47 protein-coding genes, 1 tRNA gene and 1 pseudogene are annotated in these 53,097 nt (G+C 52.0%); 30 read left to right on the forward strand and 19 right to left on the reverse strand.

The genetic code is table 11. The annotated features are described in order from the left end of the window. From BLW33_RS09845 to BLW33_RS09855, 3 genes are all read left to right on the forward strand, one after another. A partial coding sequence (locus BLW33_RS09845; protein WP_143032619.1) for an integrase core domain-containing protein occupies window positions 1-303 on the forward strand: 303 nt, incomplete at its 5' end. Between the two features lie 132 nt (window positions 304-435). Next, window positions 436-927 carry a YcjF family protein gene (locus tag BLW33_RS09850; protein WP_242911650.1) on the forward strand — a complete coding sequence of 164 codons (492 nt, stop codon included), beginning with the start codon at window positions 436-438 and terminating at the stop codon, window positions 925-927. Between the two features lie 401 nt (window positions 928-1,328). Then, window positions 1,329-1,706, forward strand: coding sequence for a tyrosine-type recombinase/integrase (locus BLW33_RS09855; RefSeq protein WP_278286198.1), 378 nt, complete (start codon window positions 1,329-1,331; stop codon window positions 1,704-1,706). A 34-nt stretch (window positions 1,707-1,740) separates the two neighbouring features. On the opposite strand, the gene BLW33_RS09860 is transcribed toward BLW33_RS09855, so the two are convergent. Both BLW33_RS09860 and BLW33_RS09865 read right to left on the reverse strand, forming a co-directional pair. Continuing rightward, window positions 1,741-1,817 (reverse strand) — tRNA-Arg (locus tag BLW33_RS09860). Between the two features lie 95 nt (window positions 1,818-1,912). Next, window positions 1,913-2,629, reverse strand: coding sequence for a hypothetical protein (locus tag BLW33_RS09865; RefSeq protein ID WP_090308261.1), 717 nt, complete (start codon window positions 2,627-2,629; stop codon window positions 1,913-1,915). 182 nt (window positions 2,630-2,811) lie between these two features. Here BLW33_RS09865 and BLW33_RS09870 point away from each other — a divergent pair, with 182 nt between their 5' ends. From BLW33_RS09870 to BLW33_RS09890, 5 genes are all read left to right on the forward strand, one after another. Next, on the forward strand, window positions 2,812-3,585 hold the full coding sequence (locus BLW33_RS09870; RefSeq protein ID WP_341456156.1) for a TatD family hydrolase: 774 nt from the start codon (window positions 2,812-2,814) through the stop codon (window positions 3,583-3,585). Window positions 3,586-3,599: 14 nt separating this feature from the next. After that, window positions 3,600-4,355, forward strand: a complete 756-nt coding sequence (locus tag BLW33_RS09875; protein ID WP_242911651.1) for an AzlC family ABC transporter permease — start codon at window positions 3,600-3,602, stop codon at window positions 4,353-4,355. After that, entirely contained in the window at window positions 4,355-4,675 is a 321-nt protein-coding gene (locus tag BLW33_RS09880; protein ID WP_090308264.1) for an AzlD domain-containing protein, read from the forward strand. The genes BLW33_RS09875 and BLW33_RS09880 overlap by 1 nt, the downstream gene beginning before the upstream one ends. A 14-nt stretch (window positions 4,676-4,689) precedes the next feature. After that, window positions 4,690-5,694, forward strand: coding sequence for a bifunctional glutamate--cysteine ligase GshA/glutathione synthetase GshB (gene gshAB / locus BLW33_RS09885; RefSeq protein ID WP_090308267.1), 1,005 nt, complete (start codon window positions 4,690-4,692; stop codon window positions 5,692-5,694). Window positions 5,695-5,870: 176 nt separating this feature from the next. Continuing rightward, the gene (locus BLW33_RS09890) at window positions 5,871-7,217 is read left to right on the forward strand and encodes a hypothetical protein (protein ID WP_090308270.1); all 1,347 of its coding nucleotides are present in this window, start codon (window positions 5,871-5,873) and stop codon (window positions 7,215-7,217) included. Window positions 7,218-7,226: 9 nt separating this feature from the next. Here BLW33_RS09890 and BLW33_RS09895 read toward each other — a convergent pair whose 3' ends face one another. Next, a complete protein-coding gene (locus BLW33_RS09895) occupies window positions 7,227-8,549 on the reverse strand; it encodes an MATE family efflux transporter (protein ID WP_090308273.1) in 1,323 nt (440 codons plus the stop codon). A gap of 315 nt (window positions 8,550-8,864) precedes the next feature. On the opposite strand from BLW33_RS09895, the gene BLW33_RS09900 reads away from it, so the two are divergent. Beyond that, on the forward strand, window positions 8,865-10,868 hold the full coding sequence (locus BLW33_RS09900) for an oxidoreductase (protein WP_090308276.1): 2,004 nt from the start codon (window positions 8,865-8,867) through the stop codon (window positions 10,866-10,868). On the opposite strand, the gene BLW33_RS09905 is transcribed toward BLW33_RS09900, so the two are convergent. Then, window positions 10,865-11,758 (reverse strand): LysR family transcriptional regulator, encoded by an 894-nt coding sequence (locus BLW33_RS09905; protein WP_090308279.1) that lies wholly within the window; start codon window positions 11,756-11,758, stop codon window positions 10,865-10,867. The genes BLW33_RS09900 and BLW33_RS09905 overlap by 4 nt on opposite strands. 170 nt (window positions 11,759-11,928) lie before the next feature. Between BLW33_RS09905 and aroE the strand changes: the two genes are divergently transcribed. Together aroE and BLW33_RS09915 are read left to right on the forward strand one after the other, a co-directional pair. Continuing rightward, window positions 11,929-12,801: a shikimate dehydrogenase gene (aroE, locus tag BLW33_RS09910; protein WP_090308282.1), complete on the forward strand. Its 873-nt coding sequence runs from the start codon at window positions 11,929-11,931 to the stop codon at window positions 12,799-12,801. 87 nt (window positions 12,802-12,888) lie between these two features. Then, window positions 12,889-13,665 (forward strand): shikimate kinase, encoded by a 777-nt coding sequence (locus tag BLW33_RS09915; protein ID WP_090308285.1) that lies wholly within the window; start codon window positions 12,889-12,891, stop codon window positions 13,663-13,665. Window positions 13,666-13,735: 70 nt separating this feature from the next. On the opposite strand, the gene BLW33_RS09920 is transcribed toward BLW33_RS09915, so the two are convergent. The 13 genes from BLW33_RS09920 to BLW33_RS09975 form a co-directional block, all read right to left on the reverse strand. After that, window positions 13,736-15,016 carry an MFS transporter gene (locus BLW33_RS09920; RefSeq protein WP_090308288.1) on the reverse strand — a complete coding sequence of 427 codons (1,281 nt, stop codon included), beginning with the start codon at window positions 15,014-15,016 and terminating at the stop codon, window positions 13,736-13,738. Between the two features lie 9 nt (window positions 15,017-15,025). Continuing rightward, window positions 15,026-15,898, reverse strand: coding sequence for a shikimate dehydrogenase (locus BLW33_RS09925; RefSeq protein WP_090308291.1), 873 nt, complete (start codon window positions 15,896-15,898; stop codon window positions 15,026-15,028). 28 nt (window positions 15,899-15,926) lie between these two features. Continuing rightward, complete coding sequence (locus tag BLW33_RS09930) at window positions 15,927-17,852, reverse strand: oxidoreductase (protein ID WP_090308377.1); 1,926 nt, start codon at window positions 17,850-17,852, stop codon at window positions 15,927-15,929. Window positions 17,853-17,875: 23 nt separating this feature from the next. Next, the gene (locus BLW33_RS09935) at window positions 17,876-18,715 is read right to left on the reverse strand and encodes a sugar phosphate isomerase/epimerase family protein (protein ID WP_090308294.1); all 840 of its coding nucleotides are present in this window, start codon (window positions 18,713-18,715) and stop codon (window positions 17,876-17,878) included. Between the two features lie 565 nt (window positions 18,716-19,280). After that, window positions 19,281-20,810 carry a diguanylate cyclase domain-containing protein gene (locus BLW33_RS09940; RefSeq protein ID WP_090308297.1) on the reverse strand — a complete coding sequence of 510 codons (1,530 nt, stop codon included), beginning with the start codon at window positions 20,808-20,810 and terminating at the stop codon, window positions 19,281-19,283. Window positions 20,811-20,898: 88 nt separating this feature from the next. Next, window positions 20,899-23,808 (reverse strand): EAL domain-containing protein, encoded by a 2,910-nt coding sequence (locus BLW33_RS09945; protein WP_090308299.1) that lies wholly within the window; start codon window positions 23,806-23,808, stop codon window positions 20,899-20,901. 110 nt (window positions 23,809-23,918) lie between these two features. Continuing rightward, a complete protein-coding gene (locus tag BLW33_RS09950; protein ID WP_242911652.1) occupies window positions 23,919-24,200 on the reverse strand; it encodes a helix-hairpin-helix domain-containing protein in 282 nt (93 codons plus the stop codon). Window positions 24,201-24,314: 114 nt separating this feature from the next. Next, window positions 24,315-24,773 carry a zinc ribbon domain-containing protein gene (locus BLW33_RS09955; RefSeq protein ID WP_207647824.1) on the reverse strand — a complete coding sequence of 153 codons (459 nt, stop codon included), beginning with the start codon at window positions 24,771-24,773 and terminating at the stop codon, window positions 24,315-24,317. Window positions 24,774-24,834: 61 nt separating this feature from the next. Further along, window positions 24,835-25,002 (reverse strand): hypothetical protein, encoded by a 168-nt coding sequence (locus tag BLW33_RS14155; protein WP_176966697.1) that lies wholly within the window; start codon window positions 25,000-25,002, stop codon window positions 24,835-24,837. After that, window positions 24,984-25,856, reverse strand: a complete 873-nt coding sequence (locus BLW33_RS09960; RefSeq protein ID WP_090308307.1) for a S26 family signal peptidase — start codon at window positions 25,854-25,856, stop codon at window positions 24,984-24,986. Before BLW33_RS09960 ends, BLW33_RS14155 begins: the two co-directional genes overlap by 19 nt. 618 nt (window positions 25,857-26,474) lie before the next feature. Further along, a complete protein-coding gene (locus BLW33_RS09965) occupies window positions 26,475-27,014 on the reverse strand; it encodes a hypothetical protein (protein WP_090308310.1) in 540 nt (179 codons plus the stop codon). A gap of 108 nt (window positions 27,015-27,122) precedes the next feature. Then, entirely contained in the window at window positions 27,123-27,656 is a 534-nt protein-coding gene (locus BLW33_RS09970) for a type 2 periplasmic-binding domain-containing protein (RefSeq protein ID WP_090308312.1), read from the reverse strand. Next, complete coding sequence (locus BLW33_RS09975) at window positions 27,653-27,817, reverse strand: helix-turn-helix domain-containing protein (RefSeq protein ID WP_090308315.1); 165 nt, start codon at window positions 27,815-27,817, stop codon at window positions 27,653-27,655. The genes BLW33_RS09970 and BLW33_RS09975 overlap by 4 nt, the downstream gene beginning before the upstream one ends. 168 nt (window positions 27,818-27,985) lie before the next feature. Here BLW33_RS09975 and BLW33_RS14160 point away from each other — a divergent pair, with 168 nt between their 5' ends. Genes BLW33_RS14160 through BLW33_RS09985 form a run of 3 tightly spaced genes read left to right on the forward strand, consistent with a single transcriptional unit; the run spans window position 27,986 to window position 31,556 of the window. Further along, window positions 27,986-28,129 (forward strand): hypothetical protein, encoded by a 144-nt coding sequence (locus BLW33_RS14160; RefSeq protein ID WP_176966698.1) that lies wholly within the window; start codon window positions 27,986-27,988, stop codon window positions 28,127-28,129. 48 nt (window positions 28,130-28,177) lie between these two features. Next, window positions 28,178-29,221, forward strand: a complete 1,044-nt coding sequence (locus BLW33_RS09980; protein WP_090308316.1) for a hypothetical protein — start codon at window positions 28,178-28,180, stop codon at window positions 29,219-29,221. After that, window positions 29,154-31,556: a hypothetical protein gene (locus tag BLW33_RS09985; protein ID WP_090308317.1), complete on the forward strand. Its 2,403-nt coding sequence runs from the start codon at window positions 29,154-29,156 to the stop codon at window positions 31,554-31,556. The genes BLW33_RS09980 and BLW33_RS09985 overlap by 68 nt, the downstream gene beginning before the upstream one ends. A 179-nt stretch (window positions 31,557-31,735) precedes the next feature. Here BLW33_RS09985 and BLW33_RS09990 read toward each other — a convergent pair whose 3' ends face one another. After that, a complete protein-coding gene (locus BLW33_RS09990; protein ID WP_090308320.1) occupies window positions 31,736-32,629 on the reverse strand; it encodes a fumarylacetoacetate hydrolase family protein in 894 nt (297 codons plus the stop codon). A gap of 188 nt (window positions 32,630-32,817) precedes the next feature. Between BLW33_RS09990 and pyrB the strand changes: the two genes are divergently transcribed. From pyrB to BLW33_RS10030, 8 genes are all read left to right on the forward strand, one after another. Further along, on the forward strand, window positions 32,818-33,735 hold the full coding sequence (gene pyrB / locus BLW33_RS09995; protein ID WP_090308323.1) for an aspartate carbamoyltransferase: 918 nt from the start codon (window positions 32,818-32,820) through the stop codon (window positions 33,733-33,735). Continuing rightward, on the forward strand, window positions 33,736-34,170 hold the full coding sequence (locus BLW33_RS10000) for an aspartate carbamoyltransferase regulatory subunit (protein ID WP_090308325.1): 435 nt from the start codon (window positions 33,736-33,738) through the stop codon (window positions 34,168-34,170). 3 nt (window positions 34,171-34,173) lie between these two features. Beyond that, window positions 34,174-35,346: a dihydroorotase gene (locus tag BLW33_RS10005; protein WP_090308328.1), complete on the forward strand. Its 1,173-nt coding sequence runs from the start codon at window positions 34,174-34,176 to the stop codon at window positions 35,344-35,346. Continuing rightward, window positions 35,324-36,178, forward strand: a complete 855-nt coding sequence (gene pyrF / locus BLW33_RS10010; protein WP_090308330.1) for an orotidine-5'-phosphate decarboxylase — start codon at window positions 35,324-35,326, stop codon at window positions 36,176-36,178. The genes BLW33_RS10005 and pyrF overlap by 23 nt, the downstream gene beginning before the upstream one ends. Next, window positions 36,169-36,867 carry a dihydroorotate dehydrogenase electron transfer subunit gene (locus BLW33_RS10015; RefSeq protein WP_090308333.1) on the forward strand — a complete coding sequence of 233 codons (699 nt, stop codon included), beginning with the start codon at window positions 36,169-36,171 and terminating at the stop codon, window positions 36,865-36,867. The genes pyrF and BLW33_RS10015 overlap by 10 nt, the downstream gene beginning before the upstream one ends. Continuing rightward, on the forward strand, window positions 36,864-37,772 hold the full coding sequence (locus tag BLW33_RS10020; RefSeq protein ID WP_090308336.1) for a dihydroorotate dehydrogenase: 909 nt from the start codon (window positions 36,864-36,866) through the stop codon (window positions 37,770-37,772). Before BLW33_RS10015 ends, BLW33_RS10020 begins: the two co-directional genes overlap by 4 nt. A 164-nt stretch (window positions 37,773-37,936) precedes the next feature. Then, the gene (locus tag BLW33_RS10025) at window positions 37,937-39,985 is read left to right on the forward strand and encodes a C1 family peptidase (protein WP_090308338.1); all 2,049 of its coding nucleotides are present in this window, start codon (window positions 37,937-37,939) and stop codon (window positions 39,983-39,985) included. A 76-nt stretch (window positions 39,986-40,061) separates the two neighbouring features. Beyond that, a complete protein-coding gene (locus BLW33_RS10030) occupies window positions 40,062-40,877 on the forward strand; it encodes a LytTR family transcriptional regulator (protein ID WP_090308341.1) in 816 nt (271 codons plus the stop codon). A 317-nt stretch (window positions 40,878-41,194) separates the two neighbouring features. Here BLW33_RS10030 and BLW33_RS10040 read toward each other — a convergent pair whose 3' ends face one another. Further along, on the reverse strand, window positions 41,195-41,992 hold the full coding sequence (locus tag BLW33_RS10040; protein WP_176966699.1) for a MerR family transcriptional regulator: 798 nt from the start codon (window positions 41,990-41,992) through the stop codon (window positions 41,195-41,197). Between the two features lie 217 nt (window positions 41,993-42,209). Here BLW33_RS10040 and BLW33_RS10045 point away from each other — a divergent pair, with 217 nt between their 5' ends. The 8 genes and pseudogenes from BLW33_RS10045 to BLW33_RS10080 all read left to right on the forward strand — a co-directional run. After that, a complete protein-coding gene (locus BLW33_RS10045; RefSeq protein ID WP_090308348.1) occupies window positions 42,210-43,856 on the forward strand; it encodes a hypothetical protein in 1,647 nt (548 codons plus the stop codon). Continuing rightward, window positions 43,857-44,813 carry a hypothetical protein gene (locus tag BLW33_RS10050; RefSeq protein ID WP_090308351.1) on the forward strand — a complete coding sequence of 319 codons (957 nt, stop codon included), beginning with the start codon at window positions 43,857-43,859 and terminating at the stop codon, window positions 44,811-44,813. Window positions 44,814-44,864: 51 nt separating this feature from the next. Continuing rightward, a complete protein-coding gene (locus tag BLW33_RS10055; protein WP_090308353.1) occupies window positions 44,865-46,772 on the forward strand; it encodes a PLAT/LH2 domain-containing protein in 1,908 nt (635 codons plus the stop codon). Window positions 46,773-46,863: 91 nt separating this feature from the next. Beyond that, complete coding sequence (locus BLW33_RS10060; RefSeq protein ID WP_090308357.1) at window positions 46,864-47,376, forward strand: type 1 glutamine amidotransferase domain-containing protein; 513 nt, start codon at window positions 46,864-46,866, stop codon at window positions 47,374-47,376. Window positions 47,377-47,505: 129 nt separating this feature from the next. Beyond that, complete coding sequence (locus BLW33_RS10065; protein ID WP_143032621.1) at window positions 47,506-47,880, forward strand: hypothetical protein; 375 nt, start codon at window positions 47,506-47,508, stop codon at window positions 47,878-47,880. 48 nt (window positions 47,881-47,928) lie between these two features. Next, window positions 47,929-50,850 carry a S8 family serine peptidase gene (locus BLW33_RS10070; protein ID WP_143032622.1) on the forward strand — a complete coding sequence of 974 codons (2,922 nt, stop codon included), beginning with the start codon at window positions 47,929-47,931 and terminating at the stop codon, window positions 50,848-50,850. A gap of 138 nt (window positions 50,851-50,988) precedes the next feature. Beyond that, window positions 50,989-51,891, forward strand: a pseudogene (locus BLW33_RS10075) (NAD(P)-binding domain-containing protein); the annotation flags it as partial. Window positions 51,892-51,900: 9 nt separating this feature from the next. After that, window positions 51,901-53,097 (forward strand): four-carbon acid sugar kinase family protein (locus BLW33_RS10080; protein WP_090308368.1); only part of this gene is annotated, 1,197 nt, incomplete at its 3' end.

Consider the following 53,097-nt stretch of genomic DNA (forward strand, 5'->3'; position numbering starts at 1 on the left):
CAATACACCAGTAACTGCTATCGCAAAGCACTCAAAAAATTTCACGTCAGGCAGAGCATGAACAGGGCTGGTGGTCGTTGCCACGATAACGCCAGATGTGAAAGTATGTGGGCACGGATGAAATCCGAACTGTTGTATGACCGCTATGATACCGAAAAAATGACCATCGAAGAATTGAAGGTCTTAATCTGGAGATATTTCATGAGCTACTGGAATAACAGAAGAATCTGCTCATCGATTGGTGGAGTGCCACCTATAATAAAGAGGCAGCAATATTACCAGTCCTTACAGGATGTTGCATAAGGTCGCTGAATCCTTGAGGGAAATCTGTCAACTATTATTGACAATATCAAAATAGAAGACTTGGGAACGGCAAAGGCTTATGGGTTGGATGTGTTAATCAAAGTTATGGGAGAGGCTTTGCCGGAGGAACTAATGAATACGCTCCAAAATGTTCAGATTGCGAGTTTAGAAGAAAAAAAGCGTCATGCACAGGCGGCGGTAGCAACAGCATCGCTTGCAGCGGCAGGTGAAGGAGCTGCACCTATTCCGTTCTCCGACTGTGCATTATTAATACCTACGCAGCTTGGAATGATTGCGACCATAACAGTGATATTTGGATTTGATGTTAACAAAAGTATCATCACGACTTTGTTATCATCAACTATTGGCGCAGGTGGAGCAACCCTTCTGGGGAAAACAGTAGTGACAAATTTATTGAAGTTTATACCGGGAGTTGGTACCGTTGCAGGTGGTGCAATTTCCGCAGGGACAGCAGGCGTAATTACTGCGGCACTTGGCGAAGCATACATAGGCATAATGGAACTTGTATTTAAAGGTGATATGAGTATTAATGATATTGGTACTAAAAAGGGGAAAGAAAAGATGACTACACTTTTCAAGCAGGAACTAAAAAGAAATAGATAGCTAGTTGTGCCCATAAGAGTGTCCGTGTTCAAATGCACCCAATCGTTACAGCCGTGTTCATTTGAACACGGCATCGTTAAATTATGCACCCACTAAAGCATTGGCGGGTGCATCGTTAAAAGGTTATTCGTTACATTGTATCATTTTTGGAACGGCAACAGATGGTGGTTATCGATCAGGGGAGCTTCTAGCACTAACCTGGAATGATGTGGATTTTATCGGTTAGAGGATCGTATTCAATAAGAGTTTTTCATATACGAAAGATGAATACACTGGGCTATATGATGGTCATACTGTAGCCACTAAGAATTATCAAATTAGGCAAAATAAAATGTCTCAATCACTAAAAGAATATTATTGTAGCATCGACATGAGCAGAAGATGATATTTTCAGATTATGGGTGTGTATAAAATGGAGGTACATTAGTCTTTGTACGTCAATTGCAACACATTTAGATGCAAATAATATTAACAAAGTGGTTAAAAAAATTTATGAAAAAATGGGCATAAATTGGCAGGGAAATTCGATGAATAAGTGCTTCCACGATCTCCAGTATACATATGCAACAAGACAGTTTGAACAAGGGGGAGATGTATTGACCGTCAGCAAACTGTTGGGGCATCGAAATGTGAATACCACGATAGATACGTATGTTCATATTTTAGATGATTTAAAAGATGCTGTGGCAGATGCGACTGATGATTTTTATCGAAGTATTGATGCAGATGATAGAAACACCATTGGCAAAAATATGGCAGGATTACGATTAGTTAAATAAAAAAACAGACCGGAGTCTGTTAAAGTCTTTAATATGGCGTGCCAAGAGGGATTCGAACCCCCGACCTTTCGGTTCGTAGCCGAACGCTCTATCCAGCTGAGCTATTGGCACGCATTTTGTGAGGCGTGATTGCCTTACCTGATATATTATAACAGGGAAAAATATTATTGCAAGCTTTTTTTGGGAAAAGGTCAAAAAATTTGCAATTAATTTTCAGGCCGTTGTTTTTTAGAAGGCGGGATTACCTCTGGTCCACGGGGGATGGGCCTGCGGGTTTGGGTGGGCCGGGAGGAACGGTTAGCTTGGCGCATGGCTTCAGAGGCTGTGCGCGGGGACTGGGTGGCATCCATCTTTGGGGTTGCTGCTGCCTTAGCGGTACGGGATTTTTGGGGTGAGGCAGTGGGTTTGGGGCCGGACTTAGGGGTAGACGGCACAGGGCTTGGCGTCTTTTGCCGGGGGTGCAGCGGTTTCGGCTGGCGCTTTTGGACCGACGCAGGCCTCTTGGATGGAGGGACCTTCTTTTTGGTGTGTTTATCCGTGGTCAATAGCCGTTTAATGGGGGCCCGCCAAAGCATATCGATATGAATCAGGACCATAAAGGCAATGAGCAGGCCACTGGCCAGTCCGAAAAGAAGGGCCGTACCGGTATTGGGGGTCTGATAAATTAAATACACCCGGGAAAAGCCGAACCATATCCCCAAAAGCATGAGAAGCACGCCCTCAAAAAGAGAACAGCGAATGAGTTCATATTGCTTAAAGGCCAGGACCCCCACCAGAATGAGGGCAAAGCCCCCCAAAAGGAAAAAAGCCCAGCAATGGCGCAGGAAGGTTGCCACAAAAGATGGCATTCCCAAATAATTGACGAATCCAAGGCAGACGAAGGCGATGAGCACATCGCCAAGTAAGAAACAAAGCCCTGTCATCAATCCGTTTCTTGACAAAGTATTCCGTGATTCCAAAATTTTCACCTCTTCTAATCTCTGTTGACCAACTTTTCCAATGCCATTAGTATAATATAAAAAAGGTCAAAGGACAATGAAAACCGACATGGTCCAGGAGAAGGGTTTATGATAAAATAAAATAAATGATCATTGAGGAGAAAAAAATGATGTTATCAGATAGCCACGCCCATCTGGATGATGCGCGTTTTGAACATGAGGTGGAATCCATTATCGGGAATGCCCGGGAAGCGGGGGTGGGTTTTATCCTGAATCCAGGATGTAATGTTCCCACCAGCCAGCTGGCGGTGGCCCTGAGCCAGGAATACCCCGAGGTTTATGCCGGAGTGGGCTTTCATCCATCAGATTGTTCTGACTTTGTAGAGAGTATCCACATCCCCATGTTAAGGGACTGGTGTGCCCTGGAAAAGACCCTGGCCATCGGTGAGATTGGATTGGATTATTATTATGACGATGGGGCTCCCCGGGAGGTGCAGAAGAAGGTGTTTGAAGCCCAGATCGATTTGGCCAACACCCTGGCCATGCCCATTATCGTCCATGACCGGGATGCCCACGGGGATACCCTGGATATGGTGAGAAGCTGCCTTCAGCCAGAGGCCGGCGGGGTATTCCACAGCTACAGCGGCAGCGTGGAGATGGCCAGACAGCTTTTAGACATGGGCCTGTACCTTTCCATCGGGGGCCCCCTAACCTTTAAAAACAGCCGGAAGACGCCGGATGTGGTGGCTTACGCCCCCCTGGACCGTCTTCTCATTGAGACGGACAGCCCCTACCTGACCCCGGAGCCCTTGAGAGGAAAGCGCAACGAGCCGGCCTATGTGGCCTATGTGGCTAAGAAGGTGGCGGAGATCAAGGGGATTTCCGTAGACGCAGTGGCAGAGCAGACCAGTCAGAATTGCAGGGCATTATTTAAGTTTTAAGAGACATAATAGAATTGAGGGAAAAAGAAATCGTGGAAGAACAAATCTGTCATAATCGATTCACCGAGGGGCTGAAGGACGGCATCCCCATCGGGTTAGGATATCTCTCCGTCTCCATTACCTTTGGGTTAATGGCCGTCACGGACGGTCTGCCGGTTTGGTCGGCGGTGCTCATCTCCATGACGAACCTGACCTCTGCGGGGCAGTTTGCGGGTCTGGCCCTCATGGTGGGCCAGGGGAGCCTTTTTGAAATGGCCCTGACCCAGCTGATTATCAACCTACGCTACGCCCTGATGTCCCTATCCTGGTCCCAGAAGCTGGATAAGAAGGTGACTCTCCTCCAGCGATGCCTAATCGCCTTTGGCAACACCGATGAGATTTTTGCGGTGAGCAGTGGCCAGCCGGGGACCCTGGGGGCCCGGTATATGTTTGGGTTAATGGTGATGCCCTATATCGGCTGGGCCCTGGGGACCCTCATCGGTGCGGTGGCCAGTACCCTGCTGCCGGCGTTTATCCGCAGCGCTATGGGGATTGCCATTTATGGGATGTTTTTAGCCATCATCATTCCTCCGGCTACAGAAGACAGTGCCATTCGGACGGTGCTCCTGGTGGCCATTGCCCTAAGCTGTGCCTTTGCCTTTGTCCCGATGCTTAACCAGGTGGGCAGCGGCTTCGTCATCATTATCTGTGCGGTGGCGGCATCGGCAGTGGGGGCACTCCTCCACCCTGTGGATGAGGGGTGTCCGGCAGAAGAAGGGGAGGCCGTGTGATGGATACAGGGTTGATTTTAGCCTATATCGCCGTGATGGCCGGGGTGACCTACGCCATCCGGGTACTGCCCCTGGTGCTTTTTCGTAAAGAGATCAAAAGTACCTTTGTGCGTTCATTTTTATATTATATTCCCTATGCTGTGCTGGGTGCCATGACCTTCCCGGCCGTTTTTTACTCCACAGGCAGTGTGGCTTCGGCCACCGTGGGCCTTGTTGTGGCGGTATTTTTAGCCATAAAGGGCAAGGGGCTGGTGACGGTGGCCGTACTGGCCTGTGTGGCAGTGCTGGCCGCCGAGGCACTCATGGGATTCATTGCATAAGAAAGGAGTTCATCATGACAACAGAAAAGAAAAGCTTCGGACTTCCGGGCTATGAGGATATGGAGCTGTCCACTCAGATTATCATGCGGGAGGCCATAGAGGCTGGGATCGCCGTGACGGTTTTAGATCGGGGGGAGAACCTCATCGAGCTTCGAAAGGATGGCCGCCGGGAATTTGTCCAGCAGGCCACTAAAACCAGTAAGGATAACTACATCACCCCCCTTTTGATGGAGAATAAGGCGGTGAGCAAGGATCTCATGGCCCAGGCGGGGATTCCGGTGCCCGCGGGTATCGAAATCCAAAGGGATGAGCCCCTGGGGGGATGCCTGCCCCAATGGGTGGGAAAAACCCTGGTGGTCAAGCCGAAATCCACTAATTTTGGCTTAGGGATTACCGTTATCGATCATCCGGCGGAGATGGGCGAACTGGAGGCAGCGGTCCGCCTGGCCTTTACCTTCGATAGCGTCATTCTCTTAGAGGATTTTGTCCCGGGAAAGGAATTCCGCTTCCTGGTGCTGGAGGGGGAAACCCTGGCGGTCCTCCATCGCCGGGCAGCCAACGTGGTAGGCAATGGCATCTCCACCATCCGTGAGCTGGTGGACAGTAAGAACAAGGACCCCCGGCGGGGGGACGATCACGAAAAACCCCTGAATAAGATTATTCTCGATGAGGCGGCCCTGGGGTTCTTAAAGGCCCAGGGAATGACCCCAGACTCTGTGCCCACGGAAAACGAGCGGGTGACCCTTCGGGGGAATTCCAATATCTCCACCGGTGGGGATTCCATCGATTATACGGATGTCATGCCCCAGGTCTTTAAGGACTTGGCGGTACGGGCCGCTGCGGTCTTCGATGCCTTTATCTGTGGGGTGGATTTAATCATTGCCGATTACCAGGACCCGGAATCCCCCCATGCCATCATTGAGGTGAATTACAACCCCCACATCGCCATGCAGTGCTATCCCTACCGGGGACCAGAGCGCCGATTGGGCAAAGCCGTGTTAGACAAGCTGTTTAATTGATAGAAAACACGCATGGTTTCCATAGAAAGCATTGATTAGACATCAGTAAAAAAATCCTGTAGAATGACCTCAGAGCATACGCCTGGGGTTATTTTTACGCGTTATACTATTGGGGACGTTGACCCTGGAATGTTAAAAAAATAACAAATCGGGCAAATAGAGAGGATAGAAGAAGCATGATGAAGACAGAGATTGGTGTGGAGTTACCCTATATTCCCTGTGGGCCCTTTAAAATCAGGATTCCGGGAATCCATTATCGTTTGGAGTTTGTGGAGCTTTTTCAGGGGCTGATCATCGGGACGACGGCCCTTAGCGCTGTGCCCTATATGACGGAATACCTGGGGCTGCCCTACGAATTGGCCTGGAGCTGTGTCATTATTGAAACCGCCCTATATTTGCTCCACGCCCTGTTGGGGGACCCGGTGATTCCCGGGTGGATTACCCCGACCCTGCCCTTAACCCTGGCTTTTTTAACCCAGTACGAAATGGGGCCCCAGCGCATCCAGGCCCTCATTGCCCTACAGATTACCCTGGGGGTAATCTTCATCTTTATGGGGGTTACCCGGCTGGCGGACGCCTTTGTGCGGCGGGTCCCAACCTCCATCAAAGGGGGAATTCTTTTGGCCACCCCCTTTACGGTGATGACTAGCCAGCTGGGGGATGGGGGTCAGCTGATGCTGTACCCCATTGCGGTGCTGGCAGGCTTTACCCTTCTGGCGGTCATCAGCTTTTCCGATACCTACCGGGAGAAGCGGAAGGACAGCAAGGTGTTGGACGTTATTGCCCGCTACGGGAATCTCTTTCCCTATTTGGTGGCCATGGGCGTTGGGGTAGCCGTGGGTGAGCTGGCCATGCCAACCCTGGAAATCGGGACGGTGATTAAGATTCCGGATATCCAGGGGATACTGAACACCGTCAGCATCTTTCATGTGGGGATCCCACCCCTATCCATGTGGCTTTCGGCCCTGCCCCTGGCACTGGTGGCCTACGTTATTTCCTTTGGGGATTTTGTCACCACCGAATCCCTGGTGGATGAAGCCAAATCCCTCCGTGGGGATGAGATCGTGGATTTTAATTCCAGCCGGTCCAACCTGATCCTGGGCCTTCGCAATATCATTCTGGGGATTATCGCCCCCTTCCCGCCGTTGTCCGGGCCATTATGGGCGGGAATGACGGTTTCCGTGGCCATTCGCTACGGCGAGGGTAAGGCGGCCATGAAATCCCTCATCGGTGGCATGAGCTCTTTCCGTATCGGAACCTTTATCAGCGTGATCCTCATACCGGTGGTAGCCTTTATGCGGCCAGTATTCCCGGTGGGGGCATCCCTCACCTTGCTGTTCCAGGCCTTTGTCTGTGCCCGGATCGGAATGGATTATTGTCACTCCAACCTGGACAAGAGCATCGCGGGGATCATGGCGGCGGTTCTGGCCCTAAAGGGCTCCACCTGGGGTCTGGTGGTAGGGATTCTCCTCAACCTGATCCTGTCCAATTGGCAGCCCTTTAAACGGGGAGAGAAGGAATAGAATAGCCCCTTACAAGGACGGTTTAGAGCTGCCATACCGAAGAACATAAAAGACAATCCCAACCATGGCAACCATCCACTCCGTTGCTGGAAAGGCACACCATACCCCGGTCATTCCAGCAACCCGTGATAGAATGAAGGCCATGGGGATAATCAGGATGAACCCCCGCAAAAGTGAGATGATATGGGCTGGGCGGGGGTATTCCGTGGAGGTGAAGTACACGGAAAGGATGATATTGAAGCCCACAAAGGGACAGGCGATAAAGTACAGCCTTAATCCATGGATGGCAATGGCCTGCAATAAGGGGTTGTGCTCATTGTTAAAGACCGCTGCGATGGCGGGCGCACCGAAAAACACCGCCGTATAAATAATTCCAGATAAAATCACCATGGTAGTCAGGGCATATTTTAAAATGCTCCTGACATTTTTTGTATTTTTTGCCCCGAAATGACTGCTGAGGATGGGTTGGATGCCCTGGGCAATCCCTGTGTAGATGGCAATGACCACCAGGGAGAGATTGGCAATAACCCCGTAGGCAGCCACCCCGGTGTTTCCCTGGAGGGAAAGGATGATGGTGTTCAGCACGATGATGACGATACCCGAGGACAGCTCCGTAATCAGGGAAGGGGCCCCACTTGAAAGGATACCACCCAGGGTGATGCCATTCCATTGGCATTTTGCAAAGTGGAAATGATTTCTTTTTTTGATGAAATGGGGCGATAAAATAACCATGCTGATGATCGGGGCAAGGCCCGTTGCAAACACCGCGCCGAAAATACCCATGTGAAATGGAAAAATAAACACATAATCTAAAAGGATATTGGACAGGCTGCCGCCAATCATGGCGGCCATGGCAAGCTGGGGGGCCCCATCGTTACGGACAAAGCATAAAAGCACGTTGTTCATTAAAAAGGCCGGGGAAAAGAGTAAAATCACCTGGGTATAGGTTTTGGTCATGGCAAAGACACCCTCATTGGCCCCGAAGAGGGTCACAATCTGGGCGGAAAAGAATAGACCGATGAACACAAAGAAAACAGAAAACAGGATGGCAAGATATATCCCATGGGTAAAGATCCGATTGGTGGTATCTTGATCTCCCTGATTTTTTTTGATGGCGTATTTCGTTCCGCCGCCGATGCCGATCATCAGCCCACACCCGTGGATAAAGCTGTAAATGGGAATGGCCAGATTCAGGGCGGCCAGCCCGTTGGTTCCCAGTCCCTTTGATACAAAGAAGGTATCGGCCAGGATATAGCAGGATAGTCCGATCATTCCCAAAACATTTAAAGATGAATATTTTACAAAATCCCGAAAGCAATGTGATTTCACCATGGTAACCTCCAAAAAAAGAATAGGCCTGTGTTGTACAACACAGGCCTACTGTACAATAAAAACCCCGGCGGGTATTTTTTATACTATCATATGAAATTTAAGAAGTCAAATCGTCCCGTAAAAATAGAATAGCACTCAAAGGGATACACCAGCTTCCATTGGCTGCGGATGGCGGTGAGGATTGCGATGTGATTCAAGTTCAAGGTATTTATCTGAAATTTATAAAAAATATCTATGAATCCATGGGTTTTTAATCATTGGATTTCACCGGGAACCCCACCGTATAATAAACCTAACAATGAGGAGGTGTGAAGTATGAAATCAGATTATCCCAATCTATTTAAGCCGATAGCCATCGGGAACATGGTCATGCGCAACCGCACGGCGATGATGCCCATGGGGACGAACTACGGAGAACAAAATGGGGAGATGAGCTTTCTCCATATCAACTATTATAAACAGCGGGCCGCCGGGGGAACCGGACTGATCATCGTGGAGAACGCCAATGTGGACTACCCTCTGGGCTCCAATGGCACTACCCAGATCCGCATTGACCACGACAATTATATTCCCAGATATTTTAAACTTTGTGAAGAGCTCCATAGCCAGGGGGCCTGTGTGGCCATCCAGCTCAACCATGCCGGGGCCTCGGCCCAATCCGCCCGGACCCAGATGCAGCCCGTTTCGGCTTCGGCGGTGCCATCAAAAGCCGGGGGAGAGATCCCCACACCCTTGACGGCAGAGGGAATTAAGGGGATTGTGAAAAAGTATGCCGAGGCCGCTGGCCGGGCCAAGGCCGCGGGCTTCGATGCCGTGGAAATCCACGCCGGGCATTCCTATTTGCTCAGCCAGTTTTTATCGCCGACCACTAATGCCCGTACCGATATTTACGGTGGAAGCCCCGAAAACCGGGCCCGTTTCACCACTGAGGTCTGTCAAGCCGTCCGGGAAGCGGTGGGACCAGGATTCCCTGTTTTTGTCCGTCTCAGCGCCGATGAATTGGTGGAAGGAGGCAATACCTTAGAGGATACCCTGGATTATATTCAGTACTTCGATCCCTGGGTGGATGCCTACGACGTGTCCTGTGGTTTAAATGGCTCCATTCAATTCCAAATCGATGCCAATTATTTAGAGGATGGCTGGCGCGCCTACATGGCCAAGGCCGTGAAGGATCGGTATCAAAAACCCTGTATCACCATGGGGAATATCCGAAATCCTAAGGTAGCCGAGGAAATTCTGGCCCGGGGAGATGCGGATATCATCGGTATGGGCCGGGGTCTGATTGCCGATCCCCAGTGGGTTAATAAGGTGGCCCGGGGACAGGAGAATCTTATCCGAAAATGTATCTCCTGTAATGTGGGCTGTGCCGGCAACCGCATCGGCATTAATCGCCCCATTCGCTGTACGGTGAATCCCTGTGTCAACGAAACCGAGGACTATAAGCAGCACCCCGTGGAAAAGCAGTGTAATGTGGTGGTCATCGGCGGGGGAACGGCAGGGTTAGAGGCGGCTTGTACCGCTGCGGAGGTGGGCTGTACCACCTTCCTTATGGAGAAAGAAGAAAACCTGGGGGGACTGTCCACCATCATTTCTCAAATTCCAGCGAAAAAGCGCTTGGCGGATTTTCCCCATTACCTTATCAATCGGGCGGCTCAGCTGAGTAATCTGTACATCATGACAGGCCAGGCCGTCACCACCGAGAGCATCCGCCAATTCAAGCCGGATATCATTGTCAATGCCACGGGCTCCAACCCGCTGCTGCCCCCCATCGAGGGATTGTACACCCATGTGGATACTCCGGGGAGCCGGGTACAGTCCATTACGGGAATGATCAATCGCCTGGAGGAGTATCCCGGGGATTTGTCGGATAAAAAGGTGGTGGTTATCGGCGGCGGGGCCGTGGGTTTGGATGTGGTGGAATTCATGGCACCCCGGGGCGCCCGGGTAGCCATTGTAGAAATGCTGTCGGAAATCGGAAAAGATCTGGACCCCGTTTCCCGGAGCGATACCAATGCGTTGATGGAAAAATACACCGTTGAAAAGTTGACCGGCACCAAGCTGGTTGAAGTCAAAGCCGATGCCTTCGTCCTGGAAAAGGACGGAGAGCGCTGGGAGCAGCCCTTTGATTATGGCTTTATCTGCCTGGGCATGCGGGCCAATACCCCCCTGCTGAAGGCCCTCAACGAGGACTTCGATGGCGATGATGTGGAGGTGGTGAATATTGGGGACAGCCTCCGGGCCCGCCGGATTATCGACGGGGTCCAGGAGGGGCGCAATATTTTAAGCATTTTGGAATCCCAGGGATTTATGAAGGCCTAGACCAGATCGGGAAGGCCGCCTGCGGTGATATACTCCTTTAAATCCGCCACCACTGGGGGCATATAGCGGTATTTCATAAAGGCCAGATAGAAGTTACGCTCCCAACTGGGGGCGGTAATCTGAAGGGCCTTCACATCCATAAATTTTAAAATGGGCATATTGGGGACCACAGCAATGCCAAAATTCTGGGCTACCAATCCGGCGATGACCTGGTCCTCCTCAACTTCAAAGACGACCTTGGGCTCACCCTTTATTTTCTCAAAGAGTCCATCCACCACCTGACGCAGGCCGCTGGTTCGGGTAAAAAAGATATGGGGGTAGATCAGGGTGTCTACCAGGTTGACGGATTCCTGCTCCGCCAGGGGGTGGTCCTTGTGGACGATGAGGACCAGCTCCTGAGTGGCCACGGGGGTGAAAGTCACCTTATCCTGGAAGCGCTCGTCGTAGGAGCACAGGACAATATCCAGCCGACGCTTGACCAGGTCCGTTAAAAGATCAAAGGTGATACCCGTGTGGAGACTGAACTGGATATCTTTTTCAATATTCTGGTTCAGGAATCCTCGGATGATCTGGGGGACCATCTCGGTTCCCAGGGTTCGCAGGAAGCCTAGCTCAATGGTGCCGGAGCCGGAGCCCGCCATCTGCATGGTGGTAATGGCGCCATCCAGGACGGCCAGAGCCCGTTCCACATCTTGAAGGAAGATATGGCCGAAGCGAGTGAGGACCACGTTGCGGCCCTCCTTTTCAAAAAGCTTCACCCCCAGCTCATCTTCCATGGCGGCAATGGCGTGGCTTAAGCTGGGCTGGGTGATCATCAGCTCCTCCGCCGCCCGGGTATAGTGCTCATACCGGGCCAGGGTGGTAAAATAGCGCAGATGGTATAGGTTCATTGTGGACTCCCATTCATTCTTTATTAGAACTAATGATAGCATAATTGATGAATAAAATCTATGAATTATACTGCTTTAATGTGTTCAAGTGTTGACAAGCAGAGGGACAATGGATAAAATGAAAATCAGACGGAAAAGCAGTTGCTGCAGTGCAGAAAGGACGATGTATAATGGAACGACGAATTGATGGACACACCCGGCTTTTAGGCCTCATTGGCTCCCCTGTGGGCCATTCCGGTTCACCGGCGATGTACAATTATAGCTTTGAAAAATGTGGGATTAATTACGCCTATCTGGCCTTCGATATCCCCAAGGAAAGGGTGAAAGCGGCCATCGATGCCATGCACACCTTAAATATGCGGGGGGCTAATGTCACCATGCCGGATAAAACCGAGGTAGTGCAGTATATGGATGCCCTGTCTCCGGCGGCCCGGATCGTCGGTGCCGTCAATACCATCGTTAATGAGGATGGAAAGCTGACCGGCCATATTACCGATGGAGAAGGCTTTGTCCGGAACCTTAAAGAACACGGGGTGGACATTGCCGGTAAAAAAATCGTGGTGATTGGAGCGGGTGGAGCGGCCACAGCCATCCAGGTTCAATGTGCCCTGGACGGTGCCCGGGAAATCGCCATCTTCAATATTAAGGATGATTTCTTTACCCGTGCCCAGGAAACCGCCAAGAAGATTGAGCATGAAAAGCCGGCATGTGTGGTGACCGTCAATGATTTAGAGGATGGCGCCAAGCTGGCAGCGGAAATTGCATCAGCGGACATTCTGGCCAATGCCACCCTGTCCGGGATGGCACCCCATACCGATACCACGGCCATTACCGACACCTCGGTGTTTAGGAAGGACCTGGTGGTGGCGGATGCGGTGTACAATCCCAAGGAAACCCGAATGATGCGGGAAGCCAAGGATGCCGGAGTGGAAACCATCATCGGCGGTACCGGGATGCTCCTCTGGCAGGGGGCCGCAGCCTTTACCTTGTACACCGGAGAAGAAATGCCGGCGGATGAGGTGGATGCGCTGTTCTTTAAGTAGAAGGAGTGAGGGATTTTCAGGAATTTGAGCGGCCATTCGGCCGCTCTTTGCGTATGATAAATTATCTGAGAAAGGTGGAAATGGAAAATGAACCAACTGGAAGAAATCAGAGCGCAGATGGGGGCCTGTGATGACCGGATCATTGCGGCCCTGGAGGAACGAATGGGGTGTATTGAAGAAATCATCGCCTTTAAACGGGAAAATGGGGTGCCCATCTTCCAGCCGGAGCAGGAGGCCCGTCAGCGGGGGGATTGGGATGCCAAGCTGGCGGACAATGCCTACCGTGGGGAAATTGAACATATTTTTGAAGCCATGGTGAAGAGCAGTAAGCGCATTCAGAGTAAAACCCTGGTCCAGGGAAATATCATGCTCATCGGATTCATGGGTGTGGGTAAAAGCACCGTATCCACCTATCTGTGCGAAATGTTGGCCATGGATCGGGTGGAAATGGATGCGGAAATCGCCGCCAAGGAAGGGATGTCCATCCCTGAAATTTTCGCAACCCATGGAGAAGCCTACTTTAGGAATTGTGAAAGTAATCTCCTCATCGAGCTTCAGAAAAAAAGCCAGCAGGTGGTCTCCTGTGGGGGCGGCGTGGTTCTGCGGCCGGAGAATGTAGCGGTCATGCGCCAAAGCGGCACTGTCGTCCTCCTTACCGCAAGCCCCGAGTCCATCTACGAGCGAGTGAAGGACAGCACGGATCGGCCGCTCTTAAACGGCAATATGAACATACCCTATATTGAAAAGCTCATGGAGGAGCGTCGACCCCGGTACGAGGCGGCAGCTGATGTGGTGGTCAATACCGATGACACCGACATCCAGAGCATCTGTGAGAAGATTATCGCCGCACCCTGGAAAAAATAATTCGGCACCATTTAAAAAAGCCATTTCCCGTCAGAAAATCTGACCTCGGAATGGCTTTTTTAATGATAAATTATTTTTCTTTAAGAACACTGTCCCCAAAGATTTTTTTGTACTGGATGACCAGATACCCCATCATCCCGATGGCGACGACAGCAGCCACCAGAAGGAGGGCCATCATGGTGTAGATGGCGGCCTGCTCGCCGATGCTGCCCGTCATGTAGGAGACGATGAAGGGGAGAAAGCAGCTGGCTAAGCCCATCCAGGTGTAGTAAATCCCGGTGTTCCGGCCTTTGGGGCCAGGGCAGAGCTCCTGACGGACACCCAGGCCTGTTTGGAGGGCACCCCCGGCGGCGAAGAAGCCCAGAAGGGCAATGGCGACGTACACCACCGCCACCTGATTCACCAGGAGAACGATGGCTAGGGCCACAGCGGTGAAGATGGAATCCACCAGGACCACCTTTAAGGGGTTCCAGCGCAGCTTACCCATCATCACTGCCCAAAAGACTACGGCAATAATAGAGCCGGCGGTGTAGATGGAGGTCAGCCCGGCAGCCTGCATCTCATTCAGGCCACAATTGCTAATGCCGAAGGCCTTGGTGTACTGCTGGGCCCCGTACATGATAAACATACAGACGAAGCCGTAGAACATAGTAAAAAAGTTCACCAGCTTGTTGGGTGGGGTGAGCATCCGATCTTTGGCTGCCTGGATTTCAGCAGTGGCGGCATTGGTGGTCTCACCCGTGGCGGTGGTGGTGGTCTGCTTCATCATATCGTCGTATTCGAAGGTTGAAAGCAGGGAAACCACCACACAGATCACCGAGAAAATCAGGGGAATCCACACGTTAATCTGCCAATTGCCGGCGTTAGTGTTAGCCACGCAGAGCAGGGGATAGATAATCCCGGAGACGGACACAAAGGCCTTGATGCCGATGAGGGCCGAACCCGAGTACTGGGGCTTAACCGCCTCCTGGGCAGCCGGGTAAAGGGCTGCATCCCAGAAGCCTGAGGTGGCCACTCCGGCGATGAAGCAGCAGACACAGGCCAGGGTGAAACTGGTGGTAAAGAGCAGCCCGGCAAAGCAGGCGATGTAGAGGATGGAGCCGATGACGGCCATCTTCTTACGTCCCACCTTATCGGAAATCTCCCCGCCAATCCATACGCTGAGCATCTTGCCGAAGCCCGTGGCGGTAATGGCCAGGGAGACGGCGGCCGCACCGGCCACCGCATCCGTGTAGCCCCATTGGGTGAAGAACTGGGTTTTATTCTGGCTGAGGATGATGGCCTGCATCCCATGGGTGAAGTAGCACAGGTACACCGTCACCAGGGACAGCAAATATTTTTTTGCTTTCATGGCGCCGCCCTATGCCTGCTCGACCTGGAATGCCTGGAACTCGGCCAGGGGCAATTCTTTTCCAACAAAGAGCTCGTAATTGACCACCCCTTGCTGTTCCAGCATCCCCACACCGCCGACTACCTGACAGCCCGCTTCCTTCGCTTCTAAAATCATCCGGGTTTCTTTGGGATTGTACACCGTATCGGTGACCACCAGGTCCTTGCGGAAAAGGCTTTTGTCCACCAGGGTAACATCTTCGTAGGGCTTCATCCCCATGATGGTGGCGTTGATGAGAATATCGGCTTCGGCGATGGCCGCCGCCAGCTTGGCTGCGTTATCCAGATCATCTACGGTGACCGTACAGTCCGGGCAATGCTTGGCCAGCTTGGCCACTGTTTCTTCGGCCCGGGGATAAAATTCATCCATCTTATTGAAAATGGCGATTTCTTTAGCACCATCCAAGGCACATTGGACCTGGATGGCCGTGGCGGCACCGCCGGCACCCAGGATAACAATTTTCTTATCCGTAACGGTTACCCCGTTTAACTCCAGGTTTTTCACAAATCCCACCCCATCGGTGATATGCCCGGTGAGGATGCCATTCTCGTTAACAAAGACATTACAGGCCCCGATGATTTGGGCAGCGGGGGACAGCTTGTCCACCAGCTGGGCCGCGATGTTTTTGCAGGGCATGGTGAAATTCCCGCCCCGCATGTTCAGAAGCCGAATGGCCTTAAAGGCTTCCTCCATGCCATCCACATCCACATCAAAGGCCAGGTAAGCGTAATCCAGATCGTCATGCTGAAAGCTGAAATTATACATGGCCGGAGAACCGGAGTGTCCCACCGGGGTACCGAATAATGCCATTAAACCAGTATGTCCAGAAATTCTTTTTTCCATTATCGTTTCTCCACTTTTCTTTGTTTTCCTAAATTTCCAGGGCCGTATCGTAGGCTTCACGGGTCGCATCCAGAGCTCGTCTGGCCCGGGTGGCATCTCCGATGGTGTAATGGGGAATTCCGGCAGCTTCCAAATCTGCGCTTAAGGGATCATAGTTCCGATAACCCATGGACAGCACCACCGAATCGTAGCCCCTTAAGGTGTGGCGGCTGCCATCCGGAGAGTCATAATCCACTCCGTCGGTGTAGAAGGCTACTACCTTGGCGCTAGTTACCTGACCGATGCGGTAGTTTCTAAAATCCTCCATTAAATACACCCGGTGTTCGTTGATGACGTCCGCACCACAGGTATCCCGGAATTCCACAACGGTGACATCGTGACCCCGTTCCCCCAGGAAGGCGGCGGTTTCACAGCCCACCATGCCTCCGCCGACGACCAGGACTTTTTTGCCAGCGGCCACGGTACCGGCCAGAACATCCCCACCGTGGAGGATTTCCGGGGCATCGATACCGGGGATGGGCAGCATCAGGGTGGTGGCCCCGGTGGCGACAATTACCGCATCCGGGTTTTCCGCCTTTATCTCATCCATGGTTAAGGGGGTGTTTAATAGGATTTGGACCCCGGTCTTTTGGCATTTGACGATGGCACTGCGGACCATGTTGGTCAGATCCCCCTTTCCCGGAGGGAAGGCGGCAAGGCGCATATTGCCCCCCAGGGTATCGCTGGCTTCGTACAGGGTCACGCTGTGGCCTCGCTGGGCACAGAGAAAAGCGGCGTACAGTCCGCCCACACCGCCCCCGGCCACCAGGACCCGTTTGGCGGTGGATGCCGGGGAGATATTTTGGGATTCGTAGCCCAGGGCCGGGTTGGTCAGGCAGCAGATGGGTTCACCCTTAAACATATTGGCCACACAGCCCTGGAGACAGGCGATACAGGGGGTCAGATCGCTAAGCTTTCCAGCCAAGGCCTTGTTTGGCAGCTCGGGGTCGGCCAGGCTCTGACGCCCGAAGGCCACCAGGTCTGCCCGGCCCTCCCGGACCATGAGCTCGGCGTACTGGGGCTCGGTGTAGCGCCCCACGGTGATAATGGGAATGGACACGGCCCGCTTAATTTCGGCAGCCTGCTCGGCATTAAAGCCGGCGTGGGTTTGGGTGGGAGCCCACATGAATTCATCCTTTAAATGGACCGCCCGGGAAACGTGGAGGCCCTGGACCCCCATGGCTTCCAGTTCGGCGGCAATGGTGGCGGCATCGTGGACATCAATACCCCCAGGCATATCATCCGCCCCGTTGATCCGGGCGATGATGGCCACCTTATCCCCCACCGCTTTTTTTACGGCGTCGACAATGAGTCGGGGGAAGCGCATGCGGTTTTCAAAGCTGCCCCCGAATTCATCCACCCGTTTATTGGTCCGGGGAGAGATGAAGGAGCTGACCAGATAGCCGTGGGCCATATGGATTTCCACGGCATCGGCACCGGCAGCCATGGCCCGCTTAGCGGCTTCGCCATAGCCCTGGGCCAGCTCGTACACCCGGGCGGTGGGCACGGCCACGGGAATATCCTTACCGCATTTGTTGGCAATGGCCGAGGCCGCTTCAATGGGAGCCCCGGCATTTTTGGCATTGCCATCAGGACCGGCGTTTTGCAGCTGGATGGAGACTTTAGCACCATGGGCATGGCAGGCATCGATGACGGCCTTAAAGCTGGGGACAAAGGCATCGTCGTAGAGGCAGGGCTTTCTGGGGCCGCCCTTGGCTCCGGGGTGGACCACGGTGGCCTCCAGGGTAATAAGGCCGAAGCCGCCTGCAGCCCGGGCACTGTAGTAGGCCACGGACTGTTCACTCATAGTGCCATCGGTGTTGGCAAAGTTATTCCCCATGGGGGGAACAACGAAGCGGTTCTTCACCACCATATTCCCAATGGTAATGGGGGTGGACATCTTTTCGAATTTCATCATAAAACTCCCCTCAAAATTTCTTAATCTGCCAGCATTTCAGGCCAGGCTTCCTTTAAAACGGCCACAGCATTGTCATAGGTATGCTTGGCGGCGGCTTCCACACCGGTGGCTAAGATGGCATCGGAGATGACTTCGACCCCAACGGCCTTGGGATTAACGCCGGCTTCCCGAAGCATCCGGCAGAATCCGGCGGTGTCCTTGGCGCCGGTACCCGGTGCCAGGCGGTCGTGCATGGATTCATCCCGGAGGATGGAGGCGGCGTAGGGGCGTTCGTAGGCGTCGTTGATCTGGACGGAGACGACTTTCTTGGCCATTTCCTCGGTGAGGATGTCGTAGGGCTGATCTGCCCGGACCCAGTGCCAGGTATCCAGAATGAGCATGGCGTTGTCGCAGTCGGCGCCTTTGACCACTTCCCAGCCCTTTTTCAGGTCTGGAATACCGCTGTAGGGCATGGGCTCGACTCCGATGATATACTGGCCAGCCCGGGCGCACAGTTCTTTGAGTTTCTGAGCGGTGTGTTCCACGGGATAGTCTTCCATGAGCCCACAGTTGATTTGGGCCACCCCAAAGAGCTCACACATATGGAAGCAGAGCTGTTCCTTGTATTTCTGTTCGTAGGAGCGGTGATCCTCTGCCCACTGGACAATGTATTCCACCTCGGTGACGGCAATATCATATTTTTCTAAAATAGCGAGGATATCGGCATCGAAAAGCCCTTCGTTCAGGGCATCGATATAAGTTTCTGCCCGAAGGCCGATGCCTTCGTAGCCAGCTTTTTTAGCAGCAGCCACCCGTTCTTCAAAGGTACATTGGTCCCCCAGGGTCCAAGAGCTAACAGTAATAGGATGTAATTTTGACATGGTTTCTCTCCTTGGTGTTTTGATAGCTTCATTATAGACCCTGGAGTGTTGTGATACAAATTGATAATAATGACGAAAACCATAGATAAAATGAATGGATTAGAAATAAAAAAACTGCCCGGGAAAGGGCAGTGGGGGGCAGTAGGGATAGTTCTCTATAAGGGCGGCGTGCTGGACATATGCTTTCACTTTGTCTGCTTGCGGATTCGGACGGGGTGTGTTACCGAAACCGCTGCGCGCTTTCGAATATATGCCCGTTCGTCCCGATGCAGACTTACGTGAAAGATATGTCCAGCACGCCTTTGGTTGTGGATACCGCCGCGGAAAGCATCCGTTCTATCACTTGTTCCAGAAAATTTAGATTGTTCAGGATTGCATTGGCAGTTACTATTTTATCGCGTTCGGCCAAGCAAATTCAGGCTGTCCGTGGATGGTATACCAGTCATTGCGACCTTGAGACGAACAGGCGCAGCCTGTACGTCGAGCGGGAGCAGGACTGTTATACCATCTGCGAACCGCTGCCCCATTGCCACAAACCTCAGCGGACGAACTTCACCCCACCACTCTACTGCGCCTCTAAAAACCTCAAACAGTCCTCTGGCTTCAGGGGTTTGCTGAAAAAGTATCCCTGGATTAAATCGCAGCCGCATTGGCTGATGTAGTCTAATTGTTCCTGGGTTTCCACCCCTTCGGCCACCACATGGCGGTCCAGGGCCAGGAAGCCATGGACCAGATGTCGGATGAAATGCTCCTTCACCGGGTTGCCCATCACCGTCCAGACCAATCCCTTATCCAGCTTAATGGCATCAAAGGGAAGGCTGAGCAGGGCCTCGGCCTGGGTAAAACGCTGGGCCCCCACGGACCAGATGGGCTGGTAGAGAATCTGGAACCCATCCTTGGCCAGGGCATCCTCCAGGGCGTTTTTAACAGCGGCCCGTCGGTTTTCAGCCGCCCGGAGATGGGGCTCGTAGCGGCAATAGACCATCTCTGGATTCTTCTTACATTCGGCAAGGGCATACTCCGTGCTTCGGATAGCCGTTTCCAGAGAACCCTCGGCATAGGCAATATCGGCGATGGCGATGGAAGCGGACAAACGACATTCCACATTATGGGTATGCCAGGTGTGCTCCAACCGTTCGTGGATGGTGTGAATCAGAGCCTCTGTCCGGGGAAGATCCTTTTCGGCGAGGATAAAGGTGAACCGGTCACCGCTGGTTCGATAAATCGAGATATCATCGAGGACGGATTTTAGAAAAAGGGAAACCTGGCGCAGTAATGCATCCCCGACAGCCTGTCCGAAATGGGCATTGATATTCTTGAAATCATTGAGGGAAACCACCACCGCACAGGCCGGCTTATCGGCCTGGATCACCATCGTCGCCGCCTTTAAAAAAACATTGCGGTTTAATAACCCGGTCAAGGGGTCCACCGAAAGGCGGGTGCTCTGGAGGTAGAGGTATAAAATCAAGGCAGAGATAACCGAGGCACTTCCCGTTAAAATAATCGTGGGGAAGAACTTTTGCAGAAAGATAAAGATGAAAGCGATGAGTGGAAAGACAAGGAGTATTGCAGTTACCCGCCGCTCCACACGGTGATGCATCAGAAGGGTAAGGAACAGGCAACCCAAACAGTAAACATAAAAAATCAAATAGGTGATTAAGATGGCCGATCCTTGGGTATAACCGGTAGCGGGTTGGATCGTATAAATAAGGTTGTGCCAGGGGTTGGTCAGGACCATGGCAAGATAAAGCAGATAGGGAAAACAGCAAAAAAGCCAGATTGGATGGATGCCTCTGGCATTTTGGCTATATCGGAGTACAGCAGCCGTATAATAAAAATAAACAACAGAAATAAGTGGGGTCATGGCAAAATACAAAGTGGTGGTTCCGGTAACCAGCCATAGTGGCAGAGTATCGTAGGAATAAAGCATATAGGTGGAGGCCAAGGTGCAGAGGATAGAAAAAAGAATAACACAAAGGCTAATATTAAAGATTCGGTCCCGAATCGAAAAAGCATAGCTGCTTCGGATTGAGTATAGACTGATGACAATAATGATAGCTAGGGATAACCATTCCCCCACAAGATTCCACACCATAGACTAATCACTCCTTTTCTTAATAAAACATTAATTTATATTAAGTATATCATGATTTTCATCAAAAAAGAATAAAAAATCAAAGAGATCAGCACAATAGAGCTTCAAATTCCTTCACGGGTAAGGGCCTTGAAAAATAAAAACCCTGGATCTCATCGGCATCAATGGCAATAAGAAAATCCAGCTGGGCCTTAGTCTCTACCCCTTCCACGATGACTAAAAGCCCCAGGTTTTTAGTCATTTGGACAATGGATTTGAGAATCGGCTCACTCCGGGGGTTATCCTCTAAATCCCGGATAAAGCGCATATCGATTTTCAGGACATCCACCGGGAGATCTTTGAGGATGTTGAGGGAGGAATACCCGCTGCCAAAATCATCCATTAAAATAGTAAACCCTGAATTTTTAAGCTGACGCATAGTCCGAATCAGGGATTGGGGATTTTCCATATAGGCCGTCTCCGTCACCTCAATTTGGAGGAGCTCCGGGGAGATATTAAAGGAGGTGGTTAAATCCTTGAAAACCTGGCAGATATCGTCATTGTACAGGTTCATCCGGGACATATTAACGGAGACAGGGTAGAGGGCTTTTCCGGTCTGCTGCCATTCCTGTAGCTTTCGACAGGTCTCCGTCCAGACAAATCGATCCAACTTAACAATAAAGCCGCTTTTTTCAAAGGAAGGAACAAAGGCCCCAGGGGAGATAATTCCCTTTTCAGGATGGATCCATCGGACCAGGGCCTCTGATCCTGTAATTTGGCCGCTCTTTGCCTGATATTTTGGTTGAAAATACACACAAAATTGCCCAGAGGCCAAGGCGTGCTCCATCTCATTTAAAATCCATTGCTCCTGGAGAAGGCTATCCCGTTGGGCGTCGTCATAAAAGGCTAAATGGGACAGCTCACTGCCGCGCACCTTTTCAGCAGCCATGTTCGCCCGGTCACACATCAGATGTACTGGAGTATCCCGGTCCTGGATAAAGTACAGGCCACAGCGGCTGGTAATATTGAAATTCAAAGGATAGTGCTTTAAAAAATCCCGAAGATGCTGGCGGAAATCGGGGAGTTTTTTCTCTTCCCAAAGGCAGCAGATGGCAAAGTTATCCGAATCCAGACGGGAGGTGATAAAGGGCTGTCCCGGGGCGTTGCCCTCGATGAACCGTCCAAGCTTTTGGAGGAGAACATCCCCCGCTGCAATACCGTAAAGATCGTTGATGATTTTAAACCGTTCGATATCAAGGGTAATAATACAGAAAAGTTGGTCAGGATGCTGGTGGATGAGTTCAGCCGTTTTTGCATAGAAGGTCTCTTTATTGTAAAGACCGGTTAAGGCATCACACTCAGCCCGATGGCGTAAATTTTCAGATTCTTCCTGGAGAAGGCGTGTTTGTTGGGTCCGCTGTTTAAAGAGGTAAAAAAAGAAGGCCGCCAAAGCAATGGAAAACAAAATAAAAAACCAGGCACTCCGATATTTATAAAGGGTATCGGTGAAGGAATAATCATAAGAATGGGCAATGGTATTGGCAATGATAATCTCCTCAGATTCTGCGGTACTAAAGCTATTGATGGACTTGTTGAGCACTGAAATCAGAGTAGCATCCGCATCGTTTCGGCTGATTATGGCAGGCTCTTCATTGTAGGATAAAGCCGTATTAACCGACAAGCCATCATAGTGTGGATTCTGAAGGATATAATCCGCCATGTAATTGTTCATCAAAGTAATATCGGCTTTACCACTTTTAACCGCATCCATGGCATCCCCGGGATTATCACAATACAGAATCTTATAATTGGGACGATGGGTGGCGAGGTAAATTTCCAGGGATTGATAGGATCTTAGAATGGCAGCTGTCAAATCATCGTTACAATCCACCGTCTCTCCAGTACGCCCCACAGAAACCGAGTTAATATTCAGATAACTATCCGTTAAGATATACGCGGGATTTTGTAAATACTTTTCGGTGCGGTTAGCGCCGACAATCAAATCGCATTTTTTAGAATCCAAAGCTTCAATTGGCCGCTCGCCAATGGCTAAAGGAAGGTATTCAAAGAGAAGGCCACTTTTTTTCTGGATGGCATTGGCAAAATCAATATTAATTCCACTAAAGAGCCCATTGGCATATTGGGACATAGGAGCATAGTTGGGAATAACTCCGATTTTTAAAACCGGAGCCGTTTGGATATACTCGGCTTCCTCCCGGGTAAAGGAGGGTGTGGTCGAGTTTGATAAGGCTTTGTAGTATTTTTTGTAGAGATTCGATTCAAAATAGGGCTTTTCACTTTGGATGGTGGCCATAGCGGCATTAAGGGGATCTAAGATGGCCTGGTTATTCTTTTGGGTCATAAAGTAGAAAGGATCAGAGCCAAACTGTCCCACCAGCTTTAGCTCCTGATGAAAGGAAAGACTACCGGTTACCAGTAAATCAACGGCGCCGTCATTCAGGGCCTCCATCATTTCAGCATCACTGGGATAATAAACCGGAATGAAGCCAAAGCCATGGGCTGCGGCGTAATCGAAGAAAGTACTATTCTGGTAGCTGTCGCTCAGCAGGCCAACCCGTTTGCCCGCCATGGCAGGGTAGTCATCGTAATAAATATCGGAACGATTTGCAGCGGTGTAAAGGAGGGTTGATTCTTTCCCAATAGGGGTATTGGAAAAATCAAAGGTGGCTGCCCGGTCCTCGGAATATTGGGCCGAAGCAATTAAATCGATGTCTCCGGATTGGAGTCGGGCCAGCAAATTGGGCCAGGTATCAAAGACATAGTCGTATTTCCATCCGGTTTTCTTTGAAATTTCGTTGAGGTAATCCACACCATAGCCGGAGTAGCTCCCGTCGATTTCTGTTTCGATAAAGTTGGCATAATCGATATATCCAACACGGAGGGTTTGTGGCGCTGCCTTTACAGTCCTTTGATTGGTTATGCAGATAAAGTCAGAAAATAAAAGCATCAAAATCAGAAGCAAAAAAATAATGACTTTATGGAAAAATTGGGTAGACATTCCCCTCACCCCTCATCCTTTTTTCAAATTATATCATTTTTTGGAAAAAAAAGAAATACTTGGCATTTATTCTTTAAAAAAATAACGCACCCTTACGGTGCGTTTAGAATCTACTCATCCTTCCAATAAAGCCAATGCAGCTTTTCAGGATCGGGTTTTTCCGTGTTAGCAAAATATACCGCACAGCGGTACTTATAAAGTCGATTGCGATCTAAGCAGCGGCCTCGGGTGAGGCATTCCTTTTCATAAATCGACTCTGGATTGACACCGTGCAGGGATTTCAACGTTTTAAATCCCAGACGGATCAAAGATCCTTCAACTTCCTCACCGATTTCAGGAATCTTGTGCAAATCACTCTTCATCCGACTCATGCGCTGTCGGAGTGTCGTCATTGTGCCCATTTTAAATCTTTCATTCCTCCGTACTTCATATATTGATATCCACAAATACTAACACCTTTATCAACAAAAAGCTACTACTATTTACATTAAAGTTAAAAAACTTTTTTATTGTAGATTGGCACCACAATTTCCGCAGAAATTTGTTCCTGGAGGATTGGTGTGACCGCACTTGTGACAGTCCTGTGGACCCAGGGGAGTCCCGCATTCACTGCAAAATTTATTTTCCCCGGGATTCTTGTGTCCACAGGCGCTGCAGGTAGTGGTTTCGCACAGATCCTTAAAGCTTTGGCCGTTTTCACCCTTGGCGGCATCGATGATGGCCTGGGCTTCTGCCATCTGGGATAAAAGCTCCCGGAGCTGCACGGCGGTTTCCCCATAGGCGGTATCGCCGTCCCGGGCCAGGGCCATTTTCCCGATTTCGGCGTAGAGGGCTTCGGTTTTTTTCTTCAGCTCCACCACCGTCCCCCGGGCGGTTAAAAACTTCATGGTCGGGTCATCCTTGGGGAGTAGGTTTGACAGGCCTTTCATTAAATTATCTAATCCATCACTAAATAAATCACTCATGGTCGTAACCTCCTGTTTCTTTTTTCTATTATACACCCTTAGGATGATCATCGCATTAAATTTATGGAGCAGTTGTATCCGTGGTAGCTGGAAAATACACTGTCCCGGTGGCGGTGGCCGTGAGCTGGTCCCAGGCGTAGTAGGTGGTGGTAATGGAAAAGCCGCAAATGAGCAGGCATAGGCCAAGAATGGCTAATAAAATGAGTGTGTTTAAACGGAATCGACGCATGGGAGTGCCTCTCTTTCTTGTATTTTTTGAACAGCCGGGGTGATGATAACCCGGTAATTGACAATTTGGCCGGCCTTTTCAAAGGGCCAGTGCCATTTGAGTTTGCCCTTGGCGGGGATGGGGGGCATGGGCTGGCGGAGGTGGTGGTAATCCGCCTGGGATTGTTTTTTATACCATACCCGCACTTCCATCATGGCACCGGTGAGGGCCTGGGCATTGGGGTTGATGAGGACGCCCTGGAGTTCGCCCCCCTGGAGGTGGATATCGTCCAGACGCAGGGGCTTGGGCAGGGACAGATCCCCTTGCTCGAAGTGCTCAGCGGCGTCCAGACGTCGCCACACCAGGGTGTTGACCACCCAGATAATACCGAGGATGCCCAGCTCCATGATGCCAAAGGGGCTTTTCCAGAAGAGGATGAAGCGGCCGACCCAGGGGATGATGAGGACGACGGTGCCGATGACGTCGGTGGGGATGGTGCTGTAGTCGTCGTAGCGGTCGGAGATTTCGGACTGGGTCCGGACCCAGAGGCCGTCCGGGGTGGACTGGAGTTCTCGATAGTAATGGGTGAAGATTTCACCCTCCCGGAGGTCATCGACCTTAAAGGTGATGATGTCCCCGGGTGCCAGGGTGTGGAAGGTGTCCAGGGTGATGGTGCGGTCGATGACCAGGGTGCCGGGGGGGAGGGTGTCCTTCATGCTGTCGGTGAGGATGATATAGGGGCGGTAGCCAATCCAGGTGGCCAGGCGGTCGGGGATGGTGACGGCCAGGAGGGTGTAGAGGGCCACCAGGAGGATGAGGACCGAGGTGATGCCAGTTTTTAGTTTTTGGAAGCGTTGGGTTTGGGTAATGGTCATAGGTATACCTCCAAAAGGAAAATCAAAGAATGATTGTATTGCAACTCAAATAAAAAGATTAAGTAGCTCCAATCGAGTGAGTGGTTAACCGAGTAAGTACAGTGGCGGGACCATCGCGGTTGACTTTGCGAAATGCGATAGCATGAAGCAAAGGCATAGGGGGCTATTTTATGAGCGTAAGCGAATAGCCCCCGGTACCCGATGGTTCGCAATTTAAGCGGTTTTTTTTCCGCAGGAAAAATAAGAAAAACCGCTTTAATTGTGTTCCGATTAAAAGGCCCGAAAGTTCACGGCAAAGCCGTGACGAAGGGCATACTTGCGGGCAATTGATGAGAACTTACAGTTAAAAGAGTCTCAAGTGCCGCTAGCTTTCAGTAAAGGGCGTGTAGCGTGACCTTGCTGGGCGGCAACGTAACTACGGTGGCAAGCGTCGGCGGTTCGCCATTGGTATCGCAGTCCTGCTCCCGCTCGACGGACAGGCTGTGCCTGTTCGTCTCGAGGTCGCAATGACTGGGATACCATTGGCGGACAGCCTTGGGTTGTGGTGATGCCGCCGCAGTTGTAGTTTGAAAAAAGCCATCCGGAGATGGCTTTTTTCAAACAGATTAATTTTTACATTTATTTGAGTGCGGATAGGGTACCCAAGACAGATACCTGAATATTATTGCCTAACACGTGAGCTTTTGCTTCATTAGTAAAACTAATGGTTACAGTATAATTGCCAGAACCAGCATATGTTGTATCTCCAGATGAAGATAAATCACTACCAATATTATCCTTTTTTATTGTAATTGTGTAATCAGTAGTTGATATAAAGGATGTCCAATCACCGGTGTCTCCAGTGCGATATTGAACAGTTGGTGTAAAACTAAGAGTAGCTGTTTTATTAGTGGGCCAGTTTGTGACATTAAATTGTACGGTACCAACGACATCGGTAGTTGTTGTGGTGTCTAAGGTTGTGTTATGTGTGGAAGATAAAGTTGCTGCATCGGTAGCAACTAGTTCTACAGCCTGTCTCATTGCAAGTGGGGTTGTCGTATCTGCATTATCACTCAATTTATCCCAAGCCGCAAAACTCCCCGCCACGGTCACCACCACAGCCACTGCAGTCACAATCCCTAATATGGCTTTACTCGATAAAAATTTTGTACCCTTCATGATTTTTCCTCCTAATTTAGAATCGTTTTTAAGTTGATTCTAGTATAGCAAGGTCTGGGGGAAAAGGCGAATACCGGGGGTGGGGGGCGACGTGATGCTTTTTGGGTATCAGGGGAGCTGCTGGTAGTAGTTCAGGACGGCGGCTCGGAGGACTTTGGCCTCGGGGGGGATGGTGTGTTGGTTGTGGTTGTGGTGGACGCTGGATAGGGTGAGCTGACCTTGGCTGCCGCGGATGGGGCGGGTTTGGATGCCGGCTTTTTCAAATTCCTGGGCTTGGAGGGTGTGGCCAATAAGGATGTTGCCGGGGGTGCGGAGGAAGCGGACGATGGTGTGGTATTGGCTGATGGTGAGGGTTTGGTTGAATCGGGGGAAGCTGTATTGTTCAATGAGGTGCCCCCAGGAGAGGTAGCCGAAGTAATCGGGGGGCGTGCGGACAAGGCGGTAGCCGCTGAGGCGTTGGGGGTCAATGGTGGTTTCGTGGAAGAGGGGGTCTTCTGGGGAGAAATGGACGGCGATGGCAAAACGCAGATTTTTCTGAATGGGGGTGCTGGCATCGGTGTGGAGCTTTGATAAGGTATCGGCCTGGTCCACGATGGATCGGGCGTAGTAGTAGACATCCTGACCGGCAGGGGTGAGAATCATGCTCTGGGGGTGCGCTCGAAGAGCTCGGTACCCAGCTCGGCTTCCAGACTGTGGATGGCCCGGGACAGATTAGGCTGGGAGTTGAAGAGGAGGGCGGCGGCTTTCCAGATGTTTTGGGTATCGGCAACGGTGACGAAGTAGCGGAGGGTGGAGAGTTTCATGGGCGAATTCTTTCGTTTTTTTTTGATTATATCAGAAATGAGGGGGATGTATCTATAAAATCCCGTTGATTTCCAGAAAGATTGGGTGTTTTGAAATTGTATAAAAGATAAAAACGTGATAGTATTAATAAAGATATCCTATACATCAAATGAGAAAGGATGGGTGTGATGAAATCGAGAGTGGAGAAAGTGATGGTTTCTGTCCTGGCTGCTGTACTATGCTTTGTGTTTTGTATATCAGCGGTGGGCGCAGAGGAGGTGCAGCCTGGGAAAGGGGATGATCTCCAGGGCGGTAATGTGAGTGTGGTCTAGCTGACGGAGGTCGCCGGACTGGTCCTGAAGAACACCAGCTACGCCGATGTGTTTAAAAAGATATCGGACCCCATTAACGTGTATGCGGGGATCATGGGGGATTTCCAGAAGGAAAAATTCAATGAGGAGCTGATGCTTAAGATTGATGCCATCCAGGGGTCTCTGGTGGACATTGAAAACCAGATTGCCTCAGAGGATCGGGAGTTACAAAGTGCCATCAAAGCCCTTGAAGGGAAGGTGGATATGCAGAGCTATTCCCAGATGATGTCGGAGGTCAAGACCATCGATAACCAAGTCAACCTTCTGTATACAGATTACAAAGAAATTCTTGATAGCGCAGATGAGTCCACACCGGAACAGAACAAGGAGCATGCCCAAAAGTGGGCGAATCGGGAAGAGGGGGCTGATCTGGATGGCAAGATCAGCCGAATCAATGCCCTCATGAGCGATGATCAGGGGACGGATACCTTGCTGGCAGCCGGGGAGCGGGTACTCCGAAACGGCTATCCCTTTGAGCATCAGATCCACGACCCTGTGTACGCCATGTACCAGTACACGGTGGGGGTACGCCAGCGGCTGTTGTTTTTAGACAGTGAGTATTACCATTATCAATCGGCCCTAAAGAATGATCCACTCTATAACAAACAGTACCTCACCCGGTACAATGCGGTGGCCACGGCCATTAATGCCGAGGTGGAGCACAGCCAGATTACGGAACTGGCGGACCCGGAGGGGGTTAAGCAGAGCCTGGCACTGCATAATCCGGACCGGGGGAGCGGGAAGACGGTTGAGGGCTATGGGGTTATTTTAAATGCCAATAAAAAGGAATACTTCATTGCCCAGGGGGCGGATACCTTAAGCACCCTGTTTACCTGTACCCACCGGAAAACGGATGGGCGATATCCCTATGAGGATACCTTTATTCATAGTGCGGATTATCCGGCGGAGGATACCACCGGACAGTTTAAGCTCATCGATTCCCAGGGGGATTTGCGCCCTTTGGCAGAGGCCGCCTGGAACCAGGATGGGGGGGGTACGGTTTTTAGATTGGCTGGTGACGAGTGGAGGCCTAACGGAGCTGGGGAATTGTAAAGCCCTGCTGACCTCGGATTATGTGGAAAATCTGCCGGGGCCGCTGCTCTATACCAATACCACCACCCGGGATGGCCACCAGAACCTTTTCAATGCCAATGCCATAACCTATAACGACCTGGATAAGAGTGTCATCACCCAGGGGTATATTGCCAATTCTCTCAGAGTTTCGGCAGGCTATCACTTTGGTGGGGAAGCCGCAGAGACCCCCTGGTACTCTGCACCACTTTTAATCATCCTGGAAAATGGCGGGGATGGCCCGGTGAAGGATAATACCTTTGTGCCAAGGGGGATTGAGGATTTTCCGGGGACGGACCCGGTACTGGGCTTGTCCTTTGGGCATACCCTCACCGTGGATCTGTCCCAAATGACCCAGACGGATTTCCAGGGGAAAACCCTGCATCTCGAGGGGAAGGTTGTTTTAGATGGCGGGGAGGTACCCCGGTCCTTTACGGGGCTGTCCCTGGAAATGGGGACGGGGGCAGAGGTGACCCTGAAGAATGTGGATATTACCGGCCGGGATAATACCCCGGTGTTAAAGGCGACAGGGGGAACATCCACCCTGTCCATCACAGGGCGTGTGACCCTCACTGGCGGCGGGGGAACCCAAGATCGTCCGGGGATTCTAGTGAATGGCAATGATACGCTGACTATTCAAAGCGGTACTGCCGACGGCAGTCCGGGGCAGCTGACGGTAAAAGCCGCAGGGGGTGCCCCGGGAATTGATAACGGTTATAGCAATTTAAAGATTACCGGAGTGACCTTATCTGCTGCGGGCAGTGGGGACTACGCCGGTATTCAGCCGGGGCACCACCTGGAAATGGAGGACTCGGCGGTTACTGCCCAGGCAGGGAGTGCCAAAGCGGCGGATATTGGTGATAATTATTTTACAAAAGAACGCAGCAGACAGGCCAATCATCAGATTTCAAACTGTACCCTGACCCTGGGATACAACCAAATTAGTGGGAATATTCAGATGATGCCGGACTGCCAGTATACCAAGGGGGTGCCCTATTACATTACCTTTACCCATGGCAATGTCAGTGAGGATTGGGATGATGGTTCAGAATATGTGAGTCCACTAACCCTTACCATTACCGGAAGCGGCGGGGAACGCAGCCTGGAGGCCGATTGTAGCATTGCCTCAGTAACGGATCCAGAGGTCATGGTTCTGGAGGATGGAGACCTGTCCGCAGTGAACCTGGGGAGTCTTGAAACCCTGGAAATCGAGACCTTTACGGATGGCTATGGTCCCTATCCCCAGACCCTGCGGGTAGCCATGGGATCACCCTATGGTGCGGGGGAGGAACTCTGCCGGTTCGATTGTTATCGGGAGCTGTCGGCCAGTGAAGTGGAGGACAATACCTTCCATATCGATGATCGGGTGTCCCGTTTATCCCTCCGAGGCTTCACACCCCAGGTTTTGAGTCAGATGCGGGTTGCTTTGACGGGCGGTGGAACTGGTGCCCGTTTAGGGGGCGACATCCCTTGGATGGGTCTGTCCGAGTGTTATCAGAATGAACGGGGGGATTATTACCTGAATCTTGGCAATGATTTGGAGGCTGCAGAAATCCTTTGGCTCAGACGCCAGGATGGGGATAAAAGTAATGCGGCTAAATTGACATTTTATTATGTGATACCCTTAAAAAAATCCATCGGCGATGTTCCCCAAACCGAGGGCAGTCGGCAGATGGTCCAGTGGCTTCCCCTGAAGGGGGTGAACTATCCCATCTTCCTAAAAGCGGAACCGGTGAACAGCTTCGGGGTAACCCTGGCCCTGCAGAATCAGCGGGTTTTGGCTGATGATCTGCTGTTGGAGGTGGAGGGAACAGAGGGAACCCAGCGCATTGCCTTGAAGAAGTTTTTGCCCGAGGGGACCTGGCTGAGTGCCACCCCTACCCAGTTTAATGTGCTCTTTGACCAGGGCATGGGGAATTTAAAACGGGCTCGGCTGATCCAAGGGGATGGCACGGCAAAGAATGTGTCCTTGTCCATAGCCCAGTGGGATTTTTATGTCAACCAAACCGGACATTCGTCCGATTATCCTACCACCTTTTCCCTGGGGCCCTGTGTGATGCATCCCGATGAGTGGTATACCTTTAAAGCATTTAATCTGGGGGGAGTGGAGGAAAAACCGAAGCCTGAGGTACCGGCCACCCCAGGGGGGAGTAACCCCCTGGATACTGGCTCAAAGTTAGAGGCCCAAAACCCGGGAACAGGCTGGATGCCGGCCCCAAAAGGGACAGCGGAAATCTATGGTGCGGTTCTGGCAGTCCTTGGTACGGTGGTGCTCTTTGGCTGGTGGTTCTCTAAAAAGAAAAGCTGCCGGCGTTAAGAAAGAATCACGTCGAAACATACAAAAAGCGCCTGGGGGAGACCAGGCGCTTTTTGCAAAAAATTAGGAATGAAAAGAAAAAGGGGAGATATACATCTCTTGGATTATGATAAGGGATAAACCTTTAGTCTGCCTTTACCAGACAGGGGCTTCAGCATTCCTACAGATTTTGAAGAGGGCTATCGGATGATGTTGCTAAGGGTCCCAATCCCGTCGATTTCGGCTTTGACCACATCCCCGTGTTTCAGGAATACCGGTGGGTCCTGGGCGACGCCTACCCCGGCGGGGGTACCCGTTAAAATGATATCCCCGGGGTAGAGGGTTACCCCTTGGGAAAGGTTACTGACAATATAGGGAATATCGAAGATCATCTTGCTGGTGTTGGATTCCTGGCGCAGTTCGCCATTGACAAAGCACCGGATCCCTAAATCCAGGGGCAGGGGCATGGCGTTTTTATGGATGATGGCCGGACCCATGGGGCAGAAGGTGTCCAAGGATTTCCCTTTGTACCATTGGGAGTGCTTCCGCTGAAGGTCCCGGGCGGTGATATCGTTGGCGATGGTGTAACCAAAGATGTAGTCTTCCGCATCTGCCCTGGAGATGTCGGCCCCTTTTTTCCCGATGATGACGGCCAGCTCGGCCTCGTAGTCCACCTGTTTGGTCATATTGGCGTGGGACAGGATGGGCATATCCGGTCCGATAACCGAGGAGGAAAGTTTGGAGAAATAGATGGGGGCGGAGGGGGCGCCGGAAAGCCCGGGGACATTTTTAATCTCCGCGGCATGCTCGGCGTAATTCTTCCCCAGGCAGAAGATATTGCGAGGTGGTTTGGGGATGGGGGCCAGGAGGCGTATTTTATCCCGGCGGATACCCATGTCTGGATTCTGGAGCATGGCCGCTTCAATTTCTGCAATGAGGTCATCATCGGCCAGGGTGATGAAGTCAATCATTTTTTCGGGAAGCTTCAGCCCCATGACCTTGCCGATGGTGGTGACGGGGACCACGCGTTTTTTGTCCGAAGTCAGGATGCCGGCTTCTGAAAAAGATGCGTATTGGTAAGTAACGTAATACATGGCATATCCTCCGATTCTGCTTTTTATATTATTATACCGTGAATGTGCAGGGATTACCAGTGAAAACAATGTCAGGCTTTAATGCTTTTTATTTGACATTTTCATGGATTTGGCGTATCATTTTCACAAGAAAAACACAATGGGGTTAGTGGGGCCCACGGGTCCCTTTTGAAATGAAGGAGGATAGAATGCTCAAAGGTAGACATTTGATCGAACCAGGAGATTTTACAATTGAAGAACTAGAGTCTATTTTTGGACTGGCTGATAAGATCATTGCAAATCAGGAGGAATATATTGATTGCTGCAAGGGAAAATTATTAGCCAGTCTTTTTTACGAACCGTCCACCCGGACCCGGTTCAGTTTTGAATCCGCCATGCTGCGTTTAGGCGGGAAGATCATCGGATTTGATAACCCGGCCAATTCATCGGTTTCCAAGGGAGAAACCATTGCGGATACCATCCGTACGGTATCCTGTTATGCCGATATCGGGGTCATTCGCCATCCCCGGGAGGGCACGGCTAAGCTGGTGTCCAAGGCGGTGCCGGAGATGCCCATCATCAATGCTGGGGACGGGGGGCACGAACACCCCACCCAGACCCTGACGGATCTTCTGACCATCCGTCACGAAAAGGGAACCTGTGATGGCCATGTGGTCGGGGTTTGTGGGGACCTGCTCTTCGGGCGGACCATCCATTCCCTGGTCAAGACACTGGCCCGGTATAAAGATGTGAAATTCGTCTTTATCTCCCCCAAGGAGTTAAAGATGCCCGAGTATTTCCTCTCCATGCTGGAACCCGGCAGCTATGTGGAAACGGACAATCTGGATGCCGTCATTGGGGATCTGGATATTCTGTATATGTCCCGGGTCCAGCGGGAGCGCTTTGTCAATGAGGAAGAATACCTGCGGTTAAAGGATGTGTACATCCTGGATAAAAAGAAGATGCGCCACGCCAGGTCAGACATGATTGTCATGCACCCCCTGCCCCGGGTCAATGAAATTGCGGTGGACGTGGATGCGGATCCCCGGGCCGTGTATTTCAAACAGGCAAAATACGGAATGTACGTGCGCATGGCACTGATTTCAAAACTACTGGGGGTGGCATAAATGATTAATGTATCGGAGCTGAAGGAAGGTATCGTCATCGACCATATCGAGGCGGGCCATGGGTTTAAAATCTATCAGGAGCTGCATCTGGACCAACTGGAATACCCGGTGGTGCTGCTGAACAACATCCCCAGTCATAAGATGGGGAAGAAGGATATGTTAAAAATCGAGACGGACCTGGATTTGGATATGGATGTCCTGGGTCTCATCGATCCCAATGTCACCGTGAATATCGTGCGTAATGGGGAGCTGGTGGAAAAAATCAGCCTGACCCTTCCCAAAGAGGTGGATGGGATTATGACCTGTAAAAATCCCCGGTGCATCACCCAATATGAAAATGTCGGAAAAATCCGCTTTTATTTGGAAAATGAGGAAGAACGGATCTACCGTTGCGAATACTGCGACGCCTATACCACGTTCATCGAAAAGGAGTAAGCCATGAGAACGCTCATTAGCAATGTAACCATCGTCGATGCTGAAGGCATCCGGGTGGGCAAGGTTATGATTGAGGATGACAAGATCAAGAAGGTCTACAAGGAAAACGGCCGGGTTCAGGCGACCCATGATGTGGAAATCGACGGCAGGGGGAAGGTCCTCATGCCAGGCTTTATCGATATGCACAGCCATCTCCGGGACCCGGGGCTTACCCAGAAGGAAGATTTTAACACGGGGCTGGCTGCTGCCGTAAAAGGCGGCTTTACCACGGTAGTGGCCATGGCCAATACCCGCCCGGTGATAGATAATGCCGCCCTGATGGCCGAGACTCTGGAACGGGCAGCGGCGGTGGGCCTGGCGGATGTCATCCAGGTGGCAGCCGTCACTGAAGGCTTTGGCACGGAAAAGACCGTGAATTTCAAGGCCCTCCGGGAGCTGACGCTCATCTTCTCCAACGATGGCTACAATGTGGACGACGGGGCCATTATGAAAAAGGCGTTAAACGCCTCTAAAAAGTACGACTTTATCCTGGCCACCCACTGTGAACCGGAAACGGAAACCGTACAGCGGGATATCGAGCTTCTCCGGGCCACCAGGGGCGCCCATCTCCACGTGTGCCACATCAGCAAGAAGGCCACTCTGGATGCCATTATGGCCGCCAAGGCCGATGGGCTGGACATCACCTGTGAGGTTACCCCTCACCATCTCTATGCCTCGGCTTTGGAATACCGGGTTCACCCGCCCTTTAGAAGCTGGGGGGATCGCCGGGCCCTCATTGAAGGGGCTATGAATGGGGAGATTGATTGTTGCGGCACGGACCATGCCCCCCACACCGATGCTGATAAGATTGCCGGAGCACCGGGAATCAATAATTTTGAAACAGCCTTTGCCATGTACCACACCGTCTTTAAGGGGGCGGGCATTCCCATCACCCGCCTGAGCGAGATGATGAGTGCGGCACCGGCGGCCCGGTTGGGTTTGAAGGCTGGCTTGGTCAAGGATAAATACCCGGCGGATTTGGTGCTGGTGGACTTAGAGGACAGCTGGAAGGTGGATCCCAAGGCCTTCGTCTCCAAGAGCCACAACACGCCCTTTGTGGGGGAACGGCTGACGGGTCGGGTACTACTTACATTCAAAGGAGGAAAAATCGTCTATGATCATGGACCGATTATATAAGGCGGCGCTAGACAGCCCCGTCTGTGTGGGGCTGGACACCACCCCCGCTTTTTTACCGGGATATCTGGTGGAAAAGGACTGGAGCACCGGGGAAAAGATTGCAGAGTTCAATAAGCGCATTGTGGATGCCACCGCTGATTTAGCGGGGTGCTACAAGATGCAGGTGGCCTGCTACGAAGCCCTGGGACTGGACGGCATGAAGGCCTACGCCGAAACCGTGAAATACGTCCGGGGTAATGGAAAAATTGCCATCGGGGACTGCAAGCGGGGGGATATCAGCTCCACCGCCACCCAGTACGCCAAGGGGCATTTTGAAGGGGATTTCGAGGTGGATATCCTCACGGTGAACGCCTATATGGGCGAAGATGCCATTTCCCCCTACTATCCCTACCTCAAGGATAAGGAAAAGGGACTTTTCGTGTTGCTCCACACCTCCAACCCCAGCTCCCGGGATTTCCAGGAGCGGGTGCTGGATGACGACAAAAAGCTGTACGAAGCCGTGGGGGACCGCATTACCGCCTGGGGAAAGGACTTCATCGCAGAATCCGGCTACTCGGCCATTGGCGCAGTGGTAGGCCTGACCTTCCCCGAGGAATTTGAAGCCCTCCAGGATCAGTGTCCCTCCACCTTTTTCCTGGTGCCCGGCTACGGTGCCCAGGGTGGGACGGGTAAGGACATTGCCAATATCTTCAAGAAATCCCGGTGCGCCGTCATTAATTCCTCCCGGGGAATCATTGGGGGCCACCAAGGAAAAACCGAGGGACCAGATTTCGTGGATTACATTCGGGAAAAGACGGCCCTGATGAAGGAGGATATCCTACAATGGCTGTAATCATAACCAACCGCAGCTTAGCGGACGGGATTTATATGATGGAGGTGGCCTGGGAAGGTGTGGTTTCACCGGGTCAATTCTTCATGGTGCGGGCCTGGGAAACCGACCCGCTCCTGAGCCGCCCCATTTCCGTCCACGATTATCAGGACGGAGTGGTGACCTTTCTGTACCAGGTGGTGGGCAAGGGCACGGCCATCCTCTCGGGGATGGAGCCTAAAAATACCATTCAGCTGGAAGGCCCCTACGGCAACGGCTTTCCTGCGGTGGATACGCCTCTGGTGGCTGTGGGGGGCGGCATCGGCATTGCCCCCCTATACTACGCCTGCCGAAAGTTCAAGGAAGACAACCCCAAGAAGAAGCTCCGGGTTTACCTGGGCTTTTCCAATGAAGCTTATCGGGTAGAGGCCTTTGACGCCATCGCCGATGAAGTGGTGGTGGATGTGGGGGGCATCATCGTGGGCCAGGTGGATGTCAAACGGGGTGAGACCTTTATCACGTGTGGTCCCCGGGTGATGATGGATGCCCTGTGTCAGGTGGTCCCGGAAAAGAACCCGGTGTACGTTTCCTTGGAAGCCCGGATGGCCTGCGGCATGGGGGCTTGTTTGGGATGCAGCATTAAAACCGCCGAAGGAAACAAGAAGGTGTGTAAAGATGGTCCAGTCTTCCCCAGGGAGGTGCTTGAAGGATGAGCGAACGATTAAAAACCACCTTTGCGGGCGTAACCTTTAAAAACCCGGTGCTCACCGCATCGGGAACCTTTAACTTCGGCCGGGAGTTTGAAGCCTATTACGATTTGGCCCAGCTGGGGGGACTGTGCTCCAAGGGCCTGACCCTGGAGCCCCGGGAGGGCAATACCGGCATCCGAATTTGGGAGACCCCCTCGGGGATCATCAACAGCATCGGTCTGGAAAATCCCGGGGTGGATACTTTTATTGAAAAGGAATGGCCCCATCTCTCAGGGATTGGCACCGTCACTGTGGTAAATGTAGGAGGCAAGGATGAGGACTCCTATCTGGAAGCCATCCGCCGACTCAATGCCATTCCCGTCCAGCTCATCGAGCTGAACATCTCCTGCCCCAATGTGAAGGCCGGGGGCATGGCCTACGGCATCCGTCCGGAGATGGCGGCGGACATCACCGAGAAGGTGGTCAAAGCCTCAGACCATCCCATCATGGTCAAGCTCTCCCCCAACGTGGCGGACATCGCCGAGATCGCCGTGGCCTGTGAAGGGGCCGGCGCCTGCGGCATCTCCCTGATCAATACCATCCAGGCCATGGCCGTGGACATCAAGCGCAAGGAGATTGTCTTTGACAATACCTACGCCGGCCTTTCCGGACCGGCAGTGAAACCCGTGGCCCTGCGCATGACCCACCAGGTGGTCCGTGCCGTAGATATTCCCGTTATGGCCATGGGGGGCATCAGCTCCTGGGAGGACGCCTTAGAATTTATCATGGTGGGCGCCGCCTGTGTCCAGGTGGGCACCATGAACTTCGTGGACCCCAGAGCCGCCGTGGAGATTATCGATGGGCTGGAAGCTTATTGTGAAGCGGAAGGATTAGATAATATCGATGCGGTTCGGGGGATTTTGAAATAGCGTTAAAAATAGAATCAGCGTCAATGAAGGGGCAGTATCCCATAAATGGGGGACTGCCTTTTTACTATTGATGCCGTTTCAACCATCATTGGTGCAGGATGTATTGATTTTGCAAAGGGTTGTAATATAATGGCAAAAACAATAGAAAGCGAAGGTGGTTGAGGATGAAGAAGCAAAGATGTTTGCGGGGAATCGTTGCGGGGATATTGTCCCTGTCGCTGCTTCTGGGGAATACGGCGGTATTCGCTGAGGAGTGGGCGTTTTCGGACCGGATTGCGGCGCTTCGGGAGATGGACAGCGTCTGGGTGGACTATGCCCGGACCCAAATCGACCGAGATCTCAATGCGCCAGAGGCTTATACGGAGGCCAATTCGGCGCTGCCAGAGAAGTATGATTTGCGTTCAGAGGGGCTGTCCACCGCTGTGAAGGATCAATCCCCCCTGAGCGATTGCTATGCCTTTGGGGCTATTGGATCGGTGGAGTCCAATTATTTGAAGCAGACGGGCAACACGTCCTCCTTCTCGGAAAAGCACTTGGCCTATTTCGCACAGCATAGCCGCCCGGATAACCTGGATCAGGCAGGGGAGGGAATAGTGAGCTTAAAGGACGATGGTACGGTAGATGAGACGGGTGCCGGACTGGAGTGGGGCATGCCGACCCTATCCATCGGGCAGTTGTCCAATGGCGAAGGGGTGGTGAGCACTAGGCTGGTGCCCCATACGGCCGATGATGGCACCATGGAGAGCACTAAGCTGTGGACGGTGTCCGAGGATTACCGCAATCTCAGCGAGGCCCGGGTAACTCAGGCAGAAATCCTTTCGACTCCGGCGAATTACAGCTCTGGAAGCTATCAATATGATGCCCAGGCAACCCAGAATATTAAGAAGCATTTAGTGGATAACGGTGCCCTCTGTATCAGTATGGGGGTGTACGATGCAAAAAGCGCTGAGGATGCCAAAAGTGTTTGGAATGAGGCAACAGGTGCCTATTATAGTAAGCCGGAGACGCGGTCTAATCATGCGGTGACCCTCATCGGTTGGGACGATACCTTTTCCAAAACTAATTTTAGCGTGGGCAACCAACCGGCAGGTGACGGGGCATGGCTCATTAAAAATAGCTGGGGGGATACACCGAGTAGCAGTGGCATGAATTTTCTCAATGCTGTTCCCAATTCAGAGGGCGGCAAGGACTGCGGCTATTTTTGGATGTCCTATTATGAAGGATCGATCATGACACCCGTCAGCTATCAGGTTGATGTCGGGGCCGATGATTACGACAATCTGGTACAGTACGATTATTTGAATATCCGAAGTGTTTATTCCACGATAGGGGAAATCATCAAAACCATTCTGACGACAAAGGGGATAACTGCGGATAAATCTGTGGCCAATGTCTTTACCGCCCAGGGCTATGAGATATTATCAGCGGTATCCTTCATCGCGCCAGCCCCTGGGTGTGATGTGGACATTCAGATTTATCGCAATGGCAGCCCGGGGGAAATAGCAGAACGAACACCCGATGTCACCCTCAATGCCGAAGCCGTTGAGAGCGTTGGCTTCCACACCTTAGATTTAGGGGAGAAGGCCATCAATCTGCGCCCCAATGAAGCGTATACCATTGTTCAAACCATAACGTCTAAAAATGAAAGCTATCTGCCCGTTGAATTAGGGAATGAACCGGAGAAAGATACAACCCGCGGGATAACGGGGTCCAAAGCAGTGTGTAATCCAGGGGAAAGCTATGTGAAGACCTCTGAGGGCTGGACCGACTTATCCCAAATTGGCGAGGTGACCCTTAAAGAGGAATCCAAAGAGACGACCTTCACGGTGGGCAATGCCATGATCAAGGCCTATACCAATAATCGGGAAGCCACCGCTGTGGAGCTTGTCATGGCCCAAATCGATGCACTTGGGGAGATTATAAGCCTGGATCAGGAGCCCCAGGTGGTGGCTGCCCGCACGGCCTACGACGCCCTGACCCAAAGCGAAAAGGACCAGGTGGAGAACATCGCCGTATTAGAGGCGGCTGAGGCTAAAATAGCGGCCTTAAAGGCCGCCCAGCCCCAGCCCCAGACAACGGCCCAGACGGTGGCCGCCAAGGGAAATGCCACCACCGGCGTCACCGGTGTGGGTACTGGCCTTTGGGTGGGTGCAGGCTTGTTGGCCATCATGCTCATCATCGGTGGCTGCTATGCGAAAAAGCGGATGATGTAGCAGTCGACTGCTATTGAATTAACGCCTGTGTTATGATAAAGGATATGGAATCCCTGGTGATGGAGGTGAAACGCAGATGGATCTAGCAGCATTGACCCAGGCGCTCATGGAGGCCCATGGCCAGCGCGAGCTTGAGTGGGTGATGTCCTATATGGATGAGGATGTGGTGTGGATTGGCGCCCTGCGGGGGCAGTATGTCTATGGAAAGGCGGCCATGCGCCGGATTTTATCCCAGGAGCAGGATGTCCCCATACAATCGGAGGCCATCGTCTACGAAGTGGTGTACGAAACGGAGACCCTGGCCATCGTAACCGGTCAGCTGGGGGCCTATACCGAGCCAGAATCCGGGTATCTGCTCAAGCAGAACCAGCGCCTGAGCTTTGTATACGAACGGAAAATGGATGGATGGAAGATCATTCACCTCCACGTGTCCAACGAATGGGATGTTTTGAAGGAGAATGAGTGCTTTCCCTATACCTGTGGGCGGGAAACCTACCTGTACATGCAAAAACAGATCGAGGATTTCAGAAAGCGCTCCGATAAGCTGCTGGTCCACATTGGGAAGAGGTCTTGCTTTTTAAAAACAGAGAGCATTCTCTTTATTGAAGCCAACCGCCACCATTGCATCGTCCGTCAGGTGGCGGATCGGGTGGAAATCGATGAATCCATCACCGAGCTTTCCGTGGGCCTGCCCAAGCACTTTCTCCGCGTCCATCGCAGCTTTATCATCAATCTGTATTACATCGAACGCGTGGACTATGGCCGGGCCTCCCTGGGCCATGGCATCGAGGTCCCCATCCCCAAGCAGCGGTACCGGGAGATTAAGGAGACGGTGATCGCCCGTCTTGGGGAGATTGGACTGGCATTGGATGGGCAGGTGGTGGATTCTTGATCCCAATGATAAAATTATACTGGTGAATACCAAAGCCTCCCCTTTGAATTAACAGAAAACCATGCTAGAGTGACAGTAAATTGACATAGGAGGATTAAGGGAATGACCCCAAAAAGTAATTGCCCTCATCAGCGAGGACTTTGAAAATCTGGAATGATGGTACCCGGTGCACCGCTTCCCCGTGGTGCTTAATATGGTCCGCGCCATCTACGAAGCCGGCAAGCCCGTGGGCGGAATATACCACGTTGGTTGGGTCCTGATCTCAGTGGGAATCCTAGAAGGGAAGACCGCGGTCATCCCCTTTTTGCTTGCCAAAATCATTCTGCCAAGGGCAAAAAAATCAGCGTAACGTAGCGGGTGGAATCGAGGTGGAGGGCCGGACCCTCAAGGTAGAGATGGCGGCAGGTGCCGGCCAGGGGGATATCCGCCTCCTGGGCGTAGCGCACCAGGCGCTCCCGCTGTTCGGCGAAGCCCTCGTAGGGGCCGTGGTGGTACACCCCCAGGCCCTTAAGTGCCGGGAGGGTGTGAATCTTATCGCCGACGCTGTCCCGGGCTACCGGGACGCAGTAGGTGATCTGGTCCAGATCATCCAGGGGATACTCCACAAAGTAATTGGGCTCGAAGGGATTGGATTGATGCTGGTGCAGACCCTCATATAAAACACGCCGTAAATCCTCAAAGCGGGTAGGCAGGCTGTGGGATCGGCAGGTTTCACAGTACACCTTCTGGGCTTTAAAGGTCAGGGTGAGGATCTGGTTATTGCTCTGACTCTCCGTTCGGGCTCGAATCCGCTCAATTTGGTAGTTCAGCTCCGCCTGGAGCTCCTCCAATCGGCCGAGGATGACGTTCAGATCCGACTCGTTGTAATAATATTTGATGATTTCGTCCAGGGACAGTCCCAGATTTTGGAGGAGCCGAATGGCGCCCATACGGGAGAGGGTGTCCATGGTGTAGTAGCGGTGGCCGTTGCGGCCGTCAACCTCGGATTTGACATCGGGCGTAATCAGCCCCTTTTCCTCGTAGTTTAAAATAATCCGCCGGGTAATCCCCATGGCCTTGGCCGCCTCGCCGATGGTGAAGAGGTAGCCGTCCTTCTTTCCCGTATAACTTTCCATTTCTTTTATTTTTCTCCTTTTTGTGCTTGTATCGTACATCGATGTACGTTGTATAATAAGTATAACATAATCCATGTGGGATTGAATTTCAAAAGATAAAAAGTTGGGAGGAAGAATAATGGGAAGTTCAGCAAGAAGATGGCAGCTGGTGGCGTTGTTAATCGCCTTGGTATTTTTAATCCAGCCCATGGCGAGTGTTCTCGCTTAGAATGGGGCGGTGGATTCTGCCGCAGAAGCTGCAGCCACGACCACCGCTACTGAAGCAGTGATCCCCCAGGAAACGGCCGCATCGGTCGAAGATACTCCGGCGGCCCTGGCCGATGACGAATTGGTCACTGCGGATTTTACCAGTTTTTTGAAAAGTACGGCAAAGAAGACCGTCAAAAGTCTGGTGAAAAAGGGATTGGTGAAATACAATGAAGCGACCAATGACGATAAGCTCAGCCATTTCCTCATCCATGTCCTGGGCGGGACCACCAGCTTTGAAAAAAGCGATGCAGCGCTGGCCCTGGAAGCCCTAACCGCCCAGCTGACCCAGATTCAGTCCTCCATCGACCACATGAATGATGAGATGGCGCGGCTCTTCAACGAGCAGAATCAGACCCAGCTCAAGGAGGCCTATTACGAGGACCTCGCTGGGATTGATCAAGTCTATAATGATATCCATTTAAAATGGGAGGCCTATACGAAACGGATGCAGACGGCCATGGACTGTGTGGCGGTGGATGATGCGGGCTGCTTCCGTCAGAATGCCGACGGCACCTATGTGATGAAGGGGGACACCCCCGTGGAGCAGGCCAGCAATCAGACCGCTTACAATAGCGCGATAAACAGCGCAACCGCCTATCTCAATGATACCGTTGATATGAAGAAAATCGCCGGGCAGATGGCTACAATTCAGGGTTACGCCATTCAGACCTCGGCCAATCCCTCGGTCTTTGGCCGCTTTAACAGCTATGCCCAGGCCTGCTATCCCTTCACCTATCAGGTGGTGGGCCCGGCCAACGACCTCTATCAGTACATTGCCATCATCCAGTATGAGGCCTATCAGCTCTACGCCGAAGCGGCCAACGCCTACGTCCTGACCCATCCCAATGAGGCCGATGTTGCGAAAAATTACAACAGCTATGTGGGGGATCAGTATGATGTGGCGGTGAACACCATCAACGCCGCTGCAGATGAGGTGGATCTCATCAATCGCCTGGAGGCCGAGGGCTTTGATACCTCGGCCCTCACCGAGGATGGGGATACGGATATCGACACCCTCATCTATGAACGGACCTACGATGAGGATAATAACCTCATTGCAACCAAGGACCTGCTCTTGGAATCCCTCCGTCGGGAAATGCCCATTGGGGATTACTATGTGGGGGAGGGGGATGCCCATAGTATCCCCTGCTATGAGGTCACCACCACCAGCACCAATCTCACCCTGATGATCGCCAGCGAGGCGGTAAAGGTGGGGGATTATATGAAGGATGTGGATGGAGTGACTAAACTGTCCATCCCCATGGTCACTGCTAATGATCGTTATCAGGTGCTCCCGGGGTACGATACCCTCAGTGGCCTTTTCTCCAATGCGACGGCCTCCAAAAGCGGCGGACTGGATGTCTATGGCTGGCTGGCGGAGGTGGGGGGACTCACCGATCTGGCCACCATCCAGGCCAATCTGATGCTCACCCAGCAGGATTCGAAAAAAGAGGATGACTACTATGTGTATACTGGGATGGAGTGCAATAACTACGACTCCGCCGGGGCACAGTATGGTCTCAAAAGCATTTCCCTGGAGGATGATGGAAAAAAAACGGTGAAGCTAACCGGGGGAGAGGTGAAGGCCAAGGATATTAAGCTGGCCCTCATCTAGGTGAATATCACCCACCGCCTGGTGGGCAACACCGACACCATCACCGCCTTTGACGGGGATTTTGACGATAGCGGTGACTACTACCTGCGGGAGGGCCAAACCCTGGACCTCTCCAATATGAAGGGGGATGTGGGGGACTTAGGGGTGACCAGCGGCCATGTGGGCCATGTCACCATCCACGTCTATGGGGATCATGTCACCATCGTGGGGGATCCCAATCGAGTGTATAAAAACCTGTCCTTGGATTTGGAGGGCTGCGATCTGAGCATTGTGGGGGGGTTCCAAACCACCACTGAAAAGCACTCCAGCACGGTATCCTATGGGGAAAACACCATCCATTTAGAGGACGGTGCCATCCTGAGTCATGACGATACCAATGAAGATTATTTTGGACATCACCAAAAGGATACGATTCCGGCACCGAAGATGTATCCTGGTATTCAGCTGGCGACGGGAACGACCCTGACGGTGAGTTCTGATGATCACAGCGGCCGCCTTGTGGTGGATGGCTCCATTCCCGCCGCTGGCATCCGGGTACCCGAGGGGGCGGCCCTGAATCTGCAGGGGCTGGCCTCGGTAACGGTCACAGGCCATACTGCCCTCAAAAAGGGATCGGACACTAGCCATACCGTGGGGTATAATACCGATACCTATCGTTTTGCCTTTGCCCCGGCCATCGGAGTTGAAAATACGGACTACGTCTATTATGTAAGTGGACCTTGGCATGGCTCGGATAGTCACCGGACCAACTGGGAAGATAGCGACATTGGAGAGGTGGCAGTGGGCACCATCAATATTGCCGACTGTCCCAGTGTCGAGGTATCGGTCAATCAGGATGGGATATACACTGGATATGCCAACTATGAGGGGGATGCCATTGGGTATGGCTTTACCCAGGGGACCATTCGCCCCGAGTCTGGTGTCAGCCGATTCTTCTCTGGGTATAATGGCACCTAGGACCAGCCCAATGGCAATATCACAAACAGCCATATCAAAACCGATGGGAACATGGGCAGCAATCTCGTGATTGATACCGTCACCACCTTTGAAACCGGCAGCGGTGAGGCCCTGACCCCCTATGTGCTCAAGTTGACCAGCACAGGTGAGGGCAATGCCGAGACCGATGAAACCATTTATGCCGATATCGTGGCCAAGGACGGCACCAAGGAAACCGTCACCTTCGGTAGCATTGGCTCCAAAACTACCGGCTATAAATTCTTCAAATCCAGCATCGCCAATATCGACCTCGATCACCTGGTGCTGTATATGAATAACAATGCGGATAAGAGCAAAATCAAATCTGTCAGCCTGATTCGGGGAGGAACCTCCAATCTCAATGGGGCCTACACCATTCCCGTTTATGCCGAAATCTCCCAGAGCAATCCGTGGACCGGGTCACTTGACAGCACCGTGGCAGCAGTGGATTTAAAGACCTCCACCCAGGATAATTCCGGCACCGATTCCGGCATCGCCATGGGGGTAGTGAATACCAGCGGACAGAGCCTGGGCACCACACCCATTCGCTTCGACACCGACCGCAATCATCTGGAAAGCGGCGATACCGACACCGCCTATTTCTCGGCAAGCGGACTGACGGCGGATGCCATCGCCGGATTTACCCTCAAAAGCGACACCGGCGGGGATAACTCCGGCTGGAGTCTTGAAAGTATGTCGAACCTCAAACTGCTGGCCGCCGTCAGGGATGGGCTGTCCGAATCCGTCACCGACATCGCACCCGGCAGCTTACAAACGAACCAATGGATCATTCAGCGGGATTATGCTTATACCTTTATGCTAAGCACCGCCCAGACCCGGCAATACCAGATGGACTTTAAGACCTCGACCAAAAAGGATGCCGGGACGGATTCCGATATTCAGATTTGTCTGTACAACGCTGCCGGGGAAAGCTCCGGTTGGATCCAGCAATGGCACTACAACAATCCCAGTGGGCGGGATCTCAATGAAAAGGGTGACGTCAATTCCCTGAACTTCGCCACAGACAAGGATCTGGGGGAAATTACCCACATCGAGATACAAACCGACGACAGCGGCAGCCACTCCGACTGGTACCCGGAGTACGTCCATGTCACCCCACTGTGGAACGGCGCCGCCGCCGGGGAAACCGCCGTGTTTAACATCAATAAATGGATTGAGGAATCTGGCTTCACCTATACCTTCTACTCAGAAAAATATCTGGCAGGGAACAGTCAGGATACCATCGCCCAGCTGACCAATGCCTGCAATATTAATCTCTTTGAGCACCTTCGGGAGGATATCATTGACCGCTTGATGGCAGCCACGACCACGGATCTGCACATTCGCCTGAAAAACCACGACAGTATCTCTAAAGAACTGCTGCAAAAACTCAAGGACAATGGCAAAAACCTGCTGGTGGAATATTATGACGATGCCGAGGAGTATCGCTATGGCTGGCTCTTTAGAGCCGAGGATATGACGGACATCACCGGGGATATTAACATGGCCATTACCGAGGTCACCCCGGATGCCACGGCTTTGGGTCAAATCGGCGGGGATCGTCAAGTCGTCCAGCTGCACTTTGCCCAGTCCGGCGATTTAGGCTTGACGGCGGGCATTCGCTACCGGCTGCCTTCCGGTATAGGCGCAGAGGGACAGGGCTACACCATTTATCATCAGAATGATAACGGCCGCCTCTCCGAGATAACCACCGGGATGCTCAGCGATACCGGCTGTGTGGCCTTTAGCATCACCGGCGGCTCGGATTATCTCGTGGCACTGGATGCTGCCCAACCCGGAGCGCCTGCGGTGACCAAGCCTGCAGCGGCAGCACCGGGAACGGGGATTGCCTCGACTTCTACTGCAATGATTGCTGCCGCCATCATTGGCCTGGCGGTTCTGATCTTGGGGGCTGCGGTGCTGGTGAAACGCCGTCGGTAGACTGATTTCGCCAGCATTCACAGAGAACCCCTTGTATTTATTAAAAAATATGCTATAGTGACAGTAAATGAATACAGGAGGATAAAAGCTAATGACTAAAAAAATCATCGCCCTTATCAGTGAGGATTTTGAAGATTTAGAATTATGGTATCCGGTGCACCGCCTTCGGGAAGAGGGCTGTGTGGTGGATGTCGTCGGTGAGGAAGCCGGCCACACCTATCATGGAAAATACGGGGTGCCCTGCGTGTCGGATTATACCTTTGAGGCGGTGAACCCCGAGGAGTACGACGGCATTTTGGTGCCGGGCGGCTGGGCACCGGATAAGCTGCGCCGCTTCCCGGTGGTGCTCGATATGGTTCGGGCTATTTACGAAGCGGGTAAGCCCGTGGGAGAAATCTGCCATGCGGGCTGGGTCCTGATTTCCGCTGGAATCCTAGAGGGCAAGACCGTCACCAGTACCCCGGGGATCATGGATGATATGAAGAATGCCGGAGCTACCTGGGTGGACGAGCCCTCGGTGGTGGACGGCAATATTATCTCCGCCAGACGTCCACCGGATTTACCGGATTATATGAAGGATTTTATTAGAGTGCTCTTTGCATAAAATGGAAAACCCTGGCTGTGCCGGGGTTTTTTTGGTAAAACGTTAAAAACGTTTTGTTTATGAAGGATTTGCTGATATAATAAATTCAATACAGATAGGAATGATATCGAAAAACAGGAGGATGTCAGATTGAAAAGATGGAGATTGGGAGTATATTTGCTTGCCATCGTGGCACTGCTTTGCCTTATCTGCCCAAGTGCAGCTTTGGCAGATACAGAAGATGGGGGAGCCCGGGTTATTGTCTGTTTAAAGGGGGATGGGGTAAGCACCCAGAGCCGCAGCGGGGATGATTTGGTCTGGGAACCACTAATGGATGTGACCACAGTGGATACATTGGCATTGGAGGGAGCCACTGCCAAGGAAAAGGATTTGTCGGTGCAAACCTACGGTCTGTCCGGAGAATCCAAAACCCTGATGTTAGTTACATCGGATAGTTTGAGTAACGACGCTCTGATTACCCAGTTGGAAGCCCGGGAGGATGTCCTTTTCGCAGAGGCGGACTAATACACCACTCTGGATGAGGATTTTGGGGGAAGTCTGGTGGCAGGGGATGTGGCTGGTTTCAGTTCGACAGGCACCTCCAATTATTCCAAATATCAGTGGCAGTTAAAGAATACCGGCCTTATGGCCAATGGGAATAAAGGCTACGATGTAGGAAACACGAGCAACCTCAAAGGAAACACCACAACACCAGCCATTGTAGCTGTGATGGATACCGGTGTCGATTATAACAATCCCAGCTTAGCCGGCCAAATGTATCATTTTACTGCTGATCAGCAAAAAGCCCTGGGCTGTGATGAATACGGTTATTGTGCAGCGGGGTATAAAGGGAATGATGTGCGGGATATCAGTGGTCACGGGACCCATTGTGCCGGCATCATCGGCGCCGATGGCACCAATGGGGTTTCCGGGGTGGTGTCCAATAAGGGGGTATCCATCATCGCCATTAAAGCCATGGAGGACGATACCGGTTCGATCTGGCTAAGCTCTGAAATCAGGGGATGGAATTGGTTGGTTAAGGCGAAGGCATCAGGGGTGGATGTCAAAGCTGTCAATGTATCCCTGGGGGGAACCTTGGGAAGCAAGGCCGAGAATATCGCCGTAGACGCCGCAGATCAAGTCGGGATTACCACTATTTTTGCCTCCGGAAACAGCAGCATGGATATGGACGTCAACGAGGGAGATACCACCATGACCAGCCAGGGATCCACCCTGAATGTCAATTCGATGGAAGCCAGCGGAAAGGCATCCCCCTTTAGTAATTATGGACTGACATCCACAGAGCTGTACGCTCCGGGTTCCAGCATCCTATCCACGGTGGCTTCGGAAGCCGCTACCTTTAACGCCTTTTGTGCGGCTTCGGATACCCTCAGTGGTGCAAAGACCCGGGCAGTGGTGTACGAAGGGTTTGAGTCAGATAACGCTTCGGATGCATCAGATCCCCATATCAATGGCGGACTGACGTTCTATTATTACGATGAGACCCAGACCAATCATTTAGGGGATGCCGTCACTATTGGCAAGAACTACTTCTACGGAGAACAGGGTTTAGACATTCCGGCAAATGACAAACAAAGTGCTACGATTATCTCTGATCAAGTGGATTTGTCCAATGCGGCGGCGCTGGTGGAAGCACTTCAAAATAATGCACAATTGTATCGGGGCTTTTCCATGTGGTCTGAAAGGGGCCGGGTGGATATTCAGTGTGACTTTAAGTTAAGGGATGGCAGCTTTTCCAATACCACAGCTGAAAATATGGGAACCTTCCAGTGGCGAAATTCTGGAAACAGCGGGGGAAGCCTGGCTGCGGGACAGAAATATTCCGATCTCCAAAAGTTACCGGAGAATGTGGACTTTGAAAACTTCCAGATGAAAATCACCCTGACCTTTAATGATACCAGCACCATTCTCCACCTGGATAGCATTGGGGTGGGGACGGATTTGGATCCCTATACCGTTTATGGGGGAACCTCCATGGCTGCACCGGCCACCACCGGGGCTTTTGCGTTGTTAGCTTCCCATCATCCGGATGAAGCATCCTCTAAGATTGCCGCTCGACTGGTTGGGGGTGTGGAAAAACAGGATACCTTTGCGGACACCTGCATCAGTGGGGGCCGGCTGAATATTGATAAAGCCAATCGTAATCCAGACCCCGTCATCCAAAAGGCAACGGCGGATGGACAGATGGTCAAGTTAGAAGGATGGTTCCTGGGGAATCCAAATGGTGCTACCATCACCATTGGCGGGCAGGAAGCAAAGATATTAACTTGGATTAGTGATTCTAATGGTAAAATCGACATGGCCGAGATTGTGGTGCCCCAGTGTATGACAGGAAAGCAGATGGTCGTGCTCACCAATGGTGATGGTCAAAGTGGCCGCTATGTCGTGATGCTTTCTACCGATGGCAGTTTCACGGATTTAGCCGTCCCCTCGGGGAACGGTTATGGGTCGCCGGAGAAGGTGGGATTGGCCACTGCCGATGGTGAGGTTTATCTCCTGGCATCCAACACCTCTGATGATACCACCGTGCTGTGGCGCTATGATTCGGCAGCTAATAACTGGATTGATCTGGGAAAAACGAGTATGAATCCCAAGGTATCCAATGGATGGTATTGTCAGATAACTGGACACCAGGGTAAACTCTACGCTACCAGCATCTCGGCTTCCGGGACAGGGGATTTATGGGAATACACCCCTGGGACGCAGGTGTGGCGACAAATTAAGACCACGCAAACCCTTAACCAAAAATCTACGCCAGTTAGCTACAATGGTCAGTTGCTCTTGATCGGGGGGCAGACATCCTCCAATCAATATTCGGATGCTATTTTGGAAGTCAATCCTGATACCGGCGCGGTCTCAACAGCGGGAACCTTACCTGAGGGGGTTGCGCTGGCTAAGACGGCGGTGTCCGGCGAAAAACTTGCCCTCATCGGCGGCGATACGGCATCGGGGTCGAAGGTGGGTCTCTACCTGACGGATTTAAAGAACACCGAAAAAATTGACCTCCCCACCTACGACGAGGGGCAGCAAATGGATTTAGCCATTGGCGGCACCGCTGAGGGCTTTATTATCTCCGGATTGGTGTCTACTGCAGATGGCTGGCAGGATACTTGGAGTTATAACGTGGAGACGAAGACGTGGAGTCCTGCTGGTGCGACCCTCAGTACCGCAAAAACCTTTGGCCTGGCTGGCCTTACTGTTGGGGACGGTTTTTACGTCTGGGGGAAAAGCAATCTCATCAGCGGCATGACCTTTTTCCGGAAAACCACCGTCTCTGCTCCAGTCAACCCCGTTGATCCTGTGGACCCGGTAGATCCTGGGACACCGGGCACCCCGTCTACAGAGACACTGACGGCGGCGAATACGAATACCGGCATTACCAGTCCCTCCAATATGGGAATGATTGTTGCAGCATTATGCTTGGTCGCTGCCGGGGTGATTATTACAGTAGTGGTTATTCGAAAAAGGAAATAAGAAAAGGGAAGAGGTGCTTCGGTGCCTCTTTTCTTTTTGATAAAATTAAAAGTTTATATTGACCGATATACCGGTGTATTGTATAATGAAGCCACAAAATATTGAAGCCGTTTTAATTGCGCTTCCAAAAGAAAAAGGAGAATCCAAATGAGTAAAATCGGATTGATTGGTCTTGGCATCATGGGAAAGCCCATGGCTAAAAACCTATTAGCCGGCGGCGTGGAACTGATGGTATGCGATCTTGACGAAACAGCGGTTGCCGAATTGGTGGAAGCCGGAGCCGTTCAAGGAAGCTACCAGGAAATCGGGGAGCAATGTGAGGTTGTGCTCCTGATTCTGCCCAATGGGGATATCTCCAAGGATGTTCTCTTTGGGGAGGACGGTGTGGCTGGCGGATTGACCGCGGGCAAGGTGGTCTGCGACATGAGCTCTGTCACGCCGGTGGAATCCAAGGAATGCTACGATGGATTGGCTAAAATCGGTGTCGGTTTCGTGGATGCACCGGTTTCCGGTGGAGAACCTGGGGCCATTAACGGGACTCTGGCCTTTATGGCCGGCGGGGATCAAAAAGACTTTGATGCCCTCATGCCCTACTACAACATCATGGGGTCCTCGGCGATTTTAATTGGGGATAGCGGCAGTGGATCGGTGACCAAGCTGGCCAACCAGATTATTGTGAATAACACCATCGCCATTGTATCCGAAGCCTTCGTCCTGGCGACTAAAGCCGGTGCCGATCCGGTGAAGGTTTTCGAAGCCATCCGGGGTGGGTTAGCCGGAAGTGCCGTGCTGGATGCGAAGATTCCCCTGATTGTGGAACGGAACTTCGTGCCCGGAGGAAAGATTTCCATCAACCATAAGGACATTAAGAATGTGGTGAACACCGCCCATGCCTTGGACGTCCCCATTCCCTACTCGGCCCAATTGTATGAAATCCTCCAGACCCTGAAGGTCCACGGCCATATGAATGATGATCACGGCGGCATTGTTCAGTACTTTGAAGCATTGGCCGATGTGCAAGTGAAAAAAGTGGAAGACTAGGAGCTAAATATGGCAATCAGTGCAGAAATTTTAAAAAGCTACCCCAAAATCGACGAGGCCGAAGTAGATGTCCTTCTGCTGAAAGAAATCGCGGCCAACCATCAGAAAATCGTCGTCCTGGACGATGACCCCACCGGGGTGCAAACCGTCCATGATATTTCGGTATACACCACCTGGGATGCGGAGAGCATCCGTCAGGGTTTTGAAGAAGAAAACAATCTCTTCTACATCATGACCAATTCCCGGGGCTTTACCGCCGAACAGACCGAAGCCGCCCACAAAGAAATCGCCGATGTTGTGGCTGAGGTGGCCAAGGAAACCGGAAAGGGCTACCTCTTCATCAGTCGGAGCGACTCCACCCTCCGGGGACACTATCCTCTGGAAACGGTGATTCTCAGGGAAGCCTACGAAGCCCACACCGGCAAGACCATCGACGGGGAAATCCTCTGTCCCTTCTTTAAAGAAGGGGGACGCTTCACTATCGACGATATCCATTATGTCAAGTATGGGGATGAACTGGTTCCCGCAGCGGAAACGGAATTCGCCAAGGACAAGACTTTCGGCTATACCAAATCCGATGTGAAGGAATACGTTGAAGAGAAAACCCAGGGCGCTTTTAAAGCCTCTGATGTCACCGGCATCGCCCTCGCCGATATCCGGGCCATGGATTACGATAAAATCGAAGCCCAGCTCATGGCTGTTAAGGACTTTAATAAAATCATCGTCAATGCTGTGGATTACGTAGATGTGAAAGTATTCTGTGTGGCCCTGTACCGGGCCATGGCCAAGGGCAAGATCTTTATGTTCCGCACCGCCGCCGCCATCGTCAAGGTCATGGGCGGGGTAACGGATCAGCCCCTTCTCACCCGGGAACAGATGGTCGTGAAGGAAACCGACAACGGGGGCATCATCGTCGTAGGCTCCCACACCGAAAAAACCAGCCAACAGGTGGACGCCTTAAAGAAAAATCCCAATATCGTCTTCGTCGAGCTGGACGCTACCTTAGTGGCCGATGAAGCCGCCTTTGCCCAGGAAGTTAACCGCTGCCTGGAACTTGAAGAAGCCGCCATTCGAGCTGGGAAAACAGTGTGTGTGTACACCACCCGGAAGCTTATCACCGCCGATACCGGGGATAAAGAAGACGACCTGCGGCTATCCGTCCGGATTTCCGATGCCGTCCAATCTTTAGTGGGCCGCCTGAGCGTG

The sequence above is a fragment of the Eubacterium aggregans genome (assembly GCF_900107815.1).
Classification (GTDB): Bacteria; Bacillota; Clostridia; order Eubacteriales; family Eubacteriaceae; genus Eubacterium_O; species Eubacterium_O aggregans.

Coding starts and splice junctions, on each gene's coding strand:
- BLW33_RS09850 (WP_242911650.1), top strand. CDS start 436: ATGAATACGCTCCAAAATGTTCAGATTGCGAGTTTAGAAGAAAAAAAG.
- BLW33_RS09865 (WP_090308261.1), bottom strand. CDS start 2,629: ATGACAGGGCTTTGTTTCTTACTTGGCGATGTGCTCATCGCCTTCGTC.
- BLW33_RS09870 (WP_341456156.1), top strand. CDS start 2,812: ATGATGTTATCAGATAGCCACGCCCATCTGGATGATGCGCGTTTTGAA.
- BLW33_RS09880 (WP_090308264.1), top strand. CDS start 4,355: ATGGATACAGGGTTGATTTTAGCCTATATCGCCGTGATGGCCGGGGTG.
- gshAB (WP_090308267.1), top strand. CDS start 4,690: ATGACAACAGAAAAGAAAAGCTTCGGACTTCCGGGCTATGAGGATATG.
- BLW33_RS09890 (WP_090308270.1), top strand. CDS start 5,871: ATGATGAAGACAGAGATTGGTGTGGAGTTACCCTATATTCCCTGTGGG.
- BLW33_RS09895 (WP_090308273.1), bottom strand. CDS start 8,549: ATGGTGAAATCACATTGCTTTCGGGATTTTGTAAAATATTCATCTTTA.
- BLW33_RS09900 (WP_090308276.1), top strand. CDS start 8,865: ATGAAATCAGATTATCCCAATCTATTTAAGCCGATAGCCATCGGGAAC.
- BLW33_RS09905 (WP_090308279.1), bottom strand. CDS start 11,758: ATGAACCTATACCATCTGCGCTATTTTACCACCCTGGCCCGGTATGAG.
- aroE (WP_090308282.1), top strand. CDS start 11,929: ATGGAACGACGAATTGATGGACACACCCGGCTTTTAGGCCTCATTGGC.
- BLW33_RS09915 (WP_090308285.1), top strand. CDS start 12,889: ATGAACCAACTGGAAGAAATCAGAGCGCAGATGGGGGCCTGTGATGAC.
- BLW33_RS09920 (WP_090308288.1), bottom strand. CDS start 15,016: ATGAAAGCAAAAAAATATTTGCTGTCCCTGGTGACGGTGTACCTGTGC.
- BLW33_RS09925 (WP_090308291.1), bottom strand. CDS start 15,898: ATGGAAAAAAGAATTTCTGGACATACTGGTTTAATGGCATTATTCGGT.
- BLW33_RS09930 (WP_090308377.1), bottom strand. CDS start 17,852: ATGAAATTCGAAAAGATGTCCACCCCCATTACCATTGGGAATATGGTG.
- BLW33_RS09935 (WP_090308294.1), bottom strand. CDS start 18,715: ATGTCAAAATTACATCCTATTACTGTTAGCTCTTGGACCCTGGGGGAC.
- BLW33_RS09940 (WP_090308297.1), bottom strand. CDS start 20,810: ATGGTGTGGAATCTTGTGGGGGAATGGTTATCCCTAGCTATCATTATT.
- BLW33_RS09945 (WP_090308299.1), bottom strand. CDS start 23,808: ATGTCTACCCAATTTTTCCATAAAGTCATTATTTTTTTGCTTCTGATT.
- BLW33_RS09950 (WP_242911652.1), bottom strand. CDS start 24,200: ATGACGACACTCCGACAGCGCATGAGTCGGATGAAGAGTGATTTGCAC.
- BLW33_RS09955 (WP_207647824.1), bottom strand. CDS start 24,773: ATGAGTGATTTATTTAGTGATGGATTAGATAATTTAATGAAAGGCCTG.
- BLW33_RS14155 (WP_176966697.1), bottom strand. CDS start 25,002: ATGCGTCGATTCCGTTTAAACACACTCATTTTATTAGCCATTCTTGGC.
- BLW33_RS09960 (WP_090308307.1), bottom strand. CDS start 25,856: ATGACCATTACCCAAACCCAACGCTTCCAAAAACTAAAAACTGGCATC.
- BLW33_RS09965 (WP_090308310.1), bottom strand. CDS start 27,014: ATGAAGGGTACAAAATTTTTATCGAGTAAAGCCATATTAGGGATTGTG.
- BLW33_RS09970 (WP_090308312.1), bottom strand. CDS start 27,656: ATGATTCTCACCCCTGCCGGTCAGGATGTCTACTACTACGCCCGATCC.
- BLW33_RS09975 (WP_090308315.1), bottom strand. CDS start 27,817: ATGAAACTCTCCACCCTCCGCTACTTCGTCACCGTTGCCGATACCCAA.
- BLW33_RS14160 (WP_176966698.1), top strand. CDS start 27,986: ATGAAATCGAGAGTGGAGAAAGTGATGGTTTCTGTCCTGGCTGCTGTA.
- BLW33_RS09985 (WP_090308317.1), top strand. CDS start 29,154: ATGGGGGGGGTACGGTTTTTAGATTGGCTGGTGACGAGTGGAGGCCTA.
- BLW33_RS09990 (WP_090308320.1), bottom strand. CDS start 32,629: ATGTATTACGTTACTTACCAATACGCATCTTTTTCAGAAGCCGGCATC.
- pyrB (WP_090308323.1), top strand. CDS start 32,818: ATGCTCAAAGGTAGACATTTGATCGAACCAGGAGATTTTACAATTGAA.
- BLW33_RS10000 (WP_090308325.1), top strand. CDS start 33,736: ATGATTAATGTATCGGAGCTGAAGGAAGGTATCGTCATCGACCATATC.
- BLW33_RS10005 (WP_090308328.1), top strand. CDS start 34,174: ATGAGAACGCTCATTAGCAATGTAACCATCGTCGATGCTGAAGGCATC.
- pyrF (WP_090308330.1), top strand. CDS start 35,324: ATGATCATGGACCGATTATATAAGGCGGCGCTAGACAGCCCCGTCTGT.
- BLW33_RS10015 (WP_090308333.1), top strand. CDS start 36,169: ATGGCTGTAATCATAACCAACCGCAGCTTAGCGGACGGGATTTATATG.
- BLW33_RS10020 (WP_090308336.1), top strand. CDS start 36,864: ATGAGCGAACGATTAAAAACCACCTTTGCGGGCGTAACCTTTAAAAAC.
- BLW33_RS10025 (WP_090308338.1), top strand. CDS start 37,937: ATGAAGAAGCAAAGATGTTTGCGGGGAATCGTTGCGGGGATATTGTCC.
- BLW33_RS10030 (WP_090308341.1), top strand. CDS start 40,062: ATGGATCTAGCAGCATTGACCCAGGCGCTCATGGAGGCCCATGGCCAG.
- BLW33_RS10040 (WP_176966699.1), bottom strand. CDS start 41,992: ATGGAAAGTTATACGGGAAAGAAGGACGGCTACCTCTTCACCATCGGC.
- BLW33_RS10055 (WP_090308353.1), top strand. CDS start 44,865: ATGGGCAGCAATCTCGTGATTGATACCGTCACCACCTTTGAAACCGGC.
- BLW33_RS10060 (WP_090308357.1), top strand. CDS start 46,864: ATGACTAAAAAAATCATCGCCCTTATCAGTGAGGATTTTGAAGATTTA.